The 57,671-nt window shown below is 62.3% G+C and carries 50 protein-coding genes, 1 tRNA gene and 1 riboswitch (1 of these 52 running past the window's edge); of the genes, 17 read left to right on the top strand and 34 right to left on the bottom strand.

Annotated features, from left to right (window positions below; genetic code table 11):
• On the bottom strand, positions 1-2,176 hold the 5' portion of the coding sequence (gene putA / locus AN189_RS14745) for a bifunctional proline dehydrogenase/L-glutamate gamma-semialdehyde dehydrogenase PutA (protein ID WP_056037422.1). It extends 1,283 nt beyond the left edge of the window; the window shows 2,176 of its 3,459 coding nt (coding positions 1-2,176); it begins with the start codon at positions 2,174-2,176; the stop codon falls past the left edge of the window.
• A 107-nt stretch (positions 2,177-2,283) separates the two neighbouring features.
• Here putA and AN189_RS14740 point away from each other — a divergent pair, with 107 nt between their 5' ends.
• The 3 genes from AN189_RS14740 (at position 2,284) to AN189_RS14730 (ending at position 3,491) form a co-directional block, all read left to right on the top strand.
• A complete protein-coding gene (locus AN189_RS14740; protein WP_056037419.1) occupies positions 2,284-2,769 on the top strand; it encodes an Lrp/AsnC family transcriptional regulator in 486 nt (161 codons plus the stop codon).
• A 47-nt stretch (positions 2,770-2,816) separates the two neighbouring features.
• On the top strand, positions 2,817-3,365 hold the full coding sequence (locus tag AN189_RS14735) for a tetratricopeptide repeat protein (RefSeq protein WP_253279636.1): 549 nt from the start codon (positions 2,817-2,819) through the stop codon (positions 3,363-3,365).
• Positions 3,366-3,405: 40 nt separating this feature from the next.
• A tRNA-Leu gene (locus AN189_RS14730) sits at positions 3,406-3,491 on the top strand.
• A 15-nt stretch (positions 3,492-3,506) separates the two neighbouring features.
• Here AN189_RS14730 and ccoS read toward each other — a convergent pair.
• The 9 genes from ccoS to fnrL form a co-directional block, all read right to left on the bottom strand.
• On the bottom strand, positions 3,507-3,647 hold the full coding sequence (gene ccoS, locus AN189_RS14725) for a cbb3-type cytochrome oxidase assembly protein CcoS (RefSeq protein ID WP_056037410.1): 141 nt from the start codon (positions 3,645-3,647) through the stop codon (positions 3,507-3,509).
• Positions 3,644-5,761, bottom strand: coding sequence for a heavy metal translocating P-type ATPase (locus AN189_RS14720; protein WP_056037407.1), 2,118 nt, complete (start codon positions 5,759-5,761; stop codon positions 3,644-3,646). The genes ccoS and AN189_RS14720 overlap by 4 nt, the downstream gene beginning before the upstream one ends.
• On the bottom strand, positions 5,758-6,207 hold the full coding sequence (locus AN189_RS14715; protein ID WP_056037404.1) for a FixH family protein: 450 nt from the start codon (positions 6,205-6,207) through the stop codon (positions 5,758-5,760). The genes AN189_RS14720 and AN189_RS14715 overlap by 4 nt, the downstream gene beginning before the upstream one ends.
• A complete protein-coding gene (gene ccoG / locus AN189_RS14710) occupies positions 6,204-7,613 on the bottom strand; it encodes a cytochrome c oxidase accessory protein CcoG (protein ID WP_056037399.1) in 1,410 nt (469 codons plus the stop codon). Before ccoG ends, AN189_RS14715 begins: the two co-directional genes overlap by 4 nt.
• A gap of 152 nt (positions 7,614-7,765) precedes the next feature.
• Positions 7,766-8,629: a cytochrome-c oxidase, cbb3-type subunit III gene (gene ccoP / locus AN189_RS14705; RefSeq protein ID WP_056037396.1), complete on the bottom strand. Its 864-nt coding sequence runs from the start codon at positions 8,627-8,629 to the stop codon at positions 7,766-7,768.
• Positions 8,622-8,849, bottom strand: a complete 228-nt coding sequence (locus tag AN189_RS14700; protein WP_083484438.1) for a CcoQ/FixQ family Cbb3-type cytochrome c oxidase assembly chaperone — start codon at positions 8,847-8,849, stop codon at positions 8,622-8,624. The genes ccoP and AN189_RS14700 overlap by 8 nt, the downstream gene beginning before the upstream one ends.
• 9 nt (positions 8,850-8,858) lie before the next feature.
• Positions 8,859-9,584, bottom strand: coding sequence for a cytochrome-c oxidase, cbb3-type subunit II (ccoO, locus tag AN189_RS14695; protein ID WP_056037392.1), 726 nt, complete (start codon positions 9,582-9,584; stop codon positions 8,859-8,861).
• Between the two features lie 10 nt (positions 9,585-9,594).
• A complete protein-coding gene (gene ccoN, locus AN189_RS14690; RefSeq protein ID WP_056037390.1) occupies positions 9,595-11,196 on the bottom strand; it encodes a cytochrome-c oxidase, cbb3-type subunit I in 1,602 nt (533 codons plus the stop codon).
• Positions 11,197-11,307: 111 nt separating this feature from the next.
• Positions 11,308-12,042 carry a transcriptional regulator FnrL gene (gene fnrL / locus AN189_RS14685; RefSeq protein WP_056037550.1) on the bottom strand — a complete coding sequence of 245 codons (735 nt, stop codon included), beginning with the start codon at positions 12,040-12,042 and terminating at the stop codon, positions 11,308-11,310.
• 53 nt (positions 12,043-12,095) lie between these two features.
• On the opposite strand from fnrL, the gene hemN reads away from it, so the two are divergent.
• Both hemN and AN189_RS14675 read left to right on the top strand, forming a co-directional pair.
• Positions 12,096-13,451 carry an oxygen-independent coproporphyrinogen III oxidase gene (hemN, locus tag AN189_RS14680; protein ID WP_056037387.1) on the top strand — a complete coding sequence of 452 codons (1,356 nt, stop codon included), beginning with the start codon at positions 12,096-12,098 and terminating at the stop codon, positions 13,449-13,451.
• A gap of 57 nt (positions 13,452-13,508) precedes the next feature.
• Positions 13,509-14,279, top strand: a complete 771-nt coding sequence (locus tag AN189_RS14675) for a DUF2189 domain-containing protein (protein ID WP_056037385.1) — start codon at positions 13,509-13,511, stop codon at positions 14,277-14,279.
• Here AN189_RS14675 and AN189_RS14670 read toward each other — a convergent pair.
• Complete coding sequence (locus AN189_RS14670) at positions 14,276-14,608, bottom strand: Hpt domain-containing protein (protein ID WP_056037382.1); 333 nt, start codon at positions 14,606-14,608, stop codon at positions 14,276-14,278. The genes AN189_RS14675 and AN189_RS14670 overlap by 4 nt on opposite strands.
• An 87-nt stretch (positions 14,609-14,695) precedes the next feature.
• Positions 14,696-15,865, bottom strand: a complete 1,170-nt coding sequence (gene pobA / locus AN189_RS14665) for a 4-hydroxybenzoate 3-monooxygenase (protein WP_056037380.1) — start codon at positions 15,863-15,865, stop codon at positions 14,696-14,698.
• A 75-nt stretch (positions 15,866-15,940) separates the two neighbouring features.
• Here pobA and AN189_RS14660 point away from each other — a divergent pair, with 75 nt between their 5' ends.
• Positions 15,941-16,756, top strand: coding sequence for an AraC family transcriptional regulator (locus AN189_RS14660; protein ID WP_056037376.1), 816 nt, complete (start codon positions 15,941-15,943; stop codon positions 16,754-16,756).
• 6 nt (positions 16,757-16,762) lie between these two features.
• On the opposite strand, the gene AN189_RS14655 is transcribed toward AN189_RS14660, so the two are convergent.
• From AN189_RS14655 to glgB, 5 genes are read right to left on the bottom strand one after another with little or no spacing between them, the layout of a single operon-like run.
• Complete coding sequence (locus tag AN189_RS14655) at positions 16,763-18,388, bottom strand: alpha-D-glucose phosphate-specific phosphoglucomutase (protein WP_056037372.1); 1,626 nt, start codon at positions 18,386-18,388, stop codon at positions 16,763-16,765.
• A 29-nt stretch (positions 18,389-18,417) separates the two neighbouring features.
• Complete coding sequence (gene glgX / locus AN189_RS14650; RefSeq protein WP_253279635.1) at positions 18,418-20,544, bottom strand: glycogen debranching protein GlgX; 2,127 nt, start codon at positions 20,542-20,544, stop codon at positions 18,418-18,420.
• Positions 20,541-21,977, bottom strand: a complete 1,437-nt coding sequence (gene glgA / locus AN189_RS14645) for a glycogen synthase GlgA (RefSeq protein WP_056037369.1) — start codon at positions 21,975-21,977, stop codon at positions 20,541-20,543. Before glgA ends, glgX begins: the two co-directional genes overlap by 4 nt.
• Before the next feature lie 4 nt (positions 21,978-21,981).
• The gene (gene glgC / locus AN189_RS14640) at positions 21,982-23,253 is read right to left on the bottom strand and encodes a glucose-1-phosphate adenylyltransferase (RefSeq protein WP_056037366.1); all 1,272 of its coding nucleotides are present in this window, start codon (positions 23,251-23,253) and stop codon (positions 21,982-21,984) included.
• A 28-nt stretch (positions 23,254-23,281) separates the two neighbouring features.
• A complete protein-coding gene (glgB, locus tag AN189_RS14635) occupies positions 23,282-25,486 on the bottom strand; it encodes a 1,4-alpha-glucan branching protein GlgB (protein WP_056037363.1) in 2,205 nt (734 codons plus the stop codon).
• Between the two features lie 234 nt (positions 25,487-25,720).
• Here glgB and AN189_RS14630 point away from each other — a divergent pair, with 234 nt between their 5' ends.
• Together AN189_RS14630 and AN189_RS14625 are read left to right on the top strand one after the other, a co-directional pair.
• Positions 25,721-26,629, top strand: coding sequence for a lipid A-modifier LpxR family protein (locus AN189_RS14630; protein ID WP_056037360.1), 909 nt, complete (start codon positions 25,721-25,723; stop codon positions 26,627-26,629).
• 117 nt (positions 26,630-26,746) lie between these two features.
• Positions 26,747-27,808 (top strand): Hint domain-containing protein, encoded by a 1,062-nt coding sequence (locus AN189_RS14625; protein WP_056037357.1) that lies wholly within the window; start codon positions 26,747-26,749, stop codon positions 27,806-27,808.
• 3 nt (positions 27,809-27,811) lie between these two features.
• Here AN189_RS14625 and AN189_RS14620 read toward each other — a convergent pair whose 3' ends face one another.
• Positions 27,812-29,008, bottom strand: coding sequence for an ROK family transcriptional regulator (locus AN189_RS14620; protein ID WP_056037354.1), 1,197 nt, complete (start codon positions 29,006-29,008; stop codon positions 27,812-27,814).
• A gap of 160 nt (positions 29,009-29,168) precedes the next feature.
• On the opposite strand from AN189_RS14620, the gene AN189_RS14615 reads away from it, so the two are divergent.
• The 3 genes from AN189_RS14615 to AN189_RS14605 all read left to right on the top strand — a co-directional run bounded on the left by AN189_RS14615 (position 29,169) and on the right by AN189_RS14605 (position 32,116).
• Positions 29,169-30,191, top strand: coding sequence for a sugar ABC transporter substrate-binding protein (locus tag AN189_RS14615; protein WP_056037352.1), 1,023 nt, complete (start codon positions 29,169-29,171; stop codon positions 30,189-30,191).
• 69 nt (positions 30,192-30,260) lie between these two features.
• Entirely contained in the window at positions 30,261-31,328 is a 1,068-nt protein-coding gene (locus AN189_RS14610) for an ABC transporter permease (protein ID WP_056037349.1), read from the top strand.
• Positions 31,325-32,116, top strand: a complete 792-nt coding sequence (locus AN189_RS14605) for an ATP-binding cassette domain-containing protein (protein ID WP_056037545.1) — start codon at positions 31,325-31,327, stop codon at positions 32,114-32,116. Before AN189_RS14610 ends, AN189_RS14605 begins: the two co-directional genes overlap by 4 nt.
• A gap of 61 nt (positions 32,117-32,177) precedes the next feature.
• Here AN189_RS14605 and gcvP read toward each other — a convergent pair whose 3' ends face one another.
• The 7 genes from gcvP to AN189_RS14575 form a co-directional block, all read right to left on the bottom strand.
• On the bottom strand, positions 32,178-35,018 hold the full coding sequence (gene gcvP, locus AN189_RS14600) for an aminomethyl-transferring glycine dehydrogenase (RefSeq protein ID WP_056037346.1): 2,841 nt from the start codon (positions 35,016-35,018) through the stop codon (positions 32,178-32,180).
• A gap of 9 nt (positions 35,019-35,027) precedes the next feature.
• A complete protein-coding gene (gene gcvH, locus AN189_RS14595) occupies positions 35,028-35,387 on the bottom strand; it encodes a glycine cleavage system protein GcvH (protein ID WP_056037542.1) in 360 nt (119 codons plus the stop codon).
• 18 nt (positions 35,388-35,405) lie between these two features.
• The gene (gcvT, locus tag AN189_RS14590; protein ID WP_056037341.1) at positions 35,406-36,527 is read right to left on the bottom strand and encodes a glycine cleavage system aminomethyltransferase GcvT; all 1,122 of its coding nucleotides are present in this window, start codon (positions 36,525-36,527) and stop codon (positions 35,406-35,408) included.
• A gap of 128 nt (positions 36,528-36,655) precedes the next feature.
• Positions 36,656-36,742: riboswitch (glycine riboswitch) on the bottom strand.
• Between the two features lie 15 nt (positions 36,743-36,757).
• Positions 36,758-38,149 carry an aspartate aminotransferase family protein gene (locus tag AN189_RS14585; protein WP_056037338.1) on the bottom strand — a complete coding sequence of 464 codons (1,392 nt, stop codon included), beginning with the start codon at positions 38,147-38,149 and terminating at the stop codon, positions 36,758-36,760.
• A 67-nt stretch (positions 38,150-38,216) separates the two neighbouring features.
• Positions 38,217-38,327, bottom strand: coding sequence for a DUF2474 family protein (locus AN189_RS18870; protein ID WP_083484436.1), 111 nt, complete (start codon positions 38,325-38,327; stop codon positions 38,217-38,219).
• Positions 38,327-39,340, bottom strand: a complete 1,014-nt coding sequence (gene cydB, locus AN189_RS14580) for a cytochrome d ubiquinol oxidase subunit II (RefSeq protein WP_083484435.1) — start codon at positions 39,338-39,340, stop codon at positions 38,327-38,329. The genes AN189_RS18870 and cydB overlap by 1 nt, the downstream gene beginning before the upstream one ends.
• 3 nt (positions 39,341-39,343) lie before the next feature.
• Entirely contained in the window at positions 39,344-40,756 is a 1,413-nt protein-coding gene (locus AN189_RS14575; protein ID WP_056037334.1) for a cytochrome ubiquinol oxidase subunit I, read from the bottom strand.
• Positions 40,757-40,975: 219 nt separating this feature from the next.
• On the opposite strand from AN189_RS14575, the gene AN189_RS14570 reads away from it, so the two are divergent.
• The 3 genes from AN189_RS14570 to AN189_RS14560 all read left to right on the top strand — a co-directional run bounded on the left by AN189_RS14570 (position 40,976) and on the right by AN189_RS14560 (position 44,169).
• Complete coding sequence (locus AN189_RS14570; RefSeq protein WP_056037331.1) at positions 40,976-42,022, top strand: TRAP transporter substrate-binding protein; 1,047 nt, start codon at positions 40,976-40,978, stop codon at positions 42,020-42,022.
• A gap of 69 nt (positions 42,023-42,091) precedes the next feature.
• Positions 42,092-42,676, top strand: a complete 585-nt coding sequence (locus AN189_RS14565; RefSeq protein ID WP_253279634.1) for a TRAP transporter small permease — start codon at positions 42,092-42,094, stop codon at positions 42,674-42,676.
• Positions 42,673-44,169 carry a TRAP transporter large permease gene (locus AN189_RS14560; RefSeq protein ID WP_056037328.1) on the top strand — a complete coding sequence of 499 codons (1,497 nt, stop codon included), beginning with the start codon at positions 42,673-42,675 and terminating at the stop codon, positions 44,167-44,169. The genes AN189_RS14565 and AN189_RS14560 overlap by 4 nt, the downstream gene beginning before the upstream one ends.
• Here AN189_RS14560 and AN189_RS14555 read toward each other — a convergent pair.
• On the bottom strand, positions 44,166-45,065 hold the full coding sequence (locus AN189_RS14555) for a hydrogen peroxide-inducible genes activator (RefSeq protein ID WP_056037325.1): 900 nt from the start codon (positions 45,063-45,065) through the stop codon (positions 44,166-44,168). The genes AN189_RS14560 and AN189_RS14555 overlap by 4 nt on opposite strands.
• Before the next feature lie 96 nt (positions 45,066-45,161).
• Here AN189_RS14555 and katG point away from each other — a divergent pair, with 96 nt between their 5' ends.
• Positions 45,162-47,378: a catalase/peroxidase HPI gene (katG, locus tag AN189_RS14550; RefSeq protein WP_056037321.1), complete on the top strand. Its 2,217-nt coding sequence runs from the start codon at positions 45,162-45,164 to the stop codon at positions 47,376-47,378.
• Positions 47,379-47,442: 64 nt separating this feature from the next.
• On the opposite strand, the gene AN189_RS14545 is transcribed toward katG, so the two are convergent.
• Positions 47,443-47,928, bottom strand: coding sequence for an ureidoglycolate lyase (locus AN189_RS14545; protein WP_056037533.1), 486 nt, complete (start codon positions 47,926-47,928; stop codon positions 47,443-47,445).
• 113 nt (positions 47,929-48,041) lie between these two features.
• On the opposite strand from AN189_RS14545, the gene AN189_RS14540 reads away from it, so the two are divergent.
• Positions 48,042-48,710 carry a hypothetical protein gene (locus AN189_RS14540; protein ID WP_056037318.1) on the top strand — a complete coding sequence of 223 codons (669 nt, stop codon included), beginning with the start codon at positions 48,042-48,044 and terminating at the stop codon, positions 48,708-48,710.
• Here AN189_RS14540 and AN189_RS14535 read toward each other — a convergent pair.
• Genes AN189_RS14535 through AN189_RS14525 form a run of 3 tightly spaced genes read right to left on the bottom strand, consistent with a single transcriptional unit; the run spans position 48,702 to position 52,392 of the window.
• Positions 48,702-49,934 (bottom strand): VWA-like domain-containing protein, encoded by a 1,233-nt coding sequence (locus AN189_RS14535; RefSeq protein ID WP_056037316.1) that lies wholly within the window; start codon positions 49,932-49,934, stop codon positions 48,702-48,704. The genes AN189_RS14540 and AN189_RS14535 overlap by 9 nt on opposite strands.
• Positions 49,931-51,034, bottom strand: a complete 1,104-nt coding sequence (locus AN189_RS14530) for an AAA family ATPase (protein WP_056037313.1) — start codon at positions 51,032-51,034, stop codon at positions 49,931-49,933. The genes AN189_RS14535 and AN189_RS14530 overlap by 4 nt, the downstream gene beginning before the upstream one ends.
• Before the next feature lie 38 nt (positions 51,035-51,072).
• The gene (locus AN189_RS14525) at positions 51,073-52,392 is read right to left on the bottom strand and encodes an ATP-binding protein (protein ID WP_056037310.1); all 1,320 of its coding nucleotides are present in this window, start codon (positions 52,390-52,392) and stop codon (positions 51,073-51,075) included.
• A 39-nt stretch (positions 52,393-52,431) separates the two neighbouring features.
• Here AN189_RS14525 and AN189_RS14520 point away from each other — a divergent pair, with 39 nt between their 5' ends.
• On the top strand, positions 52,432-53,331 hold the full coding sequence (locus AN189_RS14520) for an MBL fold metallo-hydrolase (protein WP_056037307.1): 900 nt from the start codon (positions 52,432-52,434) through the stop codon (positions 53,329-53,331).
• Positions 53,332-53,366: 35 nt separating this feature from the next.
• Here the strand turns inward: AN189_RS14520 and AN189_RS14515 are convergent, their stop codons facing one another.
• From AN189_RS14515 to AN189_RS14500, 4 genes are all read right to left on the bottom strand, one after another.
• Positions 53,367-53,975, bottom strand: coding sequence for an Isoquinoline 1-oxidoreductase subunit (locus tag AN189_RS14515; RefSeq protein WP_157057512.1), 609 nt, complete (start codon positions 53,973-53,975; stop codon positions 53,367-53,369).
• Positions 53,976-53,981: 6 nt separating this feature from the next.
• A complete protein-coding gene (locus AN189_RS14510) occupies positions 53,982-56,147 on the bottom strand; it encodes a xanthine dehydrogenase family protein molybdopterin-binding subunit (RefSeq protein WP_056037301.1) in 2,166 nt (721 codons plus the stop codon).
• A 2-nt stretch (positions 56,148-56,149) separates the two neighbouring features.
• The gene (locus tag AN189_RS14505; protein WP_056037298.1) at positions 56,150-56,608 is read right to left on the bottom strand and encodes a (2Fe-2S)-binding protein; all 459 of its coding nucleotides are present in this window, start codon (positions 56,606-56,608) and stop codon (positions 56,150-56,152) included.
• Between the two features lie 83 nt (positions 56,609-56,691).
• Complete coding sequence (locus tag AN189_RS14500; protein WP_056037295.1) at positions 56,692-57,573, bottom strand: endonuclease/exonuclease/phosphatase family protein; 882 nt, start codon at positions 57,571-57,573, stop codon at positions 56,692-56,694.
• Between the last annotated feature and the right edge of the window lie 98 nt (positions 57,574-57,671).

The following is a 57,671-nucleotide window of genomic DNA, read 5'->3' as shown; positions in this document are numbered from 1 at the left end:
CACCGCCTGGCAACAGCTGCACGGCGCTGGCGGGCACGCCCGCCTTGTGCATCAGGTCAACCGCCAGTTTTGCGACAACCGGCGTCTGTTCCGCCGGTTTGGCCAGCACGGCGTTACCGGCCGCAAGGGCCGCGGCGATCTGGCCCGTAAAAATCGCCAGCGGGAAATTCCACGGGCTGATGCAGGTCCAGATCCCGCGCGGGGTGGCCTGTGTCTGGTCCAGTGATTGCGCGGCGTAGTAGCGCAGGAAATCGACCGCTTCGCGCAGTTCGGCCACGCAATCGGGCAGGGCCTTGCCCGCCTCGCGGGTCAATGCGGCAAACAGCACGCCGTAATGGTCCTCGAACGCGTCGGCCACGTCGTTGAGGATGCGCGCGCGTTCCTGCACCGGCACATCCCAGGTGGCGGCCGCATCCAGGGCCACGGCAACATCATCCGGGGTCGCATGGGCAATCTGGCCCACCAGATCCCCCGAGATCGCGGGGTTGTAGCGTTCGACAACCTCGCGGGTGGTATCGGTTTCGCCGGCGATGATCGGCTCGACCGTCCAGACGGCCGTGCGATAGGTATCGCGTGCGGCCGCAATCTGGCGCAGCGTCGGGATATGCGTCAGGTCGAACCCCTTGGAATTCAGGCGTTCCGGCTGAAACAGGTCGGGACCAGCGTGCAGGTCGGGCACCTTGTTGATGTTTTCGAACGGATCGGCGGCAACAACTTCGGGCGGGACGTCCTCGTCCACGATCTGGTTCACGAACGAACTGTTGGCCCCATTTTCCAGCAGACGCCGGACCAGATAGGCCAGCAGATCCTCGTGTGCACCCACGGGGGCATAGATGCGGCAACGGGTGCCGCGCTCCTTGAGCACGATGGTATGAAGCGTTTCGCCCATGCCGTGCAGGCGCTGGAATTCGAAATCATCGGTGCCGCGGCCCATCGTATCCGCGATGTCGAGGATCGCGGCAACGGTATGCGCGTTGTGGGTGGCGAACTGGGGATAGATGCGGTCGGTCATGCCCAGCAGCTTGCGCGCGTTGACCATGTAGCTGACATCGGTGTGCGATTTCGCGGTGAACACCGGGAAACCATCAATACCCATGACCTGGGCGCGTTTGATTTCGGCGTCCCAATAGGCCCCCTTGACCAGACGCACCATGATCTTGCGGTTCAGGCGTTCGGCCATCGCGTGCAGATAATCCAGCACCATGCCGGCGCGCAGGCCGTAGGCCTGCACCACGACGCCAAACCCGTCCCAGCCGTCCAGCGACGGTTCCGACAGGACCTCTTCGATCACATCCAGCGACAGTGACAGGCGGTCGGCCTCTTCGGCGTCGATATTGAACCCCATGCCCGCCGCCTTGGCGAGAATGGCGAGGGACCGCACGCGGGGGACCAGTTCGGCCATGACGCGGTCGCGGTGCGCCTCCTCGTAGCGGGGGTGCAGGGCGGACAGCTTGACCGAGATGCCGGGGTTTTCCGCAACGGAATCCTGCGTGCAATGTTTCGCGATGGCGGAAATCGCACGCGAATAGGACAGCTGATAGGCGCGCGCGTCCTTGTCGGTGCGTGCGGCCTCGCCCAGCATGTCGTAGGAATAGGTGAACCCCTTGGCTTGCATGCCGTCGGCGCGTTTCATCGCCTTTTCGATGGTTTCGCCCAGCACGAACTGGCGACCCATCTCGCGCATCGCGCGGCCCACGGCCGTCCGGATCACGGGTTCGCCCAGACGTTTGACGGCACCACGCAGGTGCCGGGTGATACCGGGCTTTTCATCGTCCAGCACGCGGCCCGTCAGCATCAGTGCCCAGGTCGATGCGTTCACCAGGCTGGATGCGGAATGACCCAGATGCTTGCCCCAGTCGGATGGTGCGATCTTGTCCTCAATCAGGGCGTCGATCGTGATGCTGTCGGGCACGCGCAGCAGTGCCTCGGCCAGACACATCAGGGCGATGCCCTCGTCGGTGGACAGACCATATTCGGCCAGGAACACTTCCATCAGGCCGGGTTCAGAGCTGTTTCGAATCTGGCGCACCAGATCGGCACCATTCCGGACGATCCGGGCGCGGTCCGCGTCGGTCAGTTCCGATTGACTGACAAGGTCAGCCACCACCGCACGTTCGTCGGCGTAGATGCCAGCCTCGATTTGTTCGCGCAGGGTATTGTGAATATCACGGGGCATAGCACTCTCCGATTTTGAATACGGACCACTGTATCAACTTGCCGCTAGTCTATCTGACCTCTATCATATTGTTGCGGGGTCAGATGGCCCGCATTTTAGGGGAATTTATGCCGAATTCGACTGGTGACCTGGACCGATTCGACGCAAAGATTCTGGACGTGCTGGCGGTTGACGGGCGCATCAGTGTCACCGCCCTGGCCGAGCGGATCGGCCTGTCCAAATCACCAACCCAGGCGCGCCTGCGCAAGCTGGAAGCGGATGGAGTCATCCGGGGCTACCGGGCGCTGTTTGACCCGATTGCACTGGGAAGAGACCACGTATCATTTGTCGAGGTCAAGTTGTCCGACACGCGAGAGGCGGCCCTGCGGGCGTTCAACGATGCCGTGCTGGCGATCCCCCAGATCGAACAATGTCACATGATTGCCGGATCATACGATTACCTGCTGAAGGTGCGGACGCAGGGCATGACGGATTACCGTGCGGTGCTTGCATCCTTTATCTCGACCTTGCCGAACGTGTCGGGCACCTCGACCTATGTTGCGATGCAGGCGGTCAAGGAAGAGGGCGTGTCGCCCGTGCCGCCGTCAAGCTGACGGTTGCGTGACTTGACGGGTGCGGTCATCCGCCCAAGACTGTCGGCATGATCAGAACCCTTTGTCTTAGCTTGGTGTTGTCCGCCGGGCCTGCCGTGGCGCAGGATGCATGTCCTGCGGTACCCGATCACGCGGCAGAAATGGCGCAGGCGATCACGCAGATGCAGCGGGCGCAGACAGCGGCAGAGGCGCAGCGTTCTGCGTCCGCACTGTGGTCCTATTGGCTGGACGCGCCGGACAGTCACGCGCAGGCGCTGCTGGATGCGGGAATGACCCGGCGTGATCTGGGCGATTTCGCCGGCGCGATCGGTTTTTTCGACGATCTGGTCAACTACTGCCCCGCCTATGCAGAGGGTTATAACCAGCGGGCATTGTCATATTTCCTGCAACGCGATTTTGCGGCGTCGCTGGCGGATCTGGACCGCGCGCTGAACCTGTTGCCCAACCACGTCGCAGCCCTGTCCGGCAAGGCGTTGACGCTGTTCGGGCTGGGGCGCGACGCAGAAGGTCAGGCCACGTTGCGCGCCGCCGTGGAGATGAATCCGTGGTTGCAGGAACGCCGGTTGCTGGACGAACCGCCCGGCACCGACATCTGACGCTTGTCCGCGCGGGCGTGCCGCATTACCAACGCCGCGTGCCCCCGTGGTGGAATGGTAGACACCGGAGACTTAAAATCTCCTGACCTTTTGGTCGTGCCGGTTCGAGTCCGGCCGGGGGCACCACGACGTGACATTCGCTCAGTCGTCATCCAGCAGAATGCGTGCGGCGTTGCCCTGCGCGTCGTCGTATTGATCGGTTCGAATCGTCCACAGGAACGCGGCCAGGCCGCAGGCCCCGAGGATCAGCGAGACGGGGATCAGGATCACAAGGACATTCATTTGACGAACCGCATGCGCTGGGCGTTCAACAGAACGGTGATGGATGACACGCTCATCGCCAGTGCGGCGGCCAGCGGCGTGGCATAGCCCAAGAGCGCCACAGGCACCGCGATCCAGTTGTACAGCGCCGCAATCGCGAAATTCTGCTGCGACAGGTGGCGGGTCATGCGGGCGACCCGGATCAGCAGAGGCAGATCGGCGAAGCTTTCCTTGAGGATGACGACATCAGCCGCGTTGCGCGATGCATCAAGAGCCGTGGATGGCGCAAGCGAGGCATGCGCCGAGGCCAGTGCCGCGGTGTCGTTCAACCCGTCGCCCACCATCAGGACGTGTCGGCCCTGCTGATCCAGCTGGCGCAGTCGATCCAGCTTGTCCTGCGGTCTGGCATCGGCCGTGAAACCGATGCCCAGACGATCCGCCATGTCACGCGCCGGGGCAGGGCCGTCGCCGGTCAGCATTTCACAGTTCAGGTCCATCCCCGCGATGGCAGAGGCGACACCGTCGCGCAGCCGTTCGGTCGTTTGCAGACAGATGGCAGGGGCGGTTCCGATCCGGAACCCTAGTCCGCGGAACGGTGCATTCAGCCATGATCCACGCCCCAATGCGACAGGCACACCGTCGTGCAGGGCCTGCACGCCGTTGCCCACATCCTCGGTCACATCATCGAGGGATGCCGCCCGGACGCCGTCCAGTTCCGACAGCAGCGCGCGCGACCAGGTGTGGCTGGAGGCCTGCGCCAATCCTGCGACGACGGCACGCTGGCTGGCGTCCAGCCCTGTCACGTCGACATGCGCAGGCAGGGTCAGCGTGCCGGTCTTGTCGAATACCACGTGGTCCACCTCTGCCAGACGTTCGAGGGCCGTGGCGTGTTTGACCAGAAACCCCCTGCTGTAGAGCCTGCTGATCGCGCTCGTGCTGACGGCTGGTACGGCAAGGCCCAGTGCACAGGGGCAGGTGATGATCAGCACAGCGATGGCGACATTCAGCGCGTGACGCAGGTCGCCGTCGTAGGCCACCCACCCGATGAATGCGAACAACGCCAGCAGGTGCACGGCAGGTGCATAGATCCGGGCGGCACGGTCGGCCAGACTGGTGTAGCGATTGCGCCCGTTTTCAGCCGTTTCAACCAATGCCGCCATGCGCCGCAGGCTGGTGTCGGTGCCATCGACAGTGGCCACCAGACGGAATGGCGCGGCAAGGTTCACCTCGCCCGCTTGCAGGTGATCGCCCCTCGCGGTTTCTGCCGCTTCGCTCTCGCCGGTCAACAACGACCGGTCCAGCAGGGCCGTTTCGCTGGACAATGTGCCATCCACGGGGACGCGTTCGCCGGTCGGCACGACGACGATATCGCCCGCCCGGATGTCCGCCACTGGGGTCGTCATGGCCAGACCGTTGATCAGCACCTGCGCGCTATGCACCTCGAGTGCGGTCAGTTCCTTGGCGGCGGATCGCGCGGCGGTCCGGGTCTGGTGATCCAGATAACGCCCGATCAGCAAAAAGAACGTCAAGGAAATGGCCGCATCGAAATAGGCGTGCCTGCCGCCGTTGAGAACCTCGAACAGGGACATGCCTGCCGCCAGCAGGATGGCCAGCGAGATGGGCACATCCATGTTCAACCGACCAACCCGCAAGGCGGACATGGCGTTGATGAAAAACGGTTGGGCCGCGTAGGCGACAGTCGGCAGCGCAATCAGCGCCGAGATCAGGTGAAACAGGTCGCGGGTGGCATCCTGCGCACCCGACCAGACGGCAACCGACAGCAGCATGACGTTCATCATGGCAAAGCCCGCGACCGCAAGCCGGATCAAGAGCGCGCGGCCCACGTTGTCCTGTGCCGCAGCCAGTGCCTGAAGATCGAGCGGATAGGCCTCGAACCCGAGTGATTTCAGCGCGTCCAGCGCGCGGGCAGGATCGACGGGTCCCGTGATCGACACCCGTTTCAGCGACAAGTTCACCCGGACATCCGCAACGCCGTTCAGGGTGGCCAGTCCGCGCTCGATCTTGCCGATACAGGCGGCGCAATGAATCGTCGGCACCGAAAACATCAGCGCGGGTCCGGTGGCGGCGGCGCTGGTTGCGGGGATGCCGGCGCAGGCGGGGCAGGCGGCGGTCATGACGGCACCTGCACGATGACCCGCTGCTGGAACAATGTCCCGTCAGCAGCCCGTGCCCGCAGCCGCAGGTTCCAGTTGCCGACCCCTGCATCGACCGGTGCGCGGAACACGTCACCGTCAAAGACGAAAACGGGCGTCTGGTCGGCGGCCACCATCGTGGCGCGGCCAAAAATGGCGGTTTCGATCACGGGGGCGACAGCCTGTCCGTCTTGGCGGATCGCAAGGACCAGTTCGTCGCCCTCCAGTCGGGCGGCAACATCCCATCCCAGCGCCTGTTGGGCCGTGCGGTCGGCGTCGAACGACTGGCTGGCGACATAGGAATTCTTGACCTCCAGCCCCGGAAACGTCCGCACCGCGTTGAACGCGAGCGTCAGATTGACCGAGATGATGACCCCGAATGCGAGAACAAAGATGCCGAGGACATGCCATCCTTTGACTTCGGTCATTGGCTTTCCTTTCCGTTGAATGTCGTGGCTTGGCTGGTGCGTTCGCCGCTGCCCAGGTCTTCGACCCAGAACCGCAGGTCCGTGACGGCGCGACTGGCAGCAGAGGCCTGCGGGTCGGCCGTGACATAGACCCGTTGCAGGACCGTTGTGTCGGCGGGAACGGTGACGGTATCGGTGTTGTCCTGACCTTGGAGGGCGATCTGCAAGGCCGCGTCGCTGGTCAGGCTGAGCTGAAGTTGCGCGTCCTCGCCCTGCTTGTTGCGCAGGCGCACGTCATAGATGTTGCGGATCGCGCCATCGGACTGGACCACGTAGGTCGGGTTGCGGACGGCCGCGACGGTCAGTTCGATATCCGACCGGACGAACAGCGCATAGACCAGCCCGATGCCCATGCTGGCCCAGACCGCCGTATACAGCAGCGTGCGCGGACGCAGGACATGCCGCCAGACCGATTTGACCGGCTGGCCCGCGCGTTCGGCGGATTCGTCGGTCAGTGCCATGTAGCCGATCAGGCCACGCGGTTTGCCGATCCGGTCCATCACGTCGTCGCAGGCATCGATGCACAGCGCGCAGGTGATGCATTCCATCTGCTGACCGTTGCGAATGTCGATTCCGGCAGGGCAGACGTTCACGCAGGCCATGCAGTCGATGCAATCGCCGGTGTCGGCGTCACGTTTCTTGCCGCGCGGTTCGCCGCGCCAGTCGCGATAGGCCACGGTGATCGTATCGGGGTCCATCATCGCGGCCTGGATGCGCGGCCAGGGGCACATGTAGTTGCAGACCTGTTCGCGCATGAACCCGCCAAACACAAAGGTGGTCGCCGTCAGGATGGCGATCGTGACATAGGCCACGGGATGCGCTGTGAATTGCACCAGATCGCGGGCCAATGTGGGTGCATCGGTAAAATAGAACACCCATGCCCCGCCCGTCGCGAGGCCGATCAACAGCCAGACCGTCCATTTCGTCAGGCGCAGACGCCATTTGTGCAGATCCCACTTCGCGCGGTGCAGGCGGACGCGTGCGTTGCGGTCGCCCTCAATCCAGCGTTCCACGAGGATGAACAGATCGGTCCAGACCGTTTGGGGGCAGGTATATCCGCACCAGACCCGGCCCAGTGCCGATGTGAACAAAAACAGGCCCAGCCCGGCCATGATCAGCAGCCCTGCGACGAAATAGAATTCGTGGGGCCAGATCTCGATCCAGAAAAAATAGAACCGGCGGTTTGCCATATCCACCAGCACCGCCTGATCGGGCATGTTCGGGCCGCGATCCCATCTGATCCAGGGGGTCAGGTAGTAGATGCCCAGCGTCACGGCCATGATCCACCATTTCAGTTGGCGGAACCTGCCAGAGACGCGGCGCGGAAAGATCGGTTCGCGCGGGGCGTATAGTTGTGTTTCGGACATCGAGGGTCTCCTGTTCGCGAGACCTGTCTAGGATGTCGGTGCAGGTCGTGCCTTGATCTGTGTCAAACACCATCTGCAAATGCCCCAAGGCGGCATGTTTTGCGAACAGGGCCGCCTTGGGGTTGCGGGCCGGGAGGTGACCCGCGGTCTGCCTACTCTCCGCCTCCCAGGGCATGCACGTAGACAGCAACGGCGCGCACGTCTTCTTCGCTCAGGCGTTGGCCCCAGGCGGGCATGACGCCGAAACGCGCGTTGGTCACCGTTTCGGTCAGTGCCGCGCGGTCCCCACCATAAAGCCAGATCGCATCCGCTAGGTTTGGCGCACCCAGATCACGGTTGCCGCCTGCGTCGTTGCCGTGGCATGCAGCGCAATTGTCCATGAACAGACCCTCACCGGCCTGCGCGAGCGATGCGTCAAAATCGCTGTTGCCAAGGCTGGTGACGTATTCGACCACCGCGGCGATTTCGTCATCATCGAAAATCTCGCCATAGGCGGGCATCTGCGAATACCGCGCGTCCCAGTCGGTGTCGTTGCGGATACCGTGACGGATAGAATAGGCGATCGCCTCTTGATCACCGCCCCACAGCCAGTCGTTGTCCAGCAGGTTGGGGAATCCGGTCGTGCCGGCCGCACCCTGGCCGTGACACTGGCTGCACTGGGCGCGGAACACGGCCCCGCCGCGTGCGACCGCATAGCGGTGCAGGTCATCCGTCGGGGGCAGTTCGGTCAGGTCAGCGGCATTCAAGGCAGCGACCAGATCGGCATTCTCTGCCTCGTGGACGGCGATGTCCTGCGCCACCTCGGTGCGGGTGGCGAAACCCAGAACACCTGACGTCGCACCCGAGATCATCGGCCATGCGGGATAGGCGATCGTATAGCCGACCCCCCAGACGATACAGGCGTAAAACGTCCACAGCCACCACCGCGGCAGCGGGTTGTTCAGCTCCTTGATCCCGTCCCATTCGTGGCCGGTTGTCCCGACGCCGGTTTCATGGTCGATCTGTTCGTCAGTCATGGAATTTGTCCTTCCATTCGTGGCCGCATTTGCAGGCTGCGCAGTCATTCGTGCAGGATTTTTCCGGCGTATCATTGCGAAAGGGGATCATGCTGGCGTCCTCGCGGGCGTGGCTGAGTCCGGGCCAAAAGGCCCAGACGGCCGCCCCTGCAAAAAAGGCAAACATGGCCAGCAGCACCCAGCTGTCCGCCAGTTCGCGCAAGAAAGAATAAGTGTCCATCGCGGCCTCCTATCGGCTGGCATCGGGGGTAAAGGTCGAGAAATCGACCAATGTGCCCAGCATTTGCAGATACGCGATCAGCGCATCCATTTCGGTCAGGGCGGACTGTCCGTCAAAGTTGGACACGACCGCACCGGGATAGCGTTCGACCAGCGCGTCCCAGTCACCGTCCGGATCGGCCTGCACGCGAAAATCCGCGCTGGCATGGGCGATCTGATCGTCGGTATAGGGCACGCCCACGAAACGGTGGGTGCGCAACAGGTCCTCGATGTATTCCCCGCTGATCGCAGTTTCCGACAGGAACGCGTATTTTGGCATCACGCTTTCGGGGACGACGGACTGCGGGTCCTTCAGGTGGGCCACGTGCCAGTCGTCCGAATAGCGCCCGCCGACACGGGCGAGGTCCGGTCCGGTGCGTTTCGATCCCCATTGGAACGGGTGGTCGTACATCGATTCCGCGGCCAGCGAATAGTGGCCGTAGCGTTCGACCTCGTCACGCATCGGGCGGATCATCTGGCTGTGGCAGACATAGCATCCCTCGCGGATGTAGATGTCGCGGCCCGCCAGTTCGAGCGGCGCATAGGGACGCATCCCCTCGACCTCTTCGATAGTGTTTTCCAGCCAGAACAGCGGTGCGATTTCCACGATGCCGCCGACGGTCACCACAAGCAGCGAACTGACCAGCAGTAGCGTCGGGCTGCGTTCTAGGATGGCGTGTTTGTCCAGGATTCCCATGTTTTTTTCCTTATTCCGCTGGGGTTGCTTGGGGCAGGGCGGCCCGCGCCGGTGCGGCCCCGCGGATGGTCATCCACATGTTCCAGCACATGATCAGCGCCCCTGCGAGGAACATCACACCGCCCATTCCACGCACCACATACATCGGGAATTTCGCGGAAACCGTGTCGGCAAAGCTGTTGACCAGGAACCCTTGGTCATCGACCTCGCGCCACATCAGGCCTTCCATGATGCCAGAGATCCACATGGATGCGGCGTAGAGAACGATGCCCAGCGTCGCGAGCCAGAAGTGCCAGTTGATCGCCGACATCGAATGCATTTCCTTGCGGCCCCACAGGCGCGGCGTGAGGAAATAGATGCAGGCAAAGGTGATCATGCCGTTCCAGCCCAGGGCACCCGAATGCACGTGGCCGATGGTCCAGTCGGTGTAATGCGACAGGCTGTTGACCGCGCGGATCGACATCATCGGACCCTCGAAGGTGGACATCCCGTAGAACCCGAGGCTCAGGACGAACATCCGCAGGATCGGGTCGGTGCGCAGCTTGTCCCAGGCCCCTTGCAGGGTCATCAGGCCGTTGATCATGCCGCCCCAGCTGGGCATCCACAAAACGATCGAGAACACCATGCCCAGCGTCGACGCCCAGTCGGGAAGGGCCGTGTAGTGCAGGTGGTGCGGGCCGGCCCAGATGTAGAGAAAGATCAGCGCCCAGAAGTGGATGATCGACAGCTTGTAGCTATAGATGGGGCGGTTCGCCTGCTTTGGCACAAAGTAGTACATCATCCCCAGGAAACCGGCCGTCAAAAAGAACCCGACCGCGTTGTGGCCATACCACCACTGGGTCATCGCATCCTGCACACCGCTGAAGATCTGCACGGATTTGCTGCCCCAGATACTGACCGGGACGGACAGGTTGTTCACCACGTGCAGCATGGCGACCGTGATGATAAAGGCGAGAAAGAACCAGTTCGCCACGTAGATGTGGCGTTCCTTGCGGCGAAAGATCGTGCCGAGGAACACGGCCAGGTAGGTCAGCCAGACAAGCGTCAGCCAGATGTCCACATACCATTCGGGTTCGGCGTATTCCTTGGATTGCGTGGCCCCCAGCAGATAGCCGGTTGCGGCCAGAACGATGAACAGCTGATAGCCCCAAAAGACGAACCAATGCGCCTTGCCGCCCCATAGCCGTGCGCCGCTGGTGCGCTGCACGACGTAGAACGATGTAGCGATCAGGGCGTTTCCGCCGAATGCGAAAATCACCGCACTGGTGTGCAGCGGACGCAGGCGGCCAAAGTTCGTGAACGGCTGGCCCCAGTCAAAATTCAGCGCCGGAAAGGCCAGCTGGAATGCGATGAACGTGCCCACCAGAAAACCGGCAATCCCCCAAAAGGCCGTCGCGATGACCCCAGCACGGATGACGCCATCGGCATAGCGATGGATATCGACCGCGGGTTTGGGTTCGTCCGTCTGGCGCAAGATCCAGAAGAACAGGCCCGCGGCAATGACCATGATCAGGACGGCGTGGACCTGATAGGCCAGGTCATGCGCCCAGTTTGCGCCGATTGCGGCGATAAGCGTGATCAGCGCAAGTATGATGAGTTTGACGTAGTCCATTGTGTTCCCTTGCAATCATGCGAGCACGCAAGAGCTGCCCGTTTTCGCAAGGTCGGTATGGACAAGGTGGTGGCGGGTTTCCTTGATCTGGATCAAAACCCGCGAAAAGCTTTAGTCGATCATGCCGCCGTCTGCATCGTCGCCGGTTGCATTGTGCAGGGCCGCCATGTCGACGACCGTGAACGTCTTGCGATCCCCAAAAGAGATCACGCCTTCTTTTTTCAGGCTGTTGAACTGGCGGCTGACCGTTTCCAGCGTCAGGCCGAGGTAATTGGCGATCTGGTCACGGGTCATCGGCATGTTGAACTGGTCGGGGCCCGCAGCCTGTTCATCCGTATGGGTGCGCCGGACGAACATCTGGATAAAGGTCGCGATTTTTTCACGTGCGGTCTTGCGGCCCAGCAACAGCATCCAGTCCCGCGCGGCATCCAGCTCGTCCAGCGCCAGTTCCATCAGGCGCTGTGCGACATGCGGCGTGTCATCGACCAGTTTCTCGAAGGGTTTCCGTTCGAAACAGCACAGGGTCACATCGGTGGTCGCGGTCACATCGAAATCGATCTGTCCGCGCCCGGGGCGCCCGATGAAATCAGACGGCAGCAGCAGGCCCACCATTTGCGTGCGCCCGTCCTCCAGTGTCTTGGACAATGCGGCGACGCCCTGAACGACCGACGCGACAAAAACCAGATCGTCCCCACGCCACAGGATCGGTTGCCCGGCCTTGAACGTCTTGTAGGTTTTCATGCCCTCCAGCTGCGACAGCTCGTCATCGTCGCAGCGCGCGCAGACGGCACGGTGACGAATGGGGCATTCAGCGCAGCGTACTGCGGCGGTCAGGGCAATTTGCATCAGGTTGATCTGGATCAAAGAATTTGGCTGGGACCACCCTATGACATTCAACCATGGAAAATCTAGACCTCCTCACCCGTTACGGTTTGTTCGACGCCAAGGTGCCGCGCTACACCAGCTATCCGCCGGCGAACCATTTTCAAACCGACGTGGGTTTGCAGGCCCAGCGGGGCTGGCTGTCAGCCGTGCCCGATGGCAGCGAAATCTCGGTCTACATCCACATTCCGTTTTGCAGGCGATTGTGCTGGTTCTGCGCCTGCCGGACCCAGGGCACCAAGACGCTGGACCCGGTTGCGGGCTATATCACGCAGCTGGTCCGGGAAATCGGGACCGTTGCTGCTGCCTTGCCCGGCGGCGTGCGCATGTCGCGACTGCATCTGGGGGGCGGGACGCCGACGATCCTGTCGCCGCACCTGATGAAACGGTTGCTGGCGGCGGTGTTCGGGGAATTCACCCCTGCCGGAGATTTCGAGTTTTCGGTCGAGATCGACCCGACCGATGCAGCACCCGATCTGCTGGCCGTGTTGTCGGATCATGGGTTGAACCGTGCCAGCATCGGGGTGCAGGATTTTGACCCGGTGGTGCAGGGGGCCATTGGCCGGCAGCAATCCTTTGCCCAGACGCGCGATGTGGTCGACTGGCTGCGTGATGCGGGTGTGCCCAGCCTGAACCTGGACCTGCTGTACGGCTTGCCACATCAGACTGCCGCGACATTCGGCGACACGATCGAACGTGTTCTGTCGCTGGAACCTGACAGACTTGCGATCTATGGCTATGCCCATGTGCCCTGGATGTCCAAGCGGCAGGTGATGATCCGGGCCGCTGATCTGCCGGACCCGTTGATGCGCCTGTCGCTGTCAGAACAGGCCAGAACCCGGTTCGAGGAGATGGGGTTCCAGTCCATCGGTATCGACCATTTTGCACGACCCGACGATCCGCTGGCATTGGCCGATGCGGCGGGCGTGCTGCGGCGCAATTTTCAGGGCTATACCGATGATGCCAGCCCCACGCTGATCGGGTTCGGTGCCTCTGCGATTTCACGGTTTGCGCAGGGCTATGTGCAGAATGCGGTTGCCACCTCGGCCTATCACGGGCGGATCGAGGAGACGGGGTTCGCAGGCAGCAAGGGGTTTGCGCTGACGCCCCGGGATCGTCTGATCGCCACGATGATCGAGGACCTGATGTGCCGGTTCCGGATCGATCTGCAAAGGCTGCACGCCAGTTTCCCCGACAGATGGTCGCAGATCGAGACCTATATCGCCGGGCTCATGAAACGGTTTCCAGACGTGCTGGAACGTCGTTGCAACGTCGTCACGCTGCGGCCAGAGGCACGGATGCTGGTGCGGATCATCGCCCACGACATCGACGGGTTCCGCGCCGATCTGGTCGCGCATTCCGTCGCCGTCTGACGGGGGGCACGATGACACCCCGCCTTTCGTGATCGCACCCGCAGGGGACAGACCCGCATGACACAGAATGCAAAGTTACCGCCCGCCATACGACCGGTCACCTGGTCCGATTTCATGGCCAGCCTTGCGCTGGGCGTGAAGGATTTTCGGTCAGCCCTGTGGATCGACCTGTGCCTCGCCTGTGTCTTTGTTCTGGCCGGGCTGGGCATGGCGGTCGTCACGGTGATGACCGGGCAGACGTTCTGGCTGGTGCTGGCGGTGCTGGGGTTTCCGATGGTGGGTACATTGGCTGCCGTCGGATTTTACGAGGTCAGCAGACAGCGCAGCCGCGGCGTGCGACCCGGCCTGCGGCAGGTCGCTGGCCTGATCTGGAATGCCCGGATTGGTCAGATACCCTGGCTTGCCGCGATCGTGGTGGTGATCTTCTTGTTCTGGTTTTTCATCGGACACATGATTTTTGCCCTGTTTCTGGGACTTGCGCCGATGACGAACATTTCGACGTCACTCGCCGTTTTTCTGACGCCCCCGGGTTTGACCATGATCGCGGTCGGCACGGTGGTTGGGGCGATGTTTTCCGGGCTGGTCCTTGCGCTGAGTGTGCACGCGATGCCGATGCTGCTGGACCGGGATGTGGATTTCATAACTGCGATGCTGCGGTCGCTGTCTGCCGTTCTGGAACAGCCGGTGGCCTATCTGGTCTGGGGCGCGTTTATCGGTGTCGTGACCCTGCTATCGGCGCTGCCGGTTTTTCTGGGCCTGTTCGTGACGATGCCCGTTCTGGGGCATGCGTCGTGGCATCTCTACCGGCGGCTTGTGACCGACTCTTAGGCTGTCGCGAGGAACCGTTCGGTCGGGTTGCAGAACTCCATCGACACATCGAGATAGGCGTTCAGCGCCGTATGCATCATCCGGTCCGAGGGTTCGGCCGTGTTCAGTTCGGTGGTCAGAAAATCACGCACCAGCGCGGCCGCCTGACCTAATGTCGTCAGCCCCAGCGACTCGGCAGAGCCGTGAACGTCGGACAGGATCGCCAATGCGTCACGATAGGCCTTGGCCTCGAACAGCACTTCGAGGGCATCGTGCCGCGCATAATAGTTCTGGATAAAGCGTTGCTGCATCCGACCCATGTAAACGGGGTTCACTGTCGTCTGTGTCATTGCGCAATCCTCATTCTTTCGGCGGCTGAGGACATGTCTGGTCGGTGACTGGGGCGACAGTGTGATCCGATACGGGCAATTCAGAGGTTAATAAGGCATCCCGACATAGTTCTCGGAAAACACGGTCTGCGCATTGACCGAAGCCTGCAGGTTCCGCAATTCGCTGTCCTGGATCGCCTGATCAAAGGGTTCCTGCCCGGGAAAACGGTGCATGGTCGTCGTGAACCACCAGCTGAACCGGATCGCGTTCCACACCCTTTTGAGCGCGGTCTGGGAATAGGTCTCGATCCCGTGGTCGTCCCCGTCCCGGTAGTGACTGGTCAGCGCCTCGAACAGATAGTGCACGTCGGAGACGGCCAGATTCAGCCCCTTGGCCCCTGTGGGGGGCACGATATGGGCCGCGTCCCCGACCAGAAACAGTCGCCCCCATTTCATCGGGTCAGCCACATAGGACCGCAGCGGCGCGATGGATTTTTCAATGGTCGGCCCGGTGATCAGCGCCTCGGCGGAATCGTGCGGCAGTCGTCTGCGGAATTCATCCCAGAACGCGTCGTCAGTCCATTTGTCCAAGGGGTCATCGACGGGTGCCTGAATATAATAGCGGCTGCGCGTCGGGCTGCGCATCGAGGCCAGTGCAAAGCCGCGCGGATGGTTGGCATAGATCAGTTCGTGACTGACAGGAGGCAGATCGGCCATGACGCCCAGCCAGCCAAAGGGATAGACCCGTTCGTATTCTGTCAGAACATCCTTTGGGATGGCCTGCCGCGAGGGCCCGTGAAACCCGTCGCATCCCGCAACATAGTCGCAATCGATCCGGTGTGTCGTGCCGTCCTTGACGTAGGTGACATGGGGCGCGTCGGTATCAAGATCATGCAATTCGACCCCGTCAAGGTCGTGGATCACGATTCCACCCGCCTTTTCGCGGGCATCATAGAGGTCGCGTGTCACTTCGGTCTGGCCATAGACCAGCACCTGTTTGCCGATCAGCGCGTCGAAATCGATGCGAAATCCGGTGTTCTGCACAGCAAGGTAAGTGCCGGTGTGGGGCAACCCTTCGGCGTGGGCGCGGGTGGCGATCCCGGCCTTTTCCAACATGCCGACGGTGCCGGATTCCAGCACGCCTGCGCGGATGCGCGACAGCACATAGTCACGGCTGCGCCGTTCCAGCACGACAGTATCGATCCCGGCCCGGTCCAGCAGTTGCGACAACAGCAGACCGGACGGCCCGCCACCAATGATACAAACCTGCGTGCGCATGATAGACACCTCCCCTGACTGGCTGGCACAATACGTTCATGCAGCGGCCATATCTGGCAGAATCGGGGCTTATACTTGACCAATACAATCAAACTGCCCGATTATGCATTGTTTGGCGAGCGTGCGATTTTCCCCGACGTTCTGCATGTCGAGGCCATCGTGGACCGCGCCGCACAGCACGGTTGGCGCATTGCCAGCCACCGGCATCCCGGTCTTTTGCAGGTGCTCTACGTCCAGCAAGGCGAGGCGAAACTGCATCTGGCGGATGGGTCGGACAGGCTGACGCCACCGGTCGTGGTCGTACTGCCGCCGAATGCCGTGCATGGCTTTACCTTTGCTGCCGGGACCGTCGGGGTCGTCGTGTCCATTCCCACGACACTGCTGGACGACAGCGCCCTGCAGGTGGACCGCGTCCAGCAACGTGCGGCGACCGCGCGCATCACGGGGCTGATTGATATCCTGCAGGACCGGCATGCGGACGCGGATGGTCCCCGTGATCCCAGTTTGCGCGCGCTCGCCGCGGCGTTGATCTGGGAATGTGCCGAAGCAACACCAGCCCCGGGCAACACCGCGGATCTGTTTACACGTTTCGAGGTGGCCGTGCGCAATCACGCCACCCAAGGATGGGGTGTTGCTGATTACGCCCGCAGTCTGGGCGCGTCGACCTCCAGTCTGAACAGGGTCGTGCGCGCCCGCGCCCAGACCTCTGTCATGGGGGCTGTGATGGGCTACCGGCTGGAACTGGCGTGCAAACGGCTGGCCTATACGCGCCAGCCGGTCACCGTGATCGCCTATGATCTGGGGTTTTCGGACCCCACACATTTTGCCCGTGCATTTCGCAAGGGGATCGGCTGCACCCCGCGCGCCTATCGCAAGCGGTTTGAGGGCTAGGCGTGGTCAGGTCGTGACATCGGGGCCCGACTTGCCTGTGCGGGCGCGGATTCCGGCGATGTCTTCGGCCGCCAGAATGATCCAGCGCAATGCGTCCTGCGGGTCCTGATCGAAATTCGCAGGATCGGTTTCCAGCGATTCCAGATACAGCCGGATCGTGGCCCCCGATGTGCCTGTGCCCGACAACCGGATCACGAAACGCGCACCACCGTCGAACAGGACACGGATACCCTGCTGTGCGCTGACCGATCCGTCCACCGGATCGTGATAGGCATAATCGTCGGCGTCGCTGACGCGGTGCCCCTGAATGGTCTGGCCGACCAGCCCATCGAACCTGCTGCGCAGATCGTCCATCATCGTGTTGGCGATGTCACTGTCCACGGCCTCGTAGTCGTGGCGGGAATAGTAGTTGCGCCCGTAGCTTTGCCAGTGGTCATGCATGATTTCGGCCACGCTCATCTGGCGTTTGGCCAGGATGTTCAGCCACATCAGGATCGCCCACAGACCGTCCTTTTCGCGCACATGGTCGGATCCGGTGCCGAATGATTCCTCGCCACACAGCGACACGCGGCCGTCATCCATCAGGTTGCCAAAGAATTTCCAGCCTGTCGGGGTTTCAAAGCAGGCCAGCCCCATTTTTTCCGCGACACGGTCAACGGCGGCAGAGGTCGGCATGGACCGCGCGACCCCCTTGAGGCCCGCGGCATAGCCCTTGGCCAGATGCGCATTGGCCGCGAGAACAGCCAGGCTGTCGGATGGGCTGACGTAGATGTTGGGGCCAACGACCATGTTGCGGTCGCCATCGCCGTCGCTGGCGGCCCCGAAATCGGGCGCGTCAGGACCGTTCATGGTGTCCATCAGCTCGTGCGCCCACGTCGGGTTGGGGTCCGGGTGCATGCCGCCGAAATCGGGCAGGGGGGTGCCATGCACCACGCTGCCCGGTGCGGCCCCCAGACGGTTTTCAAGGATCTCATGACCATAAGGGCCGGTGATCGCGCACATGGCGTCGAACTGGATGCGGAACCCACCCGCAAACATCGCGCGTATCGCATCGAAATCGAACAGGGTTTCCATCAGCGCCGCATAATCGGCCACCGGATCAACGACGGTGATTTTCATTCCCGCCAGTTCCGTGTCACCCACCGTGCTCAGGTCCACGTCCTGTGCCGTGACGATGTGGTATTCCTGAATGGTCCGGGTGCGTTCGAACATCGCATTGGTGACGGATTCAGGGGCAGGGCCACCGTTGGCCATGTTGAACTTGACGCCGAAATCCTCGTCCTCGCCGCCGGGGTTGTGGCTGGCGGACATGATGATGCCACCGTCGGTCTTGTTCAGGCGGATCAGATGGCTGGCCGCAGGGGTCGACAGCAGCGCATCGCGCCCGACGATGACATGGGCTGCACCATTGGCAGCCGCCATGCGCAGGATCACCTGTGCGGCGCGTTCATTGAAAAAACGCCCGTCACCGCCCAGCACAAAGGTTTTGCCCCTGGCACCGCCGATCCCGTCGAAGATGCTCTGGACAAAGTTCTCTAGGAAATGCGGCTGCATGAAAACGCGGGTTTTCTTGCGCAGGCCAGAGGTTCCGGGCTTTTGCCCGTCGATGGGTGTCGTTGCAACGGTGTTCATGGGGTCCTCCTGTTACACAGGAAGCTAGATCAATCCGTCGTCCGAGCAAAGACACAGACAGAATCCGCTGCAACACGGATGGTGCGTGTGGCGATGCACTGGGTGCCGTCCTCTGGGTTGGCCGTATCCAGGATCAATTCCCACGGACTGTCCGTGCTGCAATCCGGCAGGGTGATGTCGACGGCCGGACCCGCGTTGAAGGTGATGAACACTACATCATGCGACGCCGCATAGTCGGGCGTGTCAGAGGCGGTGCGCATTTCGACAGACAGGGCGCGCCAGCGGTGATCGTCCCAGTCTTCTTGTGTGGGCGGGGTGCCGTCGGGTTTGCGCCAGAACAGGTCGGGCATGCCGTCTTCGCGGCGGGGGCGAGAATGCAGGAACCGCGTCTGCCGCAACACCGGGTGGTCGCGACGCAGAAGGGACAGCCGCGCGACAAAATCCAGCAGCTTTTGATCCAGACGGTCCCAGTTCAGCCAGCCCGTGTCGTTGTCCTGGGCAAAGGTGTTGTTGTTGCCCCATTGGCTGTTGCCGATTTCGTCCCCGCCCAGCAGGAACGGCGTGCCCTGCGACAGGAACACGGTGGCCAGCAGGTTGCGTTTGCGCTGGGCGCGGGCGGCCCGGATCGCGGGATCATCGGTCGGACCTTCGACACCCATGTTGTCGGAATAATTGTCGTCCTTGCCGTCGCGATTGTCCTCGCCGTTGGCGGCGTTGTGCTTGACGTTGTAGGATACCAGATCATCCAGAACCATGCCGTCATGCACGGTCACAAAGTTGATCGAGGCGGTGGCGTTGCGGCCCGAATGATCGAACTGGCGGGCACTGCCGGCGACCCGTTTGGCCAGATTGGCGGTCAGGCCGGAATCCCCGCGCCAGTATTTGCGCACGCCGTCGCGGAACTTGTCGTTGAATTCCATGAACGGGTGCGGAAATGCGCCCAGTTGATACCCGCCGGGCCCCAGGTCCCAGGGTTCGGTCACCAGTTTCACGCGGCTCAGCACCGGGTCCTGTCGCAGGGCATCCATGAAACCGCCCTCGCGGTCGAAACCGTCCTTTTCGCGGGCAAGCGCCGTCCCGAGGTCGAAGCGAAAGCCGTCAACATGCATCGTTTCGACCCAGTAGCGCATGGAGTCCATGATCATGCGCAGCACCATCGGGTGTTCGGTCCGCAGGGTGTTCCCGACGCCCGTATCGTTCACGTAGCCCCGGCCGTTGTCGGTCAGGCGGTAGTAGGATTTGTTGTCGAAACCACGGAACGACAGGGTCGGGCCCATTTCGTTGCCTTCGGCGGTATGGTTGTAGACCACGTCCATGATGACTTCGATGCCTGCCTTGTGGAACCGGCGGACCATGGTCTGGAATTCCCAGACACCTTCCTCGGTCATGTAGCGCGGTTCTGGTGCGAAAAATCCGATGCTGTTGTAGCCCCAGTAGTTGCGCAGTCCCTGCCGCACGAGAAAATGGTCGTCGACATAGGCCTGTGACGGCATCAGCTGCACGGTGGTCACGCCGATCTTGTTGAGGTGATCCAGCACGGGCTGGGACGCCATGCCCAGAAACTTGCCGCGCATGGCTGACGCAACGCCGGGCATACGGGCGGTCATGCCTTTGACATGCGCCTCGTACAGGACGGTATCGGTTGCGGCGATGTCGGGCGGCAGGTCGCGTCCCCAGTTGAACGACGGGTCCACCACGACGCTGCGCTGCGCTGCAAAGGCGCTGTCACGCGAGTCAAAGCTGAGATCGCCACGCGGACTGCCGACACGGTAGCCCATCAGCGCGTCGGACCATTTCAGTTTGCCGAACAGGCGTTTGGCATAGGGATCGATCAGCAGTTTGTTGTAATTGAACCTGTGCCCTTCCTCGGGGGCGTAGGGCCCGTGCACCCGAAATCCGTATTTTGCACCCGGTGTCAGGCCTGCCACATGAACGTGCCAGACATCGCCGTCGCGTTCCAGCAGCGGCAGGCGCGCGCGTTCCTTGCGCCCGTCGTCACTGAACAGGCACAGGTCGATCCGTTCGGCATGTTCGGAAAAGACGGCGAAATTCACGCCTGCCCCGTCGAATGTCGCCCCCAAGGGAAAGGGTTTGCCCGCCGTCAGCGGATGGTCGCGCAGTTTCGTCGGGACAGACTGGTTGAGTTGGGCATTCAAACGGTTAGGCCTTCGTACAATTCAGCGTAGGCGGACGCAGAGGTCTGCCAACCTAGCGCCTGCGACATGCCCTTTTTCTGCAGGCCTGTCCACGTTTTCTTGTCCGAGTATAAGGCAACGAGACGCATCAGGACCTGACCGAACGCCAGCGCGTCGATGGGATGGAACTGAAGGCCCGTTGCTGCCTTGTCCTGCAGGGCCATCGGTGTTGCATTGATGACGGTATCGGCCAGCCCACCCGTCAGGGCGACGACCGGCACGCAGCCATAGCGCAAACCATACAGCTGGGTCAGACCACATGGTTCGAACCGGGACGGCACGAGAACCGCGTCGCCGCCTGCGAACATGCGATGTGACAGCGCTTCGTCATAGCCGATGAGCAGACCGATCCGACCGGGATGCGCCTTGGCCAGCGACTTGAGGTCGTTTTCGATCTGCGGATCGCCTGATCCCAGCACGGCCAGACAGCCACCGGCGGCGATGAAATCGGGGATCGCGGCGACCAGCAGGTCCATGCCCTTTTGGTCGGTCAGGCGACTGACAACGACGGCCAGCGGGCCCTCACAGGTCGCCAATCCGAATTCCGCCATCAGGGCCGTCCGGTTGTGCTGTTTCTTGGCCAGCGATGCCTTGCCATAGGTCTTGGCGATGTGGGGATCGGTCTGGGGGTCCCAGACGGTTTCGTCGACACCGTTCAGGATGCCGTGGAAATCGGCGGCACGGTATTGCAGTAGACCTTCCAGGCCGAAACCGAATTCATGGCGCATCAACTCGTCGGCGTAGGTGGGGCTGACGGTGGTGATCGCGTCGGCATGGGCCAGGCCTGCCTTGAGGCTGGACAGGTTGCCCCAATATTCCAGACTGTCGCGGTGGAACGCCTCGATCGGCAGGCGCAATGACCCCAACGCCGCGGCCGGTGCCTCGCCGCGAAAGGCGATGTTGTGGATCGTGACCACCGATTTGGCCTGCGTTTCTACACATAGGTCCATGTAGGCGGGTGCAAAGCCCGCCTGCCAGTCGTGGCAATGCACGATATCCGGTGTCCAGCCGTCGGTCGTGCCACCCGCCGAGATCTGGGCGGCGACCCACGAAAACGCGGCGAACCGCTGGGGATTGTCGCCGAAATCATGCGGGTTGCCATAGGGCCCGCCGGCGCGCGCAAACAGATGCGGCGCATCCAGCAACATGATCGCAGCCCCGCCGATCTGGCCCAGCAGCACGCAAGCGGGACCGCCGAACAGATCGCTGTCAGCCCAGACCTCGGTTGCGGCACCCAGCTTGTCGATCAATCCCGGGTAGGCTGGCAACAACGTGCGCATGTCCCAGCCCAGCGGTGCGAGTGCGGCGGGCAGGGCACCGGCCACATCCGCCAGCCCCCCTGTCTTGATCAGGGGCACGCATTCCGACGTGACCGATAGGACCCGACCACCCATGGGATCAGGACCGCGCGAGATAGGCGTCGATCATGGCCTTGGTGACCAGCACGATGCCCTTGTCAGTGACGCGAAAACCGTTTTCACGATCCTTGTCTGAATCGAAACCGATCACCATGCCTTCGGGGATCTGCACGCCGCGGTCGATCACGCAGTTGCGCAGCTCTGCCTTGCGGCCCACGTCCACATGCGGCAGCGCCACAACCCGGTTCAGCGATGCATAGGAATGTGTCCGCACACCTGTGAACAACAGCGATTCAGTCACTTCGGACCCCGAGATGATACAGTTGCCCGATACCATCGACGACACAGCCGACCCGCGACGGCCATCCTCGTTGTGGATGAACTTTGCGGGCGGCACGCTTTCCGCGTAGGTCCAGATCGGCCATTCGTTGTCGTAGAGGTCCAGCGGAGGGGTGAACAGCGTCAGGTCGATATTGGCCTGCCAGAAGGCATCCACGGTGCCCACGTCGCGCCAGTAGGGTTCGGTTTCCAGACCCGACATGATGCAGCTGTCCTGAAAACGGTGCGCCATGGCTTTGCCGTTCTTGACGATATGCGGGATGATGTCGTGGCCGAAATCATGGCTGCTGTTATCGTCGTGCATATCCTCGAGCAGCAGGGTCCGCAGGAACTGCCAGTCAAAGATGTAGATGCCCATTGACCCCAGCGCGTGGTCGGGATCGCCGGGAATGGCGGGCGGATCAGCTGGCTTTTCGAGGAAATCGGTGATCTGCATCTGATCGTTCACATGCATCACACCCAGTGCTGTCGCCTCCATCCGGGGGACGGTCAGGCAGCCGATCGTCACATCCGCCTTGGTGTCGACATGCTGTTGCAGCATGACCTCGTAGTCCATCTTGTAGATATGATCGCCTGCGAGAATGACAATATATTCAACGCCGTAGCTGTCGATGATGTCGATGTTCTGGGTGACGGCATCGGCCGTACCGACGTACCATTTGGCTTCGTCCATGCGCTGCGACGCCGGCAGGATATCAAGGAATTCATTGCGTTCCGCCCGCAAAAAGTTCCAGCCCCGCTGGCAGTGCCGGATCAGGCTGTGCGCCTTGTACTGGGTGGCGATTGCCATTTTGCGCATGCCGGAATTCAGCGCGTTGGACAGGGCAAAGTCCACGATCCGGGTCTTGCCGCCGAAATAGACCGCCGGTTTGGCGCGGTTGTCGGTCAGTTCCTTGAGGCGGCTGCCACGCCCGCCGGCCAGCACGAATGCCAGCGCCTTGTTCGACAGTCTTGGATTGGCCTTGGGTTTCATTGGTCTCACTCCCTGGTGGCAGATGTATTCAGTTGTCCTGGACAAAAATGACGGTGGACAGCGGCGGGATCGTGACCTCGGCGGAATGATCCTGCCCCATCCAGGCACGGGTTTCTGCGTCAACACCTCCCATGTTGCCGCGCCCGCCGCCGCCGTAGGCTTCGGCGTCGGAATTCAGCGCCTCGCGCCAGCGTCCCTTGGCGGGCAGACCGATGCGATAGCCGGTCCGTTCGATCGGCGTCATGTTCATCACGATCACGACCTTTGGATCATCCGTGCCGCCAATGCGCACGAATGCAAATACCGAAGCATCGGCATCGTTCGCCTCGAGCCATTGGAAACCGGACGGGCGGACATCGTTGACGTGCAGCGCAGGGGTCGCGCGATACAGCGTGTTCAGGTCGCGTACCCACATCTGCACGCCCTTGTGGCGGCCATCATCGCATTCGTGCCAATCAAGGCTCTGGTTGTGGTTCCATTCTCTGGATTGCGCAAATTCCTGCCCCATGAACAGCAGCTTCTTGCCCGGGTGGGTCCACATGAACCCGTAGTAGGCCCGCAGGTTCGCGAATTTTTCCCACGCATTGCCGGGCATCTTGGTCAGCATGGACCCCTTGCCGTGCACCACCTCGTCGTGGCTGATGGGCAGCACGTAGTTTTCACCGAATGCGTAGTGCAGGCTGAATGTCATCTCGTGATGGTGGTGGCGGCGATGGATGGGGTCTTTTTCCATGTAACGCAGGCTGTCGTTCATCCAGCCCATGTTCCATTTGAACCCGAACCCCAGGCCGCCGTATTCCACGGGCCGTGACACACCGGGAAAGGCGGTGCTTTCCTCGGCCACGGTCATGATGCCGGGCACCTCGCCATAGGCCAGCGTGTTGGTGGTTTGCAGCAGCGCGATGGCCTCGTAATTTTCGCGCCCGCCGTCCTTGTTCGGGACCCATTCGTCATGTTTGCGGCTGTAGTCACGATAGAGCATGGAGGCGACGGCATCTACGCGCAGCCCGTCCAAATGGTATTCTTCCAACCAGTAAAGTGCGTTTGACCTGTAGTGGTTCGCCACCTCTGTCCGGCCGAAATTCGGGATCAACGTGTTCCAGTCCTGATGGAACCCCTCGCGCGGGTCGGCGTGTTCATACAGGTGGGTGCCGTCGAATTCGCCCAGTCCATGCGCATCAATCGGGAAATGGCCCGGAACCCAGTCCAGCAGGACACCCAGCCCCTTGCGGTGGGCTGCGTTGACCAATGCGCGGAATTCGTCAGGTGTGCCGTGGCGGATCGTCGGCGCATACAGCCCGACGGGCTGATAGCCCCAGCTGCCGTCAAAGGGATGTTCGCTGATCGGCATCAGCTCGATGTGGGTGAACCCCATCCAGACGGCGTAGTCGACCAGATCCTCGGCCAGTTCCAGATAGGACAGCGGGCGGTTGCCCGGCGCGCGTTTCCAGCTGGCGAGGTTGACCTCGTAGATCGAAATGGGCGCGTCGATGTGCTGCAGATCGGCGCGGGTTTTCATCCAGTCGGCGTCGGACCATGCAGGATCGCGGATATCACGCACCACGGATCCGGTCGCCGGTGGGTGTTCGGACCCGTAGCCAAAGGGGTCCGCCTTGAGGGGCAGATGTTCGCCGTTCGGTCCGATGATTTCGTATTTGTAGATTTCGCCCGCGCCGATCCCCGGCACAAACAGTTCCCAGACCCCGGATTCACCGATGGGGCGCATCGGCGAACGGCGCCCATCCCAGACGTTGAAATTGCCGACCACGGACACACGCCGCGCATTCGGGGCCCAGACCGCAAAATGCGTGCCGTCGGTGCCTTCGTGCGTCATGACGTGGGCACCCAGTGCCTTCCACAAACGCTTGTAGCTGCCTTCGCCAAAGAAATAGATATCCTCGTCAGAGAGCACCCGACCAAAGCGGTAGGGATCATCAAAGGACCAGGTATAGCCGTCCGCCATCGCTTCGAGGGTGTAGGTTTCGGGCGGTTCGGCAAAGGCCGTGATGAACAGGCCAGGATGGTCGTCCAGCCGGTCCAGCGCGATGCGTTCAGCTGCCGTGACGCAGGTGACCGATTCGGCACCGGGCACGAAAACCGTCAGCAGCCAGCCGCCGTCACGCTGTTGCAGGCCGAGGGCATCAAAGGGATTCCGGCATTGACCCCATACAATGTCACGCGCGGCATTGTAGTCGACAAGTGCTGTCGCGGATGGGGTTTTTGTGTCCGGCATTAAGAACCTCCGAAGTATGTGTCAGCGCTAACAATACCGATCTGCACGGTGATAGACAGCGACGTCTTCATCATTCGTTAAATATGTGGACCGAAACTGATGATGGTAAAGCACAATTCCAGGTGCGCCGCTGTGTTGCTGCGCCGCCATAGGGCGGCAGAACCTGAATCCGCCGCTAGTGCGACTCGGTTCGCACTTCTATCACGTAACGATCCTCCCTGCAGAAGCGACACCATGAATTACACCCTGCACGCCTTGATCCTGTCCGCGCTGACCTGTGCGACCCCGGCCTTGTCACAGGACCTGTTGCAGGACCGGCAGGGTATCGGAAACGGGCGGTTGTTCACGAACGACGCGATCGGCGACGGCAGTGACCGCTGGCGGACAGGGTCCTATGTCTACAGTCATTTGCGTGCGCCGCGGCCGCATGATGGGGCGCTGCAACCCTTTGGCGATGTGCTGGAATACCGGCTGCGGGCGGAAATCATTGCGCCGGACAGCGGCACGCGCGGCCGGCCATACGTCGGTCTGCTGTCCGCCGGTGCGCATACGCATTTCGACCTGTCAGGCACCGATGCCAGCGTGGGTGCCGATGTGGTCCTTGTGGGGCCGCAGACAGGCATGGACGATTTTCAGGAATTCTATCACGACACCTTTGGGTTGCAGGTGCCGCTGAATGATCCGCAACTTGATGACGATGTATTTCTTGATGTGACCGGCGAATTGCGGCGGACATACCAACTGGGTGATCAGGCGACGATCCGGCCATTCGTCGAAGCGAAACTGGGGACCGAGGATATTGCCCGCATCGGTGCCGATCTGATTGTCGGTCGCGTGGGTCAGGACGATCTGCTGGTGCGGGACGTGGTCACGGGACAATTGTATCCGGGTGCCATGGGAACCGGGTCCGGGGTCGGTTTTGTGCTGGGCGGTGACATCGCAAGCGTTGCCGGCAGCAATTTCCTGCCAGGTCACGAGGGGTATCAGGCCAGCGACACGCGCTCGCGCGCCCGCGCGGGCGTCAACTGGCAGCCGCATCCGGGTCTGTCCCTGTTCTATGGGGCGACCTATCTGTCGCGCGAATTCGACGAACAGCCCGAGGGGCAGGTCGTGGGGTCTGTCAGGCTCAACTTTTCCTTCTGATACCGGATTGCCACAGTGCTGCACCGCCCACTTGATCGGCAAGTGCGTGGCGGCTAACCTGCCAATCATAAGGACCGCGCGATGAACGACGCGGCCGATTGAGGCAAGGTAACAGGTATGAAAACGGGCTTTCGTGGCACGTTTGTCATTCCCTGGTCGCAAATGGAACTTGACGGGCTGCATTCGCCGCCGGTTGATCATGTGCGTGTTGGTGCGATCTGGTCGTGGACCGGTGTGCCGGTACGTGTGGACGGCCCCAGTGCCGTTCTGCCGTTAGGGCGATCAGAGGAACAGGCAGATTTGCGCAAGCGTGCGGCACCCACGGTGCGGCGCCTGCTGGATGCAGCAGAGGTTGCGCCGGCGGCAGACATTCCGATCCTGCGCGATCCGCTGTTCAAGACGTCGCTGACGGTGACGGACGGCTACAAGGTGTGGGAAATCACGCTGATCCCGCGCGGAGCAGGGCGCAAGCCGCTGGTCATGTTCCTGGACGATATTCCACCGCGCCAGACCGAATTGTGGATCGTACGCCACGGCGTCGATGCGCGCCTGCGCGCCGAAGTGCAAAGCGTGCCGCGCGGCGTCATCTGCTTTACCCCAGGCACCATGATCCGCACGCCCTACGGCCCTCGCGATGTCGCATCACTGTCCGAGGGCGACCTTGTGCAGACTCAGGACAACGGCCCTGCTGAAATTCTCTGGCTGGCGTCACGGCGGGTCAGCGGTGCGCGGATCAAGGCGGTCCCTGATCTTGCGCCCGTCAGGTTAAAGGCCGGGTCGCTGGACCGAGAGGTCCCGGACGAAGGGCTGCTGGTGTCCCCGGATCACCGCATGGTGCTGCGTGGTCCACAGGCGCGCGCGCTGTTCAACAGTGACGAGGTGCTGGTCGCGGCGCGGGACCTGATTAACGATCGGACAATCATGCGCGAACACGGGCACCGTGCGGTGACCTACATCCACATGCTGCTGCCCCGTCACGAAATCGTCTTTGCCAACGGTGTCGCAACCGAAAGCTTTCACCCAGACAACACCCCGATGGGGGCGATGGATGACGGTGACAGGGACCGGCTGTTCGACCGCCTGCCGGATCTTGCGGTCGATACCGCGCTTTATGGTGATGCGGCCCGGCGTCTGCTGACGCAAAGCGAGGCGGCCATCCTCAAGGCCGACACGGCCTGACGGTCAGGCCACATCGCCTGCATGCAGTGCCAAGAAGTGTTTGGCGTGGATCGGTATCGCGGCCGCCCCCATTTCGCGGGCTTGCCGTCCGATCGCGCCTGCGACGACTTGCGGGACGTGCAGGCCCCGCGTGTCAAGCGTTTCCAGTTCCTGCCGCGCCCGCGCCACCAGTCCGTCGCGCACGCGATCGGGCATGGACCCGTCGATCACGATGGCTTCGAAATCAATCACGGAACACACGCTCAGCGCGGCGAATGCCAGCTGCGTGCCGGTCTGTGCGATCCAGTCCTCGATGATGGGTCCGAACTGTGACCAGTCCGACTGGTCTTGCCAGATGGCCGAAGGGTCGCTGCCCGTGGCGCGAATCCGATCCTCCAGCAAATAGAGGGACGCCGTATCGATCAGCTGCCGGGTTTCGCCGGTCGCTGTCCTGACAGGCAGCGATCCGAACGCACCGGCGTTGACAAAGGGGCCTTCGAACACCGCATCGTTCAGCACCACGCCGCCGCCGATAAAGGTGCCGACAAAGAAATAGGCATAATGCGACCAATCGCGGCCGGCGCCATACAGATGTTCCGCCTGACTGGCCGCGGTCGCGTCGTTTTCGACAAAGACATCCAGATCGCAGATCTGACCCAGACTTTCGGCGAAATCGAAATCGCGCCAAAGATCAAGATCACGCTGGGGGGCACCGATCGTGTCGTGCCATGCCCAGATTTCATAGGGTTTCGCAATGCCGATCCCTGCGATACGGTCCCAGTCGCGCGGGCCCAGTTGCGTCCGGATCTGCGCCAGCGCGTCGGTCAGGAATGCCATGATCGGCCCCGGTATGGGGTAGTCATAGCGCACGCTGCGATTCAGCAGCACCTCGCCCAGAATGTTGGTCAGCACGACCGTTGCGCTGCGGCGTCCGATCTTGACCCCGACCGAATAGGCACCGTTCTTGGACAATTCCATCGGGATCGACGGCTTGCCCACGCGGCCACGCATCGGTGTCCCGCGCGTCAGCATGCCGTCCTGTTCCAGCTCGCGCAGGATCACGGAAACCGTTTGTGGCGACAGGGCCGTGACGCGCGATATCTCGCTGCCCGGCATGGGGCCCTGACGTGACAGCTTGGTGAGGATCAATCGCTCATTGTGATCGCGCAAGGCGCTTTGGTTGCGTCCAGTCGTCTGAACGCGTGAATCTTCATGAGTCATAATAATTCTCCCACCTGAAGGTATTGAGCAGTTAAATTAGTAAATCAAGTTGATTTATTCGTGTTGACGAATCGTCAGCCATGCTCTTGAGTGGTGATAGTGGTGCGGATCATCCGGTTCGCATCGTTGGCAAGGTAGCCTCATTCCTTGGGAGGGGAAGATGAAAAAACTGCTTACTGGAACTGCACTTGCTCTGCTGTCGACCACTAGTGTCGCCTATGCAGCAGCGCATGCTGAAACAACCGCATGTCTGATCACCAAGACGGATACGAACCCGTTCTTCGTGAAAATGCGCGAAGGTGCATCCGCCAAGGCCGAAGAGCTGGGAATCAACCTGATGACCTTTGCGGGCAAGGTCGACGGCGACAACGAAACGCAGGTCGCAGCTGTCGAAACCTGCATCGCCGACGGCGCATCCGGTATCCTGATCACCGCGTCCAACACCTCGGCCATCGTGCCCGTGCTGGAGCAGGCCAAGGAAGCCGGCATTCTGGTCATCGCACTGGACACGCCGCTGGACCCCGCCGATGCCGCACATGCGACATTCGCAACCGACAACTTCCTCGCTGGAGAGCTGATCGGTCAGTGGGCTGCCGCTACACTGGGTGACGAGGCCGCCAACGCCAAGATCGCGATGCTCGACCTGGACGTCAGCCAGCCGACCGTGGGCGTTCTGCGCGACCAGGGTTTCCTTCAGGGCTTTGGCATCGACATCATGGACCCCAACATGTGGGGCGATGAAACCGATCCGCGCATCGTCGGCAACGACGTGACGCAGGGCAACGAAGAAGGCGGTCGCCGCGCGATGGAAAACCTGCTGGCGCAGGATCCGGAGATCAACGTGGTCTACACCATCAACGAACCTGCCGCGGCTGGCGCATACGAGGCGCTGCGCGCCATCGGTCGTGAAAACGACGTGCTGATCGTGTCCGTCGACGGCGGTTGCCCCGGCGTGCAGAACGTCGCTGACGGCGTTATCGGCGCAACGGCCCAGCAGTATCCGCTGGACATGGCGTCGCTGGGCATCGAGGCGATTGCCGCATTCGCAGCAGACGGCACCGTGCCGACCCCGACCGAAGGCAAGGATTTCTTTGACACGGGCGTCAGCCTCGTCACTGGCGCGCCGGTTGACGGCGTCGAAAGCATCGACATTGCCGAAGGCACCGACCGTTGCTGGGGCTAAATCCCTAATCCGACATCCTGAAGCGGGCGGCCCTGTGCCGCCCGTTTTCCATCACGGGGAGAGCATGGAATGACCCAAACACAGGACTACGAGCAAAAAACCCGCGGCGGCAAGGCCGACACGCTGGCGCAATTCGAAGCGCCAAAGCGCAGTCCGCTGGGGCATCTACAGCACATCTTGCACCAGACGCCGGCCATCGTGCCCCTTGTGGTGCTGATCGTTGCAGTCATTATTTTCGGCATCATCAATTCGAACTTCATGCGTGTCAGCACGCTGTCGACCATTTTTCAGCAGATCGGTATCGTTGGCGTTTTGGGCATCGCCCAGACGCTTGTCATTCTGACCGCGGGCATCGACCTGTCCGTTGGGGCAATGGCCGTGCTGATCACGGTGCTGATGGGCCAGCTGACGTTCCGCTACGGCGTGCCCGGCGAATTGTCGGTCATGATCGCGCTGATCGCCGGCACCGTCATGGGGTCGATCAACGGGTTCCTTGTGGCCAAGATGAAAATCCCGCCCTTTATCACCACGCTGGGGACATGGCAGATTTTCCTTGCGACCAACTACATTTTTTCGCGCAACGAAACGATCCGGTCGCGCGATATCGAGGAAACCGCCCCGATCATGCAGTTCTGGGGCAATACCTTCGAGATTTTTGACGCACGGGTGACCTTTGCCGTCGTTCTGCTGATCGTGCTGGTGGCTGTCATGGCCTATGTGCTGCGGTCAACGGCATGGGGGCGCCACGTCTATGCCGTTGGTGACGACGCTGATGCCGCCGGTCTGGCGGGTGTGAAAACCGACACGATCCTCATTCAGGTCTATGCGCTGGCCGGATTGTTCTGCGCGATTGCGGCCTGGGTCATGGTGGGCCGGTTCGGGTCGATCACGCCTTCGGCCTCGACCGGGGTGCTGGGCAACATCCAGTCGATCACGGCCGTGGTGATCGGTGGCATTTCCCTCTTTGGCGGTCGCGGCAGTATCGTGGGCATGTTTTTGGGCGCGCTGATCGTCGGCGTGTTCGAAATGGGCCTGCGTATGGCGGGGGCTGACGCCCAATGGACCTATCTGCTGATCGGCGTGCTGATCATCGGTGCCGTCGCAATCGACCAATGGATCAGAAAGGTATCATCATGACCGATCCCATTCTCACTGGCCGCAATCTGGTCAAACGCTACGGGCGCGTCACGGCCCTGGATCACTGCGATTTCGAACTCTACCCGGGCGAAATCCTTGCCGTGATCGGTGACAACGGGGCGGGCAAATCCACCTTGATCAAGGCACTGTCCGGTGCCGTGGTCCCGGACGAAGGCGAGGTGCATCTGGACGGCAAGCGCGTGAATTTCGCGACGCCGCTGGATGCCCGCGAGGCTGGTATCGAAACGGTTTACCAGACGTTGGCAATGTCGCCTGCCTTGTCCATCACCGACAACCTGTTCATGGGGCGGGAGCTGCGCAAGCCCGGCATCATGGGCAAGGTGTTCCGTCAGCTCGACAAGCCCGCGATGGCGAAATTCGCCCGTGAAAAGCTGTCAGAGCTGGGGCTAATGACGATCCAGAACATCAATCAGGCTGTGGAAACACTGTCAGGTGGTCAACGTCAGGGCGTGGCCGTCGCCCGTGCCGCAGCCTTTGGCAGCAGGGTCATCATCCTGGACGAACCGACGGCCGCATTGGGCGTCAAGGAAAGCCGCCGTGTGCTGGACTTGATCCAGGACGTCCGGTCGCGTGGCATTCCGATCATCCTGATCAGCCACAACATGCCCCATGTGTTCGAGGTCGCAGACCGTGTTCACGTGCACCGTCTGGGCAAGCGCCTGTGCGTCATCGATCCCAAGAATCATTCGATGTCGGACGCCGTGGCCTACATGACCGGTGCGGCCGAACCCGATGAGGCGCTGATCGGTGGCAAGGCCCACGCCTGATTCAAGCGATAGATAAAATAGCAAAAGGGCCGCCCGGATCGGGCGGCCCTTTTTGTTGATGTCATTCTGCCGCTTCGGCGTAGGCCTCGAGCGGCGGGCAGGTGCACAACAGGTTGCGGTCGCCATAGACATTGTCGACCCGGTTGACCGGGGGCCAGTATTTGTCGACGCGGAATGCGCCGGGTGGAAAACACCCCTGTTCGCGGGTGTAGGGGCGGTCCCAATCGCCCACCAGATCCTCGACCGTGTGGGGCGCGTTTTTCAGCGGGTTATTGACCGCGTCCATCTCGCCGCTGGCGACCATGTCGATTTCCGCACGGATCGCTAGCATCGCATCGCAGAAACGGTCCAGCTCTGCCTTTGTTTCGCTTTCCGTGGGTTCGATCATCAGCGTGCCGGTCACGGGCCAGCTCATCGTGGGGGCGTGAAAGCCACAATCGACCAGACGTTTCGCGATATCGTCGACGGTGATCCCGTGTTCGGCAAAGGGCCGGGTGTCCAGAATGCACTCATGCGCCACGCGCCCGGATTTACCGCGGTAAAGCACGTCAAACGCCCCCGACAGCCGTTCGGCCATATAGTTGGCGTTCAGGATCGCGACCCGCGTGGCCTGCGTCAGACCCGCGCCGCCCATCATCAGGCAATAGGCCCAGGAAATCGGCAGCAGCGACGGCGACCCATAGGCGGCGGCGGCCACAGCGCCTTCTCCCGTGTTGGGATCGCCGGGCAGGTGGTCGATGAGGTGTTCCTTGACGCCGATGGGGCCCATGCCGGGGCCTCCGCCACCGTGGGGGATGCAGAACGTCTTGTGCAGGTTCAGGTGGCTGACATCGCCCCCCAGATCGCCGGGGCGGGACAGGCCGACCATGGCGTTCATGTTGGCACCGTCGATATAGACCTGACCACCGTGCGCATGGGTGATGTCGCAGACCTCTTTCACCGTTTCCTCGAACACGCCGTGGGTGCTGGGATAGGTGATCATGCAGCCCGCTAGGTTTTCGGCGTGCAATTCGGCCTTGGCCCGGAAATCATCCAGATCGATATCGCCGTTGTCTGCGGATTTGACCACGACGACCTTCCAGCCGACCATCTGGGCGCTGGCGGGGTTGGTGCCATGGGCGGACACGGGAATCAGGCAGACGTTGCGATGACCCTCGCCACGCGCCTTTTGCCAGCGGGCGATGGTCAGCAGGCCCGCATATTCCCCCTGCGCGCCGGAATTGGGTTGCATCGAAATCGCGGCATAGCCGGTGATATCGCACAGCTTTGCGCTGAGGTCCGCGATCATGTGGGTATAGCCCTGCGCCTGATCCTTGGGACAATAGGGATGCAGCAACGCGAATTCAGGCCATGAAATCGGCATCATTTCGGCGGCGGCGTTCAGTTTCATCGTGCAGGACCCCAGCGGGATCATCGCCCGGTCCAACGCCAGATCGCGGTCGGCCAACCGTCGCATGTAGCGCATCATTTCCGTTTCCGCGCGGTTCATGTGGAACACCGGATGCGTCAGATAGGGGGTCTGGCGGATCATCGCGTCCGGCATGCGGTATTCCGCGGTCAGGTCGGTGTCGCGATCCTGAATGCCAAAGGCGCGCCAGACCTGCCGGATCGTAGCCGGTCGGGAGCGTTCATCCATCGCAATGCCGACCTTGGTTTTGCCCACGCGGCGCAGGTTGATGCCCTCGTTGACGGCCGCTTGCATCACCCCGCGTTGCAGGGCACCGACCTCGACCGTGATGGTGTCGAAAAACGCGTCCGGCTCGACCTTGAAGCCTGCGTCTTCGAGCCCGCGCGCAAGGCGCACCGTCTTGCGGTGAATGCGCTGCGCGATGGCTTTGAGCCCTTCGGGACCGTGAAATACGGCGTAAAAGCCTGCCATGACCGCCAGCAGCGCCTGTGCCGTGCAGACATTCGACGTCGCCTTTTCGCGGCGGATATGCTGTTCGCGCGTTTGCAGCGACAAACGGTAGGCGCGGTTGCCATGGGCATCGACGCTGACGCCGACAATCCGCCCCGGCATGCTGCGTGCATAGGTCTGTTTTGTGGCCATGTAGGCCGCGTGTGGACCACCGTAACCGACAGGCACGCCAAAGCGTTGGGTCGATCCGACAGCGATATCCGCCCCCATCGCGCCGGGCTCTTTCAGCAGGCACAGCGCCAGCGGGTCTGCTGTCACGATGCCAATCGCGTTTTCCGCGTGCAGGGCCGTCATTTGCGCGGTGAAATCCCGCACTTGACCGTGGGTTCCGGGATACTGGAAAATCGCACCAAAAACCGCCGTCGCATCCAGCGCGTCGGGGTCACCGACAATTACATCGATCCCCAGCGGTTCGGCCCGCGTGCGGATCACGTTGATGTTCTGCGGATGACAGTTTTCATCGACGAAAAACGCGGTCGCCTTGGACTTGGCGATGCGCTGCGCCATCGTCATCGCCTCGGCGCAGGCCGTGGCCTCGTCCAGCAGGGATGCGTTTGCAATTTCCAGCCCTGTCAGGTCGCTGATCATGGTCTGGTAGTTCAGCAGCGCCTCCAGCCGGCCCTGAGAAATTTCAGGCTGGTAGGGCGTATAGGCCGTGTACCAGGCCGGGTTTTCGAGGATGTTGCGCTGGATCGCGGGCGGCGTGACCGTCCCGTAATACCCTTGGCCGATCAGGGACGTCAGCACGGTATTCTGTTTCGCGACCTGCTGCATGTGCCACAGCAACTCGCTTTCCGATTTGGGTTTGCCGAATTCCAGCGGTTCGGCCTGCCGGATACCCGCAGGCAGGGTTTCGTCGATCAGCGCATCCAGCGACGGCGCGCCGACGGTCTGCAACATGGCTTCCATCTCTTTGGGTGAGGGGCCGATGTGACGGCGGTTGGCAAAGTCATAGGGCAGGTAGTCCGTCGGCGTGTAGGTCATGAATTCATCCTATCCGATCAGTTTCTTGTAGTCGGCCTCGTCGAGGTATTCGTCCAGCTGGGACATGTCCTCGACCGCCATCTTGAAAAACCAGCCGTCGCCGATGGGATCATCGTTCACCAGGCCGGGGTTATCGTTCAGCGTGGTATTCACCTCGACGATTTCGCCCGACAGTGGGGCAAGGATATCTGACGCGGCCTTGACCGATTCAATCACGACAGCCTCGTCGTCCTTGACGACCACGGTGCCTTCGTCCGGCAGTTCGACAAACACGATATCGCCCAGCTGCGTGGCGGCATGTTCGGTGATGCCGACCACGACAAGGTCATCCTCGACGCGCAGCCATTCGTGTTCTTCGGTGAATTTCAACATGGGGTCTGGTCCTTTTCAGCGTTTGAAATTGGCGGGGATAAACGGCATCGCGGCCACGGTGACGGGCAGACGTTTGCCCCGCAGTTCCGCACATAGGGCCGTGCCGGGGGCGGCAAACCCCCGGTCGATCAGGGCCATGGCAACTGGCCGCTGAACCGTCGGCCCAAATCCGCCAGAGGTGATGCGCCCGATCGGTGTTTGCGCATCTGCGCAGGCAAAGATCTGCACACCCTCGCGCATGGGCGCACGGCCGTCAGGCAGCAGACCGACCCGCGCCATGGCCGGGGCGTCTGCCAGTTCGGCACCGATGATATCCGCACCAGGATAACCGCCGGCGCGCGCACCACCGGGGCGGCGGACCTTTTGGATCGCCCAGGTCAGGCCGGCGGCGACAGGCGTGGTGGTGTCGTCGATATCGTGCCCATACAGGCAAAGTCCTGCCTCCAGCCGCAGGCTGTCGCGGGCCCCCAGACCGATGGGTGCCACATCGGGCAGGTCCAGCAGCGCACGGGCAAGCGGTTCGGCCAGCGCATCGGGCACCGAAATTTCATAGCCGTCCTCGCCGGTATAGCCTGACCGTGACACCCAGCAGGTCACGCCCGCCAGTTCCATGTCGACCACGTCCATGAACCGCATGGTGCGGGCGGCGGAATTCAGCGTCGCCAAGGCATCCTCTGCCAGCGGTCCTTGCAGCGCCAGCAGGGCGCGGTCCGTCACCTCTGTCAGTGTTACGCCGTCCGGCAGATGCGCGCGGATATGGGCGATGTCGGCGGCCTTGCAGGCAGCGTTGACGACCATGAACACGCTGTCGCCGCGCCGTGCCAGCATCAGGTCGTCGCGGATGCCGCCAGCGTCGTTTGTCAGAAATCCATAGCGCTGACGCCCATCCGCAAGACCTGCGATATCAACGGGAATAAGCGATTCCAGCGCCTGTGCAACCGCCTCGAAAGATGGCCCCGTGACCACGCATTGGCCCATATGGCTGACGTCGAACAACCCTGCCTTGGTTCTTGTGTGCAGGTGTTCGGGCAGAACGCCCATATATTGTACGGGCAGGTCATAACCGGCAAAGCCGACGATCTTGCCCCCAAGGGCAACATGCAGATCAAAGAGCGGGGTCTTGCGGTTTTCGTCCAAAGCGGTCCTTTCGCCGTGGCGCGCACGGGCATCCTGGGCCGCGTCCGCGACCTGATGCCCCCTCTGTCCGTTTGCCTGAGATCGCTATCCCGTCGGCGGGCACGCAAGGTGCCACTCTCCAGAGTGTTAAGACCCCCGTGGTCCTGTGGCCTGAGCGTTTCCGGGGCGGTTGCGCCTTCGGCACCGGGTGTTACCGGTTCTCCCACACGAGTCGATAGAACGTTAGCCAGTTAGGCGGCAACCATCAAGCCATCGGCCTTGAGTTTTGCATGCGTCTCGTCCAGCGACTGCACGGCGCGGTCGGTGAACTGGTCGATCTCGGCCTTGGTGATGACCAGCGGCGGCGAAATCACCATGCGGTCGCCCACGTGGCGCATGACCAGATTGTTGGCAAAACAGCGTTCGCGGCAGATATATCCCGCCGTGCCCTCGTCGGATTTGAATTTCGCACGTGCTGCCTTGTCTGGTGTCATGCGGATTGATCCCATCAGGCCCACGATGCTGGCGTCACCGACCAGCGGGTGGTCGATCAGGCCTTCCCACTTTTCGCGCAGGTAGGGTGCTGCGACGTTCGCCACGTGATCGACGATCTTTTCATCCTCGAGGATGCGGATGTTTTCCAATGCCAGCGCCGCCGACAGCGGATGTGCGGCATAGGTATAGCCGTGGTTGAATTCGCCTGCGTCGTTGATCGTGTTCGCCACGTCGTCCGACAGCAGGGATGCACCGATGGGCGCGTAGCCCGATGACATGCCCTTGGCGATGGTCATGATGTCGGGGCGCAGGTCCAGCGTCTGGCTGCCGAACCATTTGCCGGTGCGGCCAAAGCCGGTGATGACCTCATCCGCGATCAGCAGCACGTTGTAATGCGCGCAGATGCGCTGGATTTCGGGCCAATATGTTGCGGGCGGCACGATGACACCGCCGGACCCCTGGATCGGTTCCGCGATGAACGCCGCTACGTTGTCCTCACCCAGCTCCAGGATCTTTTCCTCAAGCTGGCGGGCGCGGGCCAGGCCGAAATCGGCGGGGTCGCTGTCACCGCCCTGCATCCACCAGTCGGGCTGTTCGATGTGGGCCACGTCGGGGATCGGCATACCGCCCTGTGCGTGCATGAATTTCATGCCGCCCAGACTGCCTGATCCCATGGTCGATCCGTGATAGCCGTTCCAGCGCCCGATCACGACACGTTTGGACGGTTTGCCCTTGGCCGCCCAATAATGCCGCACCAGCCGCAGGTTGGTATCGTTTGCCTCTGACCCGGAATTGGCAAAATGCGCGTGGTTCAGATCGCCGGGCGCGATCTGGGCCAGCTTGGCCGCCAGTGTCACCGCAGGCACGTGTGTCGTCTGGAAAAACGTGTTGTAGAATGACAGTTGTTCGATCTGCCGCTTGGCGGCTTCGGCCATTTCGGGGCGGCCATAGCCGATGTTCACGCACCACAGCCCCGCCATCGCGTCCAGAATGCGATTGCCGTCGCTGTCTGTCAGCCAGACGCCCTTGGCCGCCGTGATGACGCGCGCGCCTTTCTTGTTCAGCGCGCTGCCGTCGGTGAAAGGATGCAGGTGATGTGCCGCATCCAGCGCCTGAAGCTCTTGGGTGGGCAAATGGTTTTCAAACATCGGGCGTCCTTTCATGGTCGGCGTCGGCGTCACGATTGCGCCCGGCGCATGGTATTGGCAAGCGGATTTAAACGATCGCCAGCCGGATCGCATAGGCGACAACTGTAAGGGCCGCCACCGAGGCGACCCAGATCGCGACAAACCATGCGACGCGTTTCCAGGCCGGGCTCTGTGCCATCAGTGATAGCCCTCTTCGGGGTCGATCTTGCCGCGAAACACCCAGTAGGCATAGGCCGTGTAGCCCAGGATGATCGGCACGAGGATGACCGTGCCGACCAGCGCGAACAGCAGACTGCTGTCAGGGGCGGCCGCCTCTCGGATGGTCAGGGCAGGGGGGACGATGTTGGGGTAAAAGCTGATCCCGATCCCGATGAACGCGAGCACGAAAATGGCTTCGGCGGCAAAGAACGGCGTCTTGTCCCGCCCGGTCGCCAGCCCGTGAAACAGCAGATAGATCGCGACGACCAAGGCGATGGGCACAGGCGAGGTATAAAGTGTGCCCGGCCAGTTGAACCAGCGGCCAAAGTATTCGGGGTCCTGAAATGGTGTCCAGACGCTGATGCCCGCTACGAATACAAGTGTGACGATGGCAAGCGGCTTGGCCAGATCACGCATGCGGTGACTGACGCCGCCGCTGGTTTTCATCACCAGCCAGGTCGCCCCCAACAGCGCATAGCCGCAGACCACGGCCACACCGGTGGCGATCGAAAATGGCGTCAGCCAGTCCCACCAGCCGCCGCCATAGGCGCGGCCGTCAACCTCGATCCCCTGGACCAACGCACCCAGGGCGATGCCCTGGCACAGGGCCGCGACGGCAGAACCGCCGCAGAACGCAGAGTCCCAGACCCTGCGCCAGCGCACGGTTTTCCACCGGTATTCAAAGGCGACACCCCGAAACACCAGCGCCAGCAACATGATGATGATGGGCATGTAGAGCGCAGGCATCACGATGGCATAGGCCAGCGGAAACACGGCAAACAGACCGCCACCGCCCAGTACCAGCCAGGTTTCGTTTCCGTCCCAGACGGGGGCGACGGAATTCATCATCACGTCCCGGTCGCGGTCCGTATGGGCAAAGGGAAACAGGATGCCCAACCCCAGATCGAAACCGTCAAGGATGACATAGACCAGAACCGCAAAGGCGATGATCCCCGCCCAGATGAACGACAGTTCAAAGATAACGTCAGGCATTGGTCATTCTCCCGGTGCGAGGTTGCCGCGGTCCAGCTGCTGGACCGGCGTGATCCCGGCGGTGCGGGTCGGGCCGTTGTCTTCGAGGTTCTTGGGCGCACCCACGCTTTTGCCCATCAGGCGCATGATGTAGAATGTGCCTGCCCCGAACACGAAGAAGTAGACCACGATGAATGCGATCAACGATGCCGCGACCGCGGGGGCCGCGATGGGTGACAGGCTCTCTGATGTGCGCATCACGCCGTAGACGGTAAAGGGCTGGCGACCGACCTCGGTGGTGATCCAGCCGGCGAGCACGGCGATGAAACCCGCAGGCCCCATCAGCACGGCCGTCCTGTGCAGCAGAGTCGAATCGTACAGCCGCTTGCGATAGCGCTGCACCCCGCCCCAGATACCCACGGCCAGCATGGCAAACCCGATGCCCACCATCACCCGAAAGCTGAAGAACACGATCGGCACGGGCGGTTCATCCGCGTCCGGAATTGTATCCAGACCGTCCAAGGGCGCATTCAGATCGTGTTTCAGGATCAGCGACGACAGCTTGGGTATCTCGACGGCATAGTCGATCCGCTTTTCCTCGGGGTTGGGAATGCCGAACAGGATCAGCGGTGCACCATCGGGGTGACTGTCATAATGGCCCTCCATCGCCATCACCTTTGCGGGTTGGTGTTCCAGCGTGTTGATGCCGTGGAAATCACCCGCCGCAATCTGAAGCGGCGTGACCAGCAGCGCCATCCACATCGCCATGGAAAACATCTTGCGTGCGGCAGCGTCGGTGCGGTCCTTGAGCAGATGCCATGCGCCCACGCCCGCCACCACGAAGGCGGTCGTCAGATATGCGGCCAGCACCATGTGCAGCAGGCGATAAGGGAACGACGGGTTGAACACGATTTCCAGCCAGTTTTCCGGCACGAACTGGCCCAGCTCGTTGATGCTGTAGCCAGCGGGCGTCTGCATCCAGCTGTTCACGCTCAGGATCCATGTGGCCGACATCAGCGTGCCAAACGCCACCATTGCCGTGGCAAACATATGAAGCCCGTTGCCAACGCGTTCACGCCCGAACAGCATGATGCCCAGGAAACCGGCCTCTAGGAAAAATGCCGACAGCACCTCGTAGGCCATCAATGGCCCAAGCACGGGGCCGGTCCGGTCCGAAAATACCGCCCAGTTCGTGCCGAACTGGTAGGACATGACAATGCCCGACACGACGCCCATGCCGAATGCGACGGCGAAAATCTTTTTCCAGTAGTCGAACAGCGCCCGGTAGGTCGGGTTCCCGGTCCTGAGCCAGAGCGCGTTCAGCACCGCGAGGAAACTGGCCAGACCGATCGAAAAGGCGGGAAAGATGATATGGAACGATACCGTGAATGCGAATTGCACCCGTGCGAGGATTTCTGCACTGAAACCTGACAGCATGATCTGTCCTTTCTGTTGGCAGCCGCAAGGAGGTCGCGGCCCATCCATGTCTGACGACGATCGGATCGTTCAATGCCAGCCATGTCTCAGGTATCGCTACACCCGCTTTTGTGCCGCTGGCAAGTTTAGCATTGCCTAAACGGGTCCGCCTCGGGATAGTTCCGGGCGATGACGCAGCGGACCCCGTGACCCTGCGTCGCACCAAAGGGAGGGAATGAAATGAAAACGACACGCAGGTCACTGATGACCGCCGCGAGCGCGCTGGCCTTTGCCGCGCTGACCGCAACATCCGCCGTGGCGCAGGAGGTCACGCTGAAAATGCATCAGATGCTGCCGCAGCAGGCCGCGATCCCGTCGCAAATGCTGGAGGTCTGGGCCAACAACGTCGAAGAACAGAGCAATGGCGCGATCAAGGTCGACCGCTATCCTGCCATGCAGCTGGGGGGCGTCCCGCCAGAACTGGTGGACCAGGTGCAGGATGGTGTGGCCGACGTGATCTGGACCGTCGTGGGCTATACGCCGGGCCGGTTCCCCGCCACCGAGGTGTTCGAGCTGCCGTTCTTTGTCGATGACGCCCGCGCTGCGACCTATGCCTATTGGACCATGTACGAAGAAAGCATGCGGGAAACCGATTTCCCGGACATGAAAATGCTGGCGACATTCGTGCACGGACCCGGCCTGTTCCACACCAAGGACCCCGTCGAAACACCCGCCGACCTCGAAGGTATGAAAATTCGCGGTGGTTCGCGTCTTGTGAACCAGATGCTGGAACTGGTCGGCGCCACCCCTGTCGGCATGCCGGTCCCCGGCGTGTCAGAGGCGCTGTCCAAGGGTGTGATCGACGGCACCACCCTGCCGTGGGAGGTCACGACCGCTGTGCGCAGCTCTGAACTGGTGTCCAACCACACCTCGTTCGAGGGGGCGGGCCTGTATACGCTGACGTTCATCGTGGCGATGAACCAAGGTGTCTATGATGGGCTGTCAGACGAGCTGAAGGCCGTGATCGATAGCAATTCCGGTCTGGATTTTTCCATGCTGGGTGCTGACGTCATGCTGGACTTTGACGCACGCGGCATGACCATCGCCGAGGATCTGGGCAACAACTTCATCGAAATCGATGCGGCCACGGTCGAGGCAGAATGGGTCCCTGCGGTGCAGCCGATCTATGAAAGCTGGGTCGCCGACATGAACGAACGCGGCTATGACGGTCAGGCCCTGATCGACCGCGCGCGGGCATTGATGGACGAATACAAGGCAACGAACTAAGTCAGCACGCTGACAATGCGACGGGCGGCCGCGACACAGCGGCCGCCACTTTTATCCGGGGGGGCGGTTTTGTACGGATTTTTCTATCGGCTTGCGCTGGTCATGGCGTGGATCGGCGGCCTGGTCCTGACAGGTATCGTCATCCTGATCTGCGTGTCCGTGCTGGGGCGCACATTGAACGGCATGTTGCACGGCGATGTTGCCCAGACCTTGATGCCTGCCTTTGCCGACTGGCTGATCGCCGCAGGTGTCGGTCCCGTGAACGGGGACTTTGAGCTGACCGAGGCGCTGGTCGCCTTTGCGATCTTTGCGTTTCTGCCGCTGTGCCAGATCACGGGCGGCCATGCCTCTGTCGATATCTTTACGCAGCGCATGTCACCGGGCGTCAACCGCGCCTTGCGGGTGGTGATCGACACGGTGTTCGCCGCCGTGATGGTGCTGCTTGCGGTTCAGCTATACGCCGGACTACTGAGCAAGCTATCCAGTGGGCAAACCACGTTTCTTTTGGAATTTCCGGTGTGGTGGGGCTACGCGCTGAGCCTCATCGGTGCTGTCATCGCAGCGATCGTATCGGTCTGGATCGCGGCCACCCGTGTGGCAGAGGTCGCAACCGGGCGTAGCATCCTGCCCGCCGACCTGGGAGCAGACCATTGAGCGATACCCTGATCGGCATTCTGTCGTTCCCGGCCCTACTGGGGCTGATTTTCCTGCGGGTTCCTATCGGATTGGCGATGTTTCTGGCCGGTTTGGTCGGGTTGGTGCTGGTCACCGGCGACACGACCATTCCCCTCGCGCGGTTGAAATCGGAAACCTACACGACCTTTGCCAGCTATTCGCTGTCGATCATTCCGATGTTCTTGCTGATGGGTCACTTTGCGACCCTCGGCGGCATGTCGCAGGCCTTGTTCAAGGCCGCAGAGGGCTGGCTGGGCCACCGCAAGGGCGGCGTCGCCATGGCCGCGGTCGGGGCCTGCGCGGGCTTCGGCGCGATCTGCGGATCGTCATTGGCGACGGCGGCCACCATGTCGCGTGTCGCGTTGCCTGAAATGCGCCGCTATGGCTATGCCGGTGGCTTTTCCACGGCGACGCTGGCCGCCGGTGGCACGCTGGGCATCCTGATCCCACCGTCGGTCGTGCTGGTGATCTATGCCATCCTGACCGAACAGAATATTGCCAAGCTGTTTCTGGCCGCCTTTATCCCCGGCATCATCGCGGCCTTGGGTTATGTCGCCGTCATCTCGATCTATGTCCGCCTGTATCCAGAGGCGGCGGGCACACGCCCGCGTGTCAATTACGGTGACCGGATGCGCGCATTGGCGGCGGTCTGGCCTGTTCTTTTGGTCTTTGGCCTTGTCGTCGGTGGCATCTATGCAGGCTGGTTTACCCCGACCGAAGGTGCTGCCGTGGGTGCCATGGGCACCGGGATCATCGCCTGGGTCAACGGTGGCCTGACATGGGCGACATTGGGCGAATCCTTTACCGTGACCGCGAAATCCACGGCGATGATCTTTTTCATCGTGCTGGGGGCTGCGTTCTACAACGGGTTTCTGGCCCTGACGCAGGTGCCGCAGGAAATCGCAGGCTGGGTCGTGGGGCAGGGGTTTTCGCCCTGGGTCGTGCTGGCGTTCATCCTGGTGTTCTACCTGTTGCTGGGCTGTCTGATGGACAGCCTGTCGATGATCCTGCTGACGATCCCGATCTTTTGGCCGGTCATGCAGGGCCTCGATTTCGGGTTCGTGTCCTTGATCGAGCTGCAAGGCAGCAAGCTGGCAGAACTGATCGCCAGCGGGGCAGAGGTCGCACCGGCCCTGCTGGCCGAGGCGCAGGCCAGTCTGGCACAGGGAATCGAGCTGACCCGCGACCAGCTGCGCGAACTGGGCATCCGGGGCGCGACCGAAGGCGCGCTGGACCGGATCAACACCGAACGTGTGGCGATCTGGTTCGGTATTCTGGTCCTGATCGTGGTCGAGGTCGGCCTGATCACACCGCCTGTCGGCATGAACCTGTTCATCATCAACGCGATGGACCGCGACACACCGATGAGCGAGACCTACCGCGCAGTGCTGTTTTTCGTCGCGTCCGACATCCTGCGGGTGATCGTGCTGGCGGCGTTCCCGATCATCACGCTGGTGCTGATTCCGTTCTAGGCGGGATCAGACCGGGCCGCGTCCCGCAAGGTCTGACCGACCTGCGTCAGGGCTGCCCCCAGCGCGGATGATTGCCGCCAGACCATGCCGACGGTGCGGCGCGGCTGCGATCCGGGGAAACGCGCGATGGACACAGGGGCCGAGGCCGTTTCGACGGCGACGGCCATGTCTGGGATCAGCGTCACGCCGATTCCCGATCCCACCATCTGCACCAGCGTCGACAGGGTCGACCCGTCCAGCATTTCCTTGGGCTGGGTGTCGGGTATCTGGCAAAAGGACAGCGCCTGATCGCGGAAACAATGGCCTTCTTCCAGCAACAACAGCCGCATTTCGCGCAGGGCCGCCGGCGAGGGAATCGGGCTGTCCGCATCGGCGCGGGGCCGCACCAACACGAACTCTTCCTCCAGCAGCGTCATTTCCGTCAGCGCGGGTTCCGAGATCGGCAATGCCACGATCGCGGCATCCAGACGGCCCGCGTCCAGATCGTCCAGCAGGGTCTGCGTGACGGATTCGCGCAACCGCAGATCCAGCCCTGGATGCGATTGCCCCAGTGCTGCGATGATACGCGGCAGCAGATAGGGTGCGATTGTTGGAATGATTCCCAGCCGCAATCGGGTCAGCGCCCCGCCTTGGGACAGTCGCGCCAGATCCGTCACCTCGTCCACGGCCCGCAGGATTTCGCGCGCGCGGGGGGCGAACACCTCTCCAAAGGGGGTCAGCCGGACCTGACGTGCGGACCGTTCGAACAGGGGTGTGCCCAGCGCATCTTCCAGCTCCTTGATCTGCATGGACAAGGCAGGCTGACTGATCGCCACCACGGCGGCGGCCCGTCCGAAATGGCCTTGCGCAGCAAGTGCCTCGAAATACCGAAGCTGTTTCAAGGTAAGCGATGGCATCAGGAAATCCTATCGAAGCGATTAGAAAATACAACTTCATCTAATCGCTTTGTCAGTCTAGAACAATTCCAGATTCCGATAGCAGAGGAGCTGATCATGGACGGCAATCCCAAGGGCGATATCCGCAACTGTCCCGTTGCAGGGCACGCCCGCCCGCATGCGCGCAACAATTCCCGTGGCAACCGTGACTGGTGGCCGAACCAGCTGAACCTGAAAATCCTGTCGCAGAACACGCCGCAGGTCAGCCCGATGGACCCAGATTTCAACTATGCCGAGGCATTCGAGGCGCTGGACAAGGACGCCTTGTGGAAGGACCTCGAGGCATTGATGACCGACAGCCAGGACTGGTGGCCTGCCGACTATGGCCACTATGGTCCGTTCTTTATCCGCATGGCATGGCACAGCGCCGGCACCTACCGTACCGCTGACGGTCGCGGCGGTTCCACATCCGGCAGCCAGCGTTTCGCGCCCCTGAACAGCTGGCCCGACAACGTGAACCTGGACAAGGCGCGCCGCCTGCTGTGGCCGATCAAGCAGAAATACGGTGACGCGATCAGCTGGGCCGACCTGATGATCCTGACCGGCAACGTCGCACTTGAAACCATGGGCTTCAAAACCTTTGGATTCGCCGGTGGCCGCGTGGATATCTGGGAACCCGAAGAGGACATCTATTGGGGGCAGGAGGACGAATGGCTTGCTCCGTCCGACAACCCGCTGAGCCGTTATTCCGGCGAGCGCGAGCTGGAAAACCCGCTGGCCGCCGTGCAGATGGGTCTGATCTACGTCAACCCCGAAGGCCCCGATGGCAATCCCGATCCGCAGGCCTCGGCCCACGACATCCGTGACACATTCGCCCGGATGGCGATGAACGACGAAGAAACCGTGGCACTGGTCGCGGGCGGTCACACCTTTGGTAAAACCCACGGTGCGGGTGATCCCACGCTGATCGGCGCAGAGCCAGAGGGTGCGGGCATCGCATCCCAAGGCTTTGGCTGGGCCAGCGGTTTCAATTCCGGCAAGGGCGTCGACACCATTTCGTCCGGGCTCGAGGGCGCATGGACGGCGACACCGATCACCTGGGACAACAGCTATTTCGACACGCTGCTGAACCACGAATGGGAACTGACGACGTCCCCCGCGGGTGCGAAACAGTGGACCCCCAAGGATGGTGCATTGGCAGGGACCGTGCCGGACGCACATGACCCGTCCAAGACCCACGCGCCGATGATGGCGACCTCTGACCTCGCGCTCAAGGTTGATCCGGTCTACCGCGAAATCTCGGAACGGTTCCACAAGAACCCCGACCAGTTCGCCGACGCCTTTGCCCGCGCCTGGTTCAAATTGTGCCACCGCGACATGGGCCCCAAGGACACATACCTTGGCCCCTGGGTGCCGCAAGAGGACCTGTTGTGGCAGGATCCGATTCCGGCGCGCGATCACGACCTGATCGACGATGCGGATATTGCCGACCTCAAAGCCAAGCTGCTGGACAGCGGGTTGAGTGTGTCCGATCTGGTCACGACCGCATGGGCCAGCGCATCCACCTTCCGCGGGTCCGACCGGCGCGGCGGTGCAAACGGTGCGCGCATCCGTTTGGCCCCGATGAACGGCTGGGACGTGAACGAGCCCGACACGCTGGGCGACCGGCTGGCCAAGCTGGAGGCGATCCAGACCGCGTTCAACGACGCCCAGACCGGCAACAAGCGCGTGTCACTGGCCGATATCATCGTGCTGGGCGGTGTGGCTGCCGTGGAAAAGGCCGCTCGCGATGGCGGTCAGGATCTCACAGTGCCGTTCACACCCGGTCGCATGGACGCCAGCCAGGATCAGACGGATGTCGAATCCGTCGATGTTCTGGAACCGCAGGCAGATGGTTTCCGGAACTACCTGCAAAAGGACTTTACCGCGACGCCGGGCGAGTTGTTGGTCGACAAGGCACAACTGCTGACGTTGACGGCACCCGAAATGACGGTGCTGGTGGGTGGTCTGCGCGTGTTGGGTGCCAACTACGGAAACGCGGAACACGGTGTGTTCACCGATCGTCCCGGCACGCTGAGCAATGACTTCTTTGTCAACCTGCTGAGCATGTCGAACGAATGGAAGGCCCTCGATGAATACGAAGGCACCTTCGAAGGTCGCGACCGCGCAACCGGTCAGGTGAAATGGACCGGCACGCAGGTTGACCTGCTGTTCGGCTCGAACAGCCAGCTGCGCGCATTGTCCGAAACCTATGCCTGCGACAACGCCCGTTTCGTCAAGGCATTTGCCCGCGCCTTTGCCAAGGTGATGGATCTGGACCGGTTCGACGTCTGATCGGCGCCAGATTGCGAACAAAAAACGCCGCCGGAGAAATCCGGCGGCGTATCGCGTTTCCGGCTCAGGCGATCACGTGCCAGGGTTCGGGGTATCGCACCTCTTGCAGATTGGTGCCCGGGCCGATCCGGTCGATCACGGCGAACAGGCCCGGTGCATGCAAGGGTGTCAGGACGCCGTGCCATGTGCCCTTGTGAAAATTGATGGCCTGTCCGGGGCCTGCCAGAAATGCCAATGGCTCGCCCGGTCGTCCCCCCGCGTCCGGGGCCACGATGACCAGCCAGGGGTTCTGGTGCATCGGAACAAAAGCCTGCGACCCCTCAGGGTGGCGTTCGACCAGATCAAAGACATAGGGCAGGCTGCGCGGCACGGCGTCAAAGATACTGATGCCGGCGCGACCATCTGCGAAATCCAATGTCGCACGGTCGTGGTAGCGACCGCATAGGTCAGCGTTGATCAGCTTGTCCGGTGCACCGGTGGCATCCAGCACATCCCCGAACGGGGCAAAGGCAGCGGCGGTCAGTGGCTGGGCCAGAAGTGTCTGTGTCATGGCCCATGGGTGATCATTGGTCGCGCAGCTGTCAACTGTCCCGTGCTTGCCCCGCATCCGTGCGGCGGGCAGACTGTCGCGATGACAATGGCTTTTGACAGGTTGGGCGCGGCGTGTTGATCGTCACCCATGACACGATCCGCAATCCGTCGGTGCTGAAGGTGCGGCAATTGCCGCGCAAGTTCTTTGGCCGCGCGACGGTCTGGCCGCGCGGCATGAGTCCGAGCCTGTTTTTGCGGATCATCGTGGAATTCCAGATTCTGCGGTATTTTCTGACGCTGACGCCGCTGGTCGTAGTGGCCTTGATCTGGAACGGAGCAGCCCTGCCGCTGTCACAGGCCCCGGTGCTGATGCTGATTCTGATCTGGTGGCTGGAAACCCGTGTCCTGCGCGTGCCGGCGTCGCGTCGCGCGCGCCTGATCGATCCGGCAGCGGCAGACCGTGGGCTGGATGCGCTGCGCGCACAGGCCCGTGCGGTCCTGACCCGGATCGCGGCCCATCGCGGGTTGAAACAGGGCGAATTGCATCTGGTGATCGAACAATCCGACCTGTGGACAGCGCCGCCGCTGACCTATGTTTCGGTGCAGTGGGGCAAGGGGCCAGAAGTGCTGTCGCTGACCCCGACCGAGATGCAGATCCTGCGCGACGGTCTGTTTCAGGGCGATCTGTCCGAACGCAGGTTGCAACGCATCAACCAAAGCCAGAACCAGTTCCTGCGCGACATCACCTTTGACGCGCGGGGCGTCTCGGCCCATGCACGACTGGCGGCGGCACTAGGCTGACAAATCGACCAACTGCCCAAAGGGCGGCCTCAGATCGTCCGGCTGCGGCACGGCCCAGAACACTTTCAGACCCTTGGGCGCAGGCCCCGTCGGGCCGTCGAGGTCCGTCAGGATCACCAATGCTGTGGCGCCATCCGTTTGCGCCGTCGCGATGGCAGGCTGAAAGTCCGTGCCACCGCCGCGCGGCAGATCGGGAAGGGGGACAGTCTGTGTCGCAGGGTCGATCCGGGTGACCGAATGGACTGCCGCGTCAAAGATGATCAGCCTGACCTCGGCCCGCAGGCGACGGGTGATGCCCAGCACCTCTGCCCAGAACACCGCCAGCCGCGCATCATCGATGCTACCAGAGGCATCGACGGCGACCGCGATACGCGGCACGTCGGTAAATGGCCTGTGGCCCGCCTGAAACCCCGGCTGCCGTGTCGCATCGGCCCGCGCTTGTGCGGTGCCCGCGATCCAGCGCCGGGTGGGGCGCATCGGGCTGGTCTGGGGGGCGACCGTGATGGCGGTCGTCAGCAGGCGGCGCAGGACGATTTCCCAAGGGGTGCGCGGTGCGGGGATATCCGCGATGCGGTGACCGATCAGCCCAAGACCACGGCCCGCCGCACGGCCCGCCTGCAAGGCCCGTGCCATGTGCTGTGCCCATGCGGCCGCCTGTTCGCGGTCCCCGCCGTGCTGGTCGTCTGCAGCGTCGCCGGGCTGGATGTCCCCTGCAAAGGTCTGTTGTCTGGCATAGGCGCGGGCGTGATCCGCGGCACGTTTGTCACCGCCGGCCCCCATGATCGTGAAATAGAGCCGGTCGCTGTCCCAATCGGCCAGGGCCTGTGGTCCGCTGACCTCTTGGCCGATGCTGTCCAGAAGGCCGGTCAGCGTGACGGCGGGCCGCGGCAGCGCATGATCCGATTGCAACAGCGCCTCGTTCACCAGCGCATCGGCGCAGAGCTGCCAGAGTTGCGCATCAAAGGTATCGCCAAGCCTGCGTTTGAGATCAGCCAGCCGAGCAGAGTGGCGCAAGGCCACATGCAGGATATGGTGTGCGGCCAGCCCCATCTGTTCGGGGCGCGACAGTGCGGCAAAATCCGGTCCGTAGGTGATGGTCCTGCCAGCGGTTGCCGTCGCATCGCCGTCGCGGTGGTCGCACCACAGCGACAAGGCGGCCAGCGCCGGGTCGGCCTCGGCCAATGCGGTCAGGGCGGCGGTTGCGCGGCTGGAATGGCGGTTCATGATGCGTCGCGGCGTGCGAGATAGTCCGCATAGGGTGCGGAATCGCGGAATGCCTCTTGCCAGCCGTGGGCCAGCGCGCGGTCAATCAACAGCTCGAATCCATAGGTCGTCAGTTCGCGTGTCGGCAGCGTCGCAAAATGTTCATCCCGCGTGGCCAGGTCCATGATCCCTGCCATGACCGCGATCACGGCAGGCATGTTGTCCCGGTCTGCCAAGGCAATGAGCGCATAGGTCAGTGCCGTCAGACCGTGCAGGCTGCGCGGGTAGAGGTCCGCGCGTTCGGCCGCTGTCGCCGCGATCATGGCCTCGGCCTGCACCGTGCTGGCAATGTCGCGCGCGATCAGGGTGAATTCGGCGGCCACCGCGTCGCCCACCGTGCCTGCGATCAGCGTGTCGCGCAGGGATGCGTCATCAATGGCATGCAGCAGGGTGCTGACCCGCGCCCAACTGCGCGGCGTCGCCGCGATCATCGCCCCCCGGCGCAGGCAATCCTCGGTCGTGTCCAGCAGATCCGGGCGCGTGCGGATAAAGGCGATGACGCTGGGATGCAGTCCGCGCGGCACGGCATAGCGCGTGATCCAGTCACCGGCCTCGGCCCGCAAGGACAGATGGATCAGCCGGTCGGACAGGGCCGTGCCCATGTCATAGGCGATGGCACCATCCTCGACGGCATTGCCTGCGGCCACGATGAACGTGCTGTCCGGCAGGGCGAACTGACCGACGCGCCGTTCCTGTAGCAGGCCATAAACGGTGGGTTGCAGCGCGGGGGCGGCGGCGGTGAGTTCGTCCAGAAACAGGATCGCCTGGCGATCAGGGTCGCTGGGCAGGTCCTGGGGCGGATACCAGACGGTGCGCCTGCTGTCGTGGTCATAGAACGGAAGGCCGCGCAGGTCGGCGGGTTCGATCGTGGTCAGTCGCAGGTCGAACAACCGGCTACCTGTCTCTGCCGCAAGCTGGGTCACGATCTCGGTCTTGCCGATACCGGGGCGACCGTGCAGCATCCAGCTTGCGGTCATCTGTCCTGCGATTTGCGCGGCAAAGCCCGCGCGCAGCGCGTCCAGTGCCTGACCGGCGGAAATTGTCTGCGTATTGATCGACATGGCGCGTCCTCCTGGCCGACAACATAGGGCGCGGGGGCCTAGCGGGCGAGGACCAGTTCCGCGCGCAAACCGCCCAGGCTGTCCGATTCCGTGAGGCGCAACACGCCACCGTGACTGCGGGCGATGTCCGACACGATGGCAAGGCCCAGACCCACGCCAGTGCCGGTATCCTGATTGCGGGCAGGGTCGAGCCGGGTAAACGGGCGCACGGCCTCTTCGCGGCGATCGACTGGGATACCGGGGCCATCGTCATCGACGACAAAGCGGACCGCGCGGTCGGTCACATAGACCGAGATTTCGGCGCGGCTGCCGTAGCGCAGCGCGTTGTTGCACAGGTTGTCCAGCGCCCGGCGGATCGCCACCTCGCGCAGGGGGACGGGGGCATCCGGTCCCGACAGCGTGCCCAGAAACAGCTGCGCCCGTGTGCGCTGGAAATCGCCGTGAATGTCGCGCACCAGTTGCTGCGGTGACACACGGATCAGTGCATCGCCATGATCGGACCGGGCAAAATCGAGAAAGGCATCAAGCTGGCGCTGCATGTCGTCGACATCCTGCAGCAGCGGTGCGGCGTCGTCCTCGTCCAGCAGGGACAGGCCCAGCCGCAAGCGCGTCAGCGGCGTGCGCAGATCGTGGCTGACGCCCGACAACATCATGGTGCGTGACTGGATCTGCCGTTCCAGACGGTTGCGCATGTCGAGAAAGGCCATGCCTGCGGCCCGGACTTCGGTCGCACCAGAAGGGTGGTAGTGGGTGATCCGGCCCTTGCCATAGTCGGTGGCGGCCACGGCCATCCGCTGGATCGGGCGCAGTTGGTTGCGCAGAAAGATAAAGGAGATCGCAGTCAGGATGACCCCCAGTACCACCATGATCACCAACAGCTGATGGGGGTTGGACGCGGACACGCGCCTGCGGTTGACCTCGATTTGCATTGGGCCGTGGCGCGTGTTGATCCAGATCCGGACGAAATCCTTGTCGATCATCGAGATCGCGTCGATCTGCGGGATGCGGAATCGCAGGCGGGCTGCGACCGCGTCGGCGGTGAAATCGCTCCATGTGCGGGCGCGGGTCTGGCCGGGAATTGCGGCAGGCCAGCTGACGGCCAGTTGCAACGGATCAGCGATATCCGCCACCCTTGACCGGGCGGTATCGGCGTCCGCGGCCTGATTGGCTGTTTCGATCAGGAATTGCAGTTCGATGCTGACCGCGTCCGTCATCTGTTCGGTGACACCGTCGAAATGACGGTTGATGAACAGGATCGACACTCCCAGCTGAAGCAGCAGGATCGGCAGGATCAGGATCAGCAGCGCGCGGGTATAAAGACCGCGCGGCAGATAGGGTTTGAGCCATGCGAGGAACATGGCATTAACACTAGCGACGCGAAAGCACGGGGGAAAGCGATGAAAGAGTTCGATCCGATACCGGGCGAAGCCGTCCGGCTGGGCCCCGGCCTGCGGCGTGTTCTGGCCCCCAATCCGTCACCCATGACCTATCGCGGGACAAATACTTATCTGCTGGGTGACGCGAGCCTCGTAGTGGTCGATCCCGGCCCGGATGACGCGGCGCATCTGGCGGCATTGATGGATGCCATCGGGGCCGCACAGGTCAGCCATATCCTTGTGACCCACGCGCATCTGGATCATTCGCCGCTGGCCGCACGTCTGGCCGCCCGAACGGGTGCACCTGTGCTGGCTTATGGTCCCAGCGACGCAGGGCGCAGTGCCGTGATGCAGGATTTGGTCGCGCAAGGCTATGCCGGTGGTGGCGAAGGCGTCGATACGCATTTTACGCCCGACATGACGGTCGGCGATGGTGCCGTGATCGACACACCGGCAGGCGCTGTTCATGTCCTGCACACGCCGGGGCATATGGGCAACCATATCTGCCTCAAGTGGAGTGAGGCCGTTTTTTCCGGCGATCTGGTGATGGAATGGGCAACATCGCTGGTGTCGCCGCCCGATGGCGACGTCAGCGATTTTATTGCGTCCTGCCGGCGGTTGCGGGCATGGGGCGGCGCGACCCTGTATCCGGGACATGGGGCACCGGTTGACGATCCTGCGGCCCGGATCGACTGGTTGATCGCGCACCGTATGGAACGTCGCGCGGCCGTGCTGGGTGTCTTGTCCCACACGCCGACAGGGATTTCGCAGATCACCGCCGCTGTCTATCGCGACGTGGACGAAGCGTTGTGGCCGATCGCGGCCCGCAACGTATTCGCGCAGTTGATTGAACTGGTCACGACAGGCGAGGCGGTCGCGCGTCCGGCCCTGTCGTTCGAGGCGGCATTCAGCCGGATATGAAAAGCCCCGGCGCTGGGCCGGGGCTGATGCCGTGTTCAGGTGGTGGGGCAGACAGCGCCAGTGTCGATCCAGGCCTGCGTCAGATCACCAAAGATCGCCTGCGTGCCCGGTGCCGGTTCGCGGCCAACGCCCGGGTCCCAGCCCCAACCCACAAGGCCGTCCTCGGCGTTGTGTTCGTGCAGGCCAGCCAGATCAAGGTTGCCGTTGCGGGCGGGGTCCTTGATCTGTTCGCAGATTTCGGTGGCGGATTTGCCGACCCAGCCCATTTCGATGGGGGCCAGATGCCACGGCACGTGACCGGGAATTGATCCATCACCGCTGGTATAGGTGACGTTTTCCGCCCCGTGACAGGTGCTGCACCGCATGCCCGGCGCGCCCATGCCACCCACGCCGCGTACGACGGGGGGCTGGTGCGGCTGCATGTCATCGCCCTGCAACGGCACATCGCCAACCGGGTGGCAGTTCAGGCATCGCGGATGTTCGATCACGACCATCAGCTCGTTGAACAGGGCGACGGACCGTTCGGATTCGTCAGCAATATCTGCAAATTCGTCGACGGTCCGCAGGCCGTTGACGGTTTCGGCGCCGACCGGGGCCGCCCATGCAAAAGCAGCGATCAGGCCAAGACGGGTGAGGGTTTTCATCATGGCTTACGCTCCGACGGATTTGGAAAAGGGCAGGGTGGTGACGTTTTCGCCCTTGAGCGCGCGCCATGCGTTCGCAAGTGCCGGGCCGATGGGCGGGGTGCCGGGTTCGCCCACACCCGTCGGATCGACCTCTGATGCGATGATGTCGACCATGACATTGGGCATCTCGTTGATGCGCAGCACGCGGTAGGTGTCGAAATTGCTTTGTTCGACCATGCCGCCTTCGGCCAGTGACAGTTCGTCATGCAGGATCGACGACAAACCGAACCCGATTCCGCCCTCGATCTGGGCGCGGATCACGTTGGGCGTCACGGCCACGCCGCAATCCACGGCGCACCAGACATTCGTCACCTTGGGAAAGCCGTCAACGTCTTCGACTTCGACGATCTGGGCGGTGTAGGTGCTGAAACTTTCGTGCAGCGCGACGCCGTATCCCTTGCCGTTCTTGACCTTTTGGCCGTCCCAGCCAGCCATTTCGGCAACGCGTTCCAGCACGGCCCGGTCACGGGCCATGTCGGGGCGCAGCAGGTCAAGGCGACCCTGCACCGGGTCCTTGCCGCCCAGTTCCAGCAGATGATCCAGGAACACTTCGGTCGCGTAGGCCGTATGCGTATGGCCCACGGACCGCCACCAGAGCACGGAAACCGGGCTTTCTGCGCGAACCCAATCGACCTGCATGTCGGTCAGGGCGTAAGGCATTTTCACGGCACCCTCATAGGATGTCGGGTCCAGCCCGTCCTGCATCATCGCCTCCATCGGGGTGCCTGCCATGATGGACTGGTTCACGACCGTGTTGTGCCATGCGGTGATGTTGCCGTCGGCGTCCAGACCACCGCGCAGGTGGTGCACGGTCATCGGGCGGTAATAGCCGCCGTGCAGGTCGTCCTCGCGCGTCCAGACCAGTTTCCAGGCCCCGTCACGGCCCGCAGCGGCGGCAATCGCGCCGATTTCCGCACCGATATGGGCGCTGGGCTGTGCGCGGCGACCGAACGAGCCGCCGGCCAGCATCGTGACCATTGCCACCTTTGCGGGGTCCATTCCCAGCGCACCGGCCACCGACTGGTTGTCGAAACCGGGAAACTGCCAGCCGCCCCAGGCGGTGGCGCTGCCGTCCTTGACCTCGACCACCGCATCGAGCGGTTCCAGCGGCGCATGGGCAAGATAGGGAAAGCGGAATTCCATCTCGACCGTCTGCGCTGCGTTTTCGAGGGCTGCGGCAACGTCGCCCGCAGATTCTGCCGTCTTGGCGGTATCGCTGCCGACCATGGCGGCGAAATCGTCCATCATCTGCGCAGAGCTGCGTGTTTCGGCGGCAGAGGTGTCCCAATCGACGGACAGCATGGACCGCCCCTTGATCGCGGCTGCGGTCGATGTGGCATAGACCGCGACGCCCTGCGGAATCTGGCGCACGGCGGTCACGCCGGGGACGGCGACCGCCTCGGTGTCGTCATAGCTGGCAACGGTCCCGCCCAGCATGGGCGGGTGCGCGACGACGACCGTTTCCATCCCGTCCAGATTGAGGTCCATCGTGAACATCGCACTGCCATTGGATTTCGACGGTGAATCGAGGCGCGGCAGGTCGGTGCCAATATAGACGAATTCGGAGGCGGGTTTCAGCGGCGGATCCTCTGGCGGGGTCATCTCGGCCGCCTTGGCGGCCATCGGGCCAAAGGTCGAGGTTTTGTCACCGTGGGCGATCACGCCCTTGGAGACGGTAATTTCGGACGCATCGACGCCCCATTCGGCGGCGGCAGCCTGCACCAGCATGGCACGGGCGGCGGCACCGGCCTTGCGCATCTGGGTATAGCTGTTGGCCAGACCTGTGGAACCGCCAGTGCCTTGCAGGCCGAAATAGAGGTTCTTGTATTTCTCGTTGTCCAGGGGGGCGGCCTCGGCACGCATCTGTGCCCAGTCTGCGTCCAGATCCTCGGCCACGAGGGTTGCAAGGCCGGTGTAGGCACCCTGACCGATTTCAATGTGTTTGATCATGACGGTGACGGTATCGTCAGCCGCCACACGGATGAACGCATTGGGGGCAAAGCTGCCGCTGCCGTCAGCGGCAAAGGCATTGGCGGCACCCGATTGCGCGCGGCCTTTCATCGGCAGGGCGACCGCAATGGTCAGACCCGCGGCAGAGGCCAGAAACTGGCGGCGATTCTGATGAGTCATGTTCAGGTCTCCAACGCTTTGGCGGCATCTTTGATGCCTTGGCGGATGCGGACATAGGTGGCGCAGCGGCAGATGTTGCCGGCCATCGCGTTGTCGATGTCCTCGTCGGTGGGGTTGGGAATTTCATACAGCAGGGCAGAGGCGCTGACGACCTGACCGGATTGGCACCAGCCACATTGCGGCACGTCCAGTTTCGCCCATGCGGCTTGAACGGCTTCGGCTTCTGGTGTGTCCAGACCCTCGATGGTGGTGATGTTCGCGCCTTCGAGGGTGGATACCGGCGTGACACAGGACCGGCGCGTGGTGCCGTCCAGCATGACGGTGCAGGCCCCGCATTGTGCGACGCCGCAGCCGAATTTCGTGCCTGTCAGTTTCAGCTCGTCCCGCAGGACCCACAGCAGTGGCGTATCGCCCGGCACATCGACCGTGCGTTCTTCTCCATTAACAGTAAATGTGGTCATGCGATCTGTCCTCTCTCGCCAAGGGTTTGGACCAAGAGCTAATGCGACAGTGTCCAAAGTCCACGCAGGACCCCGCGGAAGGTCTATCGCAGGACGAAATCGCCGATGACGGGATAATGGTCCGATGGCCAGCGCCGGTCGAACTTGCGCCGCAAAACCTGTGGTTCCCCGATCAGGCTGACAGGGCCAGAGGTGGCAATATGGTCAATCGCCCCGAACAGGTTGATGCCGTTGTTCAGGTGATAGGTCGATCCCGGCACGGGGGCAAAGGTAAAGCCTGCATCCTTGAAGATCTGCGCCGTCCTGAAACTGCGCAATGCGTTCAGGTCGCCCGCCAGAACGACGCGTTCCCCTGCCGCAAGCCGGGGGGCCATCCGGTCGACGGTCAGCTCTGCCGACAACAGCCGGTTCGACCCGGAACTGAACTCGAAATGGACGTTGTATATAGTAAGGGTCTTGCCATCGTTGCGGTCACGTAGCTGAACCCAGCTGGCAAAGGCCGGAAAGCTGCCGTTGAAGGTCCGCGAATAGATCACGTCCGGTGTATCCGAAAAGAAGAACCACCCCTGGTCCAGCATCTCGAATCGCGCCGTGCGGTAAAAGATGGGCTGGGTCGATGGAAACACCGCGGAATCACCATTGGCTCCCGCCGCATAGCCGGGGTTGTTTTCCAGCAGCCAATCACGGTGCAGGTTGATGTTGTCGGTATCGCCGCGCCCAAAGCTTTCCATTTCCTGAAAGGCGACGATGTCGGCGTCGAGCGCCTTGAAGGCCTGATCTGCCGATTCCTTGCGATCTTCCCAGTCACCGACTGACCAGGCCCCGGTTGCCTGGTCCAATACGATGTAATGGACGTTGTGGGTCGCGATCCGCACGCTGCCGTCCGGTGGTGGTGTGATCTGCGACGTGGATTCGCCGCAAGCGAACAGGGCTGTCAGTGCAATGAGGCTGAGGATGAGGCGCATCTTGGGGCTCCGATGGGATGTAGGTCAGGCTGATGGCCTGCGACTTGATGTTTTGACGACCGTAACCACTAGATTTTGGGCAGTCTGAACTTTTTTCC

Origin of the sequence: Loktanella sp. 3ANDIMAR09 (genome assembly GCF_001420005.1) — a bacterium.
Lineage (GTDB): Bacteria > Pseudomonadota > Alphaproteobacteria > Rhodobacterales > Rhodobacteraceae > Loktanella.
The sequence above is the reverse complement of the archived record's forward strand: the minus strand, read 5'-3'. Positions and strand labels throughout refer to the sequence as shown.

Excerpts from the sequence above, each read along its gene's own strand:
- AN189_RS14625 (WP_056037357.1), top strand. The coding sequence starts at position 26,747 with ATGAAAACGGGCTTTCGTGGCACGTTTGTCATTCCCTGGTCGCAAATG.
- AN189_RS14535 (WP_056037316.1), bottom strand. The coding sequence starts at position 49,934 with ATGAACCGCCATTCCAGCCGCGCAACCGCCGCCCTGACCGCATTGGCC.
- AN189_RS14655 (WP_056037372.1), bottom strand. The coding sequence starts at position 18,388 with ATGAACACCGTTGCAACGACACCCATCGACGGGCAAAAGCCCGGAACC.
- ccoG (WP_056037399.1), bottom strand. The coding sequence starts at position 7,613 with ATGTCCGAAACACAACTATACGCCCCGCGCGAACCGATCTTTCCGCGC.
- AN189_RS14605 (WP_056037545.1), top strand. The coding sequence starts at position 31,325 with ATGACCGATCCCATTCTCACTGGCCGCAATCTGGTCAAACGCTACGGG.
- ccoS (WP_056037410.1), bottom strand. The coding sequence starts at position 3,647 with ATGAATGTCCTTGTGATCCTGATCCCCGTCTCGCTGATCCTCGGGGCC.
- AN189_RS14570 (WP_056037331.1), top strand. The coding sequence starts at position 40,976 with ATGAAAACGACACGCAGGTCACTGATGACCGCCGCGAGCGCGCTGGCC.
- fnrL (WP_056037550.1), bottom strand. The coding sequence starts at position 12,042 with ATGCAAATTGCCCTGACCGCCGCAGTACGCTGCGCTGAATGCCCCATT.
- AN189_RS14740 (WP_056037419.1), top strand. The coding sequence starts at position 2,284 with ATGCCGAATTCGACTGGTGACCTGGACCGATTCGACGCAAAGATTCTG.
- AN189_RS14715 (WP_056037404.1), bottom strand. The coding sequence starts at position 6,207 with ATGACCGAAGTCAAAGGATGGCATGTCCTCGGCATCTTTGTTCTCGCA.
- AN189_RS14615 (WP_056037352.1), top strand. The coding sequence starts at position 29,169 with ATGAAAAAACTGCTTACTGGAACTGCACTTGCTCTGCTGTCGACCACT.
- AN189_RS14500 (WP_056037295.1), bottom strand. The coding sequence starts at position 57,573 with ATGCGCCTCATCCTCAGCCTCATTGCACTGACAGCCCTGTTCGCTTGC.
- katG (WP_056037321.1), top strand. The coding sequence starts at position 45,162 with ATGGACGGCAATCCCAAGGGCGATATCCGCAACTGTCCCGTTGCAGGG.
- AN189_RS14630 (WP_056037360.1), top strand. The coding sequence starts at position 25,721 with ATGAATTACACCCTGCACGCCTTGATCCTGTCCGCGCTGACCTGTGCG.
- hemN (WP_056037387.1), top strand. The coding sequence starts at position 12,096 with ATGGAAAATCTAGACCTCCTCACCCGTTACGGTTTGTTCGACGCCAAG.
- pobA (WP_056037380.1), bottom strand. The coding sequence starts at position 15,865 with ATGCGCACGCAGGTTTGTATCATTGGTGGCGGGCCGTCCGGTCTGCTG.
- ccoP (WP_056037396.1), bottom strand. The coding sequence starts at position 8,629 with ATGACTGACGAACAGATCGACCATGAAACCGGCGTCGGGACAACCGGC.
- AN189_RS14735 (WP_253279636.1), top strand. The coding sequence starts at position 2,817 with ATGATCAGAACCCTTTGTCTTAGCTTGGTGTTGTCCGCCGGGCCTGCC.
- AN189_RS14620 (WP_056037354.1), bottom strand. The coding sequence starts at position 29,008 with ATGACTCATGAAGATTCACGCGTTCAGACGACTGGACGCAACCAAAGC.
- AN189_RS14515 (WP_157057512.1), bottom strand. The coding sequence starts at position 53,975 with ATGAAAACCCTCACCCGTCTTGGCCTGATCGCTGCTTTTGCATGGGCG.
- AN189_RS14545 (WP_056037533.1), bottom strand. The coding sequence starts at position 47,928 with ATGACACAGACACTTCTGGCCCAGCCACTGACCGCCGCTGCCTTTGCC.
- AN189_RS14505 (WP_056037298.1), bottom strand. The coding sequence starts at position 56,608 with ATGACCACATTTACTGTTAATGGAGAAGAACGCACGGTCGATGTGCCG.
- ccoN (WP_056037390.1), bottom strand. The coding sequence starts at position 11,196 with ATGGACTACGTCAAACTCATCATACTTGCGCTGATCACGCTTATCGCC.
- glgB (WP_056037363.1), bottom strand. The coding sequence starts at position 25,486 with ATGCCGGACACAAAAACCCCATCCGCGACAGCACTTGTCGACTACAAT.
- AN189_RS14525 (WP_056037310.1), bottom strand. The coding sequence starts at position 52,392 with ATGTTCCTCGCATGGCTCAAACCCTATCTGCCGCGCGGTCTTTATACC.
- AN189_RS14555 (WP_056037325.1), bottom strand. The coding sequence starts at position 45,065 with ATGCCATCGCTTACCTTGAAACAGCTTCGGTATTTCGAGGCACTTGCT.
- AN189_RS14510 (WP_056037301.1), bottom strand. The coding sequence starts at position 56,147 with ATGACTCATCAGAATCGCCGCCAGTTTCTGGCCTCTGCCGCGGGTCTG.
- AN189_RS14610 (WP_056037349.1), top strand. The coding sequence starts at position 30,261 with ATGACCCAAACACAGGACTACGAGCAAAAAACCCGCGGCGGCAAGGCC.
- AN189_RS14675 (WP_056037385.1), top strand. The coding sequence starts at position 13,509 with ATGACACAGAATGCAAAGTTACCGCCCGCCATACGACCGGTCACCTGG.
- AN189_RS18870 (WP_083484436.1), bottom strand. The coding sequence starts at position 38,327 with ATGGCACAGAGCCCGGCCTGGAAACGCGTCGCATGGTTTGTCGCGATC.
- AN189_RS14700 (WP_083484438.1), bottom strand. The coding sequence starts at position 8,849 with ATGGACACTTATTCTTTCTTGCGCGAACTGGCGGACAGCTGGGTGCTG.
- ccoO (WP_056037392.1), bottom strand. The coding sequence starts at position 9,584 with ATGGGAATCCTGGACAAACACGCCATCCTAGAACGCAGCCCGACGCTA.
- gcvP (WP_056037346.1), bottom strand. The coding sequence starts at position 35,018 with ATGACCTACACGCCGACGGACTACCTGCCCTATGACTTTGCCAACCGC.
- glgA (WP_056037369.1), bottom strand. The coding sequence starts at position 21,977 with ATGGGTGGTCGGGTCCTATCGGTCACGTCGGAATGCGTGCCCCTGATC.
- cydB (WP_083484435.1), bottom strand. The coding sequence starts at position 39,340 with ATGCCTGACGTTATCTTTGAACTGTCGTTCATCTGGGCGGGGATCATC.
- AN189_RS14720 (WP_056037407.1), bottom strand. The coding sequence starts at position 5,761 with ATGACCGCCGCCTGCCCCGCCTGCGCCGGCATCCCCGCAACCAGCGCC.
- AN189_RS14530 (WP_056037313.1), bottom strand. The coding sequence starts at position 51,034 with ATGTCGATCAATACGCAGACAATTTCCGCCGGTCAGGCACTGGACGCG.
- AN189_RS14585 (WP_056037338.1), bottom strand. The coding sequence starts at position 38,149 with ATGTTTGAAAACCATTTGCCCACCCAAGAGCTTCAGGCGCTGGATGCG.
- AN189_RS14670 (WP_056037382.1), bottom strand. The coding sequence starts at position 14,608 with ATGACACAGACGACAGTGAACCCCGTTTACATGGGTCGGATGCAGCAA.
- AN189_RS14575 (WP_056037334.1), bottom strand. The coding sequence starts at position 40,756 with ATGCTGTCAGGTTTCAGTGCAGAAATCCTCGCACGGGTGCAATTCGCA.
- glgC (WP_056037366.1), bottom strand. The coding sequence starts at position 23,253 with ATGAAACCCAAGGCCAATCCAAGACTGTCGAACAAGGCGCTGGCATTC.
- AN189_RS14520 (WP_056037307.1), top strand. The coding sequence starts at position 52,432 with ATGAAAGAGTTCGATCCGATACCGGGCGAAGCCGTCCGGCTGGGCCCC.